Below are 57,671 nucleotides of genomic sequence, written 5' to 3'. Positions count from 1 at the left end.
ATTATCTGATCACAGAGATATGTCATTTGGTGAAGCATTCGGTGTATATATGAAAGAATTGCGTTTATTGGCGCGTGCAGTTTTCGTATTAGACCCTAATGGGAAAGTGGTTTACACTGAATACGTAAGCGAAGCAACGAATCACCCAAATTATGAAAAAGCCATTGAAGCTGCAAAATCACTGTTATAAAAGCAGCATCGACAAGAGCTCCGGCTTCATACTGGGGCTCTTTTCAATGAGAACATATAGCTTTTAACAAAGCGAGGAGAGAAAAGCATTGCAGAAAGATCAAGTAAGTACGATTTTCGAGCTGCTCGATACAGCTTCTATTCGATTAAAAAAGGATCAAAGCATTTCCTATATTGAGGCATTAGCTGAAGCAGGAGAAGCCTTTTTCCAAGCAAATGATCGAGACGGTTTACTAAAGGATGTAATAGAGAAAGCAGATTTTGCTTCTTATGATCATGAGCAGATTCGTAAAGCGTTTCAGCTCGCCGTATTGAAAGGACAAAAGGATATTTCCCATCCAAATCGTCAGATGACCCCAGATACGATCGGGCTGTTTGTCAGCTATTTGGTGAATAAATTTTTAGAAGGTCAAAAAGAGCTAGTTGTCTTTGATCCAGCAGCAGGGACAGGGAACTTACTGCTTGCTGTCTTAAATAATCTGACTGCAGAAACAAAGCGCGGTTTTGCGTCTGAAATTGATGATGTACTCATTAAAATTGCATGGGCACAGGCGAACTTGGAAGAGAAGGAAGTCGAGCTTTTCCATCAAGACAGTCTTGAGCCGCTTTTGATCTCTCCAGTAGATGTCACTGTATGCAGTCTGCCAGTTGGTTATTATCCAAATGATGAGCGTGCAGCAGACTATGAATTAAAGGCAAAAGAAGGACATGCATTTGCGCATTATTTATTTATTGAACAAAGCCTTCGTTACACGAAAGAAGGCGGCTTCCTATTCTTCATCATTCCAAACGATTTGTTTGAAGGAAAAGAAAGCGTGCAATTAAAGGACTTTATCAAAGATCAGGCATATATGAATGCATTAATTCAGCTGCCGGTCTCCATGTTCAAGGACAAAAAGCACGTCAAAAGCTTGTTTGTGATGCAAAAGAAAAAGGAAGGCTTGGAAGCACCAAAACGGATGCTGTTTGCCAATCTGCCGTCTTTCTCACAAAAAGAATCAATGGTGGGTGTAATGAGAAAATTAGACCAATGGTTTATAGAAGAAAAAGAAACGAAAGAATAGCCAGAGTGATGTCTGGCTTTTTTATTATTCAGAAAATAACGACTTATCGATGTAAGCGATAACAGTTCGAAGGTGCACTTGAAATGCAAAGTTTTCAATGTTTAAATGAAAAAGTCAGATATTTTTCGGACTAATCGTTAAACTATAAAAGACCCGTCAAACAGGTTGAATATAGCACCGGAAAAAACGTGAAACCTTATATAACAACTGAGTAAAAGGAGCGACAAGAATGTCTAAAATTATTGCAATCAACGCAGGAAGCTCATCTCTTAAATTCCAATTGTTCGACATGCCAGAAGAAACCGTTTTAACAAAAGGTCTTGTTGAAAGAATCGGAATGGACAACAGTATCTTCACGATTTCTGTAGATGGAGAAAAGAAAACAGAAGTCACAGATATTCCAGATCATGCAGTAGCGGTTAAAATGCTGCTTGAAAAACTAATTGAATTTAACATCATAAAAGACTTTAATGAAATTGATGGTGTAGGACACCGTGTTGTTCACGGCGGAGAGAAATTCAGCGACTCTGTTCTTTTAACTGATGAAGTCATCAATGACATTGATAAGCTTTCAGAGCTAGCACCACTGCACAACCCTGCAAACGTTGTAGGAATCAAAGCATTCAAACAAATTCTGCCTGACGTACCAGCGATTGCTGTGTTCGATACAGCCTTCCACCAAACAATGCCAGAGCAGTCTTACCTATACAGCCTTCCGTACGACTACTATAAAAACTTTGGTATTCGTAAATACGGATTCCACGGGACAAGCCATAAGTTCGTAACAGAGCGTGCATCAGAGCTCTTAGGCCGTCCTCTTGAAGAGCTTCGTTTGATCTCTTGTCACCTTGGAAATGGTGCGAGTATCGCAGCAGTTGAAGGCGGAAAATCAATCGATACTTCAATGGGCTTCACGCCGCTTGCGGGTGTTGCAATGGGTACACGTTCAGGTAACATTGACCCTGCCCTTATTCCATTTATTATGGAGAAAACAGGACATACAGCTGAAGAAGTACTTTCTACTTTGAATAAGAAGAGTGGTCTTTTAGGTGTGTCTGGTCTATCAAGTGACCTTCGTGATATTGAAGAAGCAACAGAAGAAGGAAACGACCGTGCAGAAGTAGCTCTTGATATTTTTGCAAGCCGTATTCATAAATACATCGGTTCTTATGCAGCGAGAATGAATGGCGTAGATGCGATCATCTTCACAGCTGGAATCGGTGAAAACAGTTCAGAAGTAAGAGCACGTGTCCTTCGTGGTCTTGAATTCATGGGCGTTTACTGGGATCCTTCTCTTAACAACATGAGAGGCGAAGAAGCATTCATCAGCTACCCGCACTCTCCTGTGAAAGTCATCGTCATTCCAACGAACGAAGAAGTCATGATTGCAAGAGACGTTATGCGCTTAGCATAATCAAAATGAAGAAGCTCTTTTCCAATAAGGAAAAGAGCTCAGATTGTTGACAAAGGGCTAAAATGACTTTTATTTTAGCCCTTTGTCTTCTTTTCAGCGTGATAGAAAACCTTTGCAGTCTAGGAAGGACGAGCACTGGTGCGGAGCGAATTTGTCATTCGTGAGCACCAGCGCACAGGACTGACACCGAATGCGAGGGTTTGTCTACACGCTTAGCTCTTTTCTAATAAGGAAAAGAGCTTTTTTCTGTTAAAAGCAGCATGCTATAATGTTGTCCAATACGAAGCAAAAGGGAGCGGAGCGAAAATGAGCGTGACAGAACATAAACGTGAGGCGAAAACGAGGCTTTATGTGAAAGTCATTACGGTCAGTGATACAAGAACGAAAGAAACAGATAAAAGCGGCCGCTTGATGATTGATTTGCTTAAAGAACAGGGACATCTCATTCTTGCATACGATATTGTAAAAGATGACATTGGAGCGATCCAAGATGCTGTGTTAGAGGGAACAAGCGAACCGAAAATAGATGCCGTCTTGTTAAACGGGGGCACAGGAATTGCCGCAAGGGATGTCACCATTGAAGCGATCACCCCGCTTTTCTCCAAGGAGCTGCCAGGCTTTGGCGAAATCTTCCGCATGCTGAGCTATACAGAAGACATTGGTTCAGCCGCTATCTTGTCCCGGGCAGCGGCTGGGGTCGTCAATCAAAAAGCGGTCTTTGCCACACCAGGCTCTACCGGAGCAGTTCGTTTAGCCATGACAAAACTCATTATTCCTGAGCTTCCTCACGTCTTGCGAGAGCTTGAAAAGGATCAAAAATAGCCCAAAATGACTCTGCCAAGAAAATTTGGCAGAGTTTTTTTCATAAAGGGGTTGAAAAAACAATTTTTCCTTGTTACAGTGTATACATACTAAATGCATGTTTATAAATTAAAACTTATTTTTATGCAAAAAAACATTCACAGAATCAAAACAAGTGAGAGGAGCTTTTCAATCATGTCACAAAATAAAAAAGTCGTATTAGCATATTCCGGAGGTCTTGATACCTCTGTTGCAGTTAAATGGTTACAAGAGCAAGGATACGAAGTCGTTGCTTGCTGCCTGGACGTAGGTGAAGGAAAAGACTTAGCATTCGTTCAACAAAAAGCACTTCAAGTCGGAGCGGTTCAGTCTTACATGATTGACGCAAAAGAAGAATTCGCAGAGGAATTTGCACTAACTGCTTTACAAGCACACACGATGTATGAAGGGAAATATCCGCTTGTATCTGCATTATCTCGTCCACTTATTGCAAAAAAACTAGTGGAAGTCGCAGAAAAAGAAAATGCAGTAGCGGTTGCGCACGGATGTACTGGAAAAGGAAACGACCAAGTCCGTTTTGAAGTATCCATTAAAGCGTTGAATCCAGACCTAGAAGTTCTTGCACCAGTGCGTGAGTGGAAATGGTCTCGTGATGAAGAAATCGATTATGCACAAAAACATGGTATTCCAATTCCGATTAACTTAGACAGCCCATATTCAATCGACCAAAACCTTTGGGGCAGAAGTAACGAGTGCGGCATTTTAGAAGACCCTTGGGCTGCGCCGCCAGAAGGAGCATATGATTTAACGACGCCACTTGAAAAAACACCTGACACACCTGAAATCATTGAAATCACGTTTGAAAAAGGAAAACCAACAGCTATTGATGGTATTCAGTATTCATTATCTGATCTCATCCTTCATTTAAATGAAGTCGCTGGTCAGCATGGGGTTGGCAGAATCGACCACGTTGAAAACCGTCTTGTAGGCATTAAATCTCGTGAAGTGTACGAATGCCCAGGTGCTGTCACACTTCTAAAAGCACATAAAGAGCTTGAAGATTTAACACTAGTGAAAGAAGTCGCACACTTTAAGCCAATCGTTGAACAAAAAATGGCTGAATTAATATACAACGGCTTATGGTTCTCACCTCTTAAAGGAGCACTAGATGCTTTCTTACAAGAAACACAACAGAACGTAACAGGTGTTGTACGTGTGAAACTTTTTAAAGGCCATGCCATTGTAGAAGGACGTAAATCACCATATTCACTTTATGATGAAAATCTAGCAACTTACACAAAAGCAGATGAATTCGATCATGATGCAGCGGTAGGATTTATTAACCTTTGGGGCTTACCAACAAAAGTAAACAGCATCGTGAATAAAAAGGAGCAGGTTAAAGCATGAAAAAGCTTTGGGGAGGCCGATTTCAAAAAACACCAGAAAAATGGGTCGATGAGTTTGGCGCGTCCATTCATTTCGACAAACAATTAGTCAAAGAAGATCTGACCGGCTCCCTTGCTCATGCAAGTATGCTGAATACATGCGGTATCCTGGGCGATGACGAGGCCGCTGCCATTAAAGATGGACTGAATACGCTCTTGAAAAAGGCAGAGGCAGATGAACTCGAATTCTCAGTGGATTATGAGGACATCCATTTAAACCTTGAAAAAATGCTCATTGATGAGATTGGTCCGCTTGGCGGCAAATTGCACACAGCGAGAAGCCGGAATGATCAGGTTGCAACCGATATGCATTTATATTTGAATAACCAAGTAGAGCATATCATTGAACTGATCTCTTCCTTTCAAACAGTGCTAGTGGAAAAAGCAGAACAGCACGTTGAGACGATTTTTCCAGGATATACGCACTTGCAGCGTGCACAGCCTATTTCCTTTGCGCATCATATGCTCGCCTATTTCTGGATGCTAGAGCGTGACAAAGCGCGTTTCCAAGATTCTTTGAAGCGAATTAACGTGTCTCCACTTGGATGCGGGGCGCTAGCAGGAACGACATTCCCGATTGATCGTGAATATACAGCAGAGCTGCTTGGCTTTGATCATATTTACGAAAACAGCCTTGATGGCGTGAGTGATCGGGATTTCATTTTAGAGTTTTTGTCTAATAGCAGCCTTGTCATGATGCACCTCTCGCGTCTTTGTGAGGAAATCATTTTATGGTGCTCTCAAGAATTCAAATTCATTGAGCTTGATGACACATATGCAACGGGCAGCAGCATGATGCCGCAAAAGAAAAATCCGGATATGGCAGAATTGATCCGCGGGAAAACAGGCCGTGTGTATGGCAACCTGATGGGGCTTCTCACCATTATGAAAGGCTTGCCGCTTACGTATAACAAAGACTTGCAAGAAGATAAAGAAGGCATGTTTGATACAGTCAAAACCATTGCTGGCAGCCTGCAAATCTTCACAGGCATGATTCAAACAATGACAGTGAACGAAGATATCATGAAAAAAGCAACAAAAGAAGATTTCTCAAATGCGACCGAAGTGGCAGACTACCTTGCGAAAAAAGGTATGCCATTCCGTGAAGCACACGAAATCGTTGGCAAGCTCGTGTATACATGCATTCAAAAAGGCATCTACTTAAGTGATCTTCCGTTTGAGACATTTATAGAAGCGAGCGATCTTTTTGAAGAAGATATTTACACTGTTCTTGATCCATATGTTGCTGTTGAAAAAAGAACAAGTGCAGGTGGAACTGGATTTAAACAAATTCAACTCGCTTTAGAAAAAGCAAAAGCCTGCCTAGCGTAACTGACCAAAACCATTTGTTTATACGGATGGTTTTTTGTCATGGAAAAAGGAGATTGATCATCATTGGAGAAGTTTGAAAACATACCAGTGTTAAGCTGAAGAGGGAGTGACAGCAGTTCATGAAGAAAACGCTTCAGGCTTTGTTTGACCAGCCCATCGTATCAGTTGAAACGTTAGGAGAACAGTACGACGGACGGGCTAATGATGTGTGGCTGATCTCCTTACAAGACAAAACGGAATATGTGGTGAAATCTCCTGAAATGACAATAGTAGAAAGTGAATTTGTATATGGGATCAACATGATCTATGGAGTAAATGCCCATACAGGACAAGAACATCTCGATCAAATCAATGAAAAGCTGGCTCTGACGAATTCCTTTCATATTCCGGAAGTTGTTCGTAAAGTGAAGAAGGTGGGGAGACATTATGATGTCATGGAAAAAGTAGAAGGAACGCCTTCTATCGTTTTGTTTCGCTACTTCTTGATATCCATGGCTCATGGGATTTGAAAAAGTGGATGAATCACCCTATACTGTTTTACCCGCATTGATAAGGGGTTCATAAGTGCGAAGGGAGCCGGTTTATAGTAAAGTAAAGATAACAAAAGAAACACATGAACTTGCAACCTTTGTTTTAGGAGGAGATTGTGTGCGACACGCATTAATAACAGCGGGTTCTAAGGGACTTGGCAGGAAAGTCACCGAGTCTTTACTGAATATGGGGTATTCTGTGACAGTAAATTATCGAAGTGATGATGAAGCTGTGCGCCAGATGAAAGAAGAATTGCAGCAATATGAAGAGAAGCTTCAATTTGTCCAAGGCGATGTGACAAACAAAGAAGATTTAAAAAATATGGTCGAGCTGGCAGCCGATCGATTTGGACGGATCGATGCCTTGATTAACAATGCCGGACCTTATATTTTTGAACGAAAAAAACTAGCGGATTATTCCGAGGATGAATGGTATCAAATGATGGAAGGCAACCTATCTGCTGTATTCCATTTGTTCCGTATGGTCATCCCAATGATGAGAAAGCAAGGCTTCGGCCGAATTGTCACATATGGCTTTCAAGGCGCAGACCATGCGCCGGGATGGATGCACAGATCAGCCTTCGGAGCAGCAAAAGTGGGGCTGGCGTCACTTACGAAAACCATTGCGATTGAAGAAGCCGAAAATGGCATCACAGCCAATATGGTTTGTCCAGGCAAAATCGTTGGAGACATGAAAGAATCGACAATAGAAGAAGCACGCCAGATGAAAGACGATGAAACGCCGATTGGCAGGTCTGGTACTGGAGAAGATATCGGGCGCATCATTTCCTTTTTATGCGATGACCGCTCTGATCTGATTACAGGAACCGTTATTGAAGCAACAGGTGGTCTTAACGTCATTCACAGACATTAAGTTTTTCAGTTTTTTTATACAGGGAATAGATGAAATGAGATCAAATTCGAAAGGTGGATATACTCACATGAAAGCTACATATCACGGACATTCAGCCGTACACATTGAAACAAACGGATACCATATTTGGATTGATCCATTTTTAAATGGAAATAAGCACACAGATATCAAACCGCAAGATGTCAAAGCGGATGTCATTTTGCTCACGCACGGGCATGGAGATCATGTCGGTGATACCATTGAAATCGCTAAAAACAATGACACGCTCGTTATCGCGCCATTCGAGCTTGCCACTTATTTAAGCTGGCAAGGGGTGAAAACGCACCCGCTTTCTATTGGGGGCGGACGTGAGTTTGAATTTGGTAAAGTGAAGCTCACTCAAGCGTTCCATGGTTCTGCTATCATTGATGAAGATGCAAAAACGATTACGTATACAGGCATGCCATCAGGTATTTTATTTACTGCAGAGGGCAAAACGATTTATCATGCCGGAGACACTGCACTCTTTTCAGATATGAAGCTGATCGGTGAGCTGAATCATATTGAGCTTGCATTCCTTCCGATCGGTGATAACTTCACGATGGGACCGGACGATGCAAGAATCGCAGCCGAATGGCTTCGGGCGAAGCAAGTCGTGCCGATTCACTACAGTACATTCCCGCCGATTGAGCAGGACCCACATGCATTTGCAGACAGCCTGCATGGCGGCGTCGGTCATGTGTTAAATAGCGGAGAATCGATAGAGATTTAATCAACATAGCAAAAAGTCGGCACTCAAATGCCGGCTTTCAGCGTGTAGACAAACCCTCGCATTCGGTGTCAGTCCTGCGTGCTGGTGCTCACGAATGTCAAATTCGCTCCGCGCCAGTACTCGTCCTTCCTAGGGCTGCAAAGGTTTTCTATCACGCTGAAAAGTAGACAAGGGGCTAAAATAAAGAACATTTTAGCCCTTTGTCAACAATCTGAAAGCCGGCACTCAAATGCCGGCTTTTTTGTTTACATGTATCGCGCTGAAAAAAAGACAAATTGCTATTAAAAGCCTCCTGCCCTTATAATGAAACTTAGATGAAAACGCTGAAAACAAAAAGGGTGAACGGGATTGGCGACAAAGCATGAACAAATTTTATCGTATATTGATTCATTAGAAGTCGGAGAGAAAATTTCTGTCCGGCGTATTGCGAAAGAAATGAAAGTGAGTGAAGGGACCGCTTACCGGGCTATCAAGGATGCTGAAAATAAAGGATTCGTTAGTACCATTGAACGAGTTGGTACCATTCGAATTGAACAGAAGAAAAAAGAAAATATTGAAAAACTGACATATGCAGAAGTGGTCAATGTGATTGACGGACAGGTGCTTGGAGGACGAGCGGGCTTACATAAAACATTAAACAAATTTGTCATCGGAGCGATGGAGCTTGATGCGATGATGCGCTATACGGCAGCTGGCAACCTGCTGATTGTCGGAAACCGGATCAATGCCCACAGACAAGCATTAGAGGCAGGAGCAGCTGTGCTGGTCACGGGTGGCTTCTCAACAGATGATGAAATCATTCAGCTCGCAGATGAGCTTGAGCTGCCGATCTTATCGACAAGCTACGATACATTTACCGTAGCAGCTCTCATAAACCGGGCCATTTATGACCAACTCATAAAAAAAGAGATTGTGCTTGTGGAAGATATTTTAACGCCGATCGAACGAACAGTGTATTTATCACCAGAGGATAAGCTTGAAAAATGGTATGAAAAGAACTATGAAACTGGTCACGGACGCTTTCCGGTCGCAGACGACCAAATGAAAATTCACGGCATTCTCACCTCAAAGGATATCGCGGGGCATGACCGCTCTACACCGATTGAAAAGGTGATGACGAAAAATCCGCTGACAGTCATTGGCAAAACCTCTGTCGCTTCTGCTGCTCAAATGATGGTATGGGAAGGCATTGAGGTGCTGCCTGTTGTAGATGATTATGCGAAACTGATTGGAATGATCAGCCGTCAGGATGTGCTGAAGGCGCTTCAAATGATTCAAAAGCAGCCGCAGGTCGGAGAGAAACTGGATGATGTTGTCTCAAGAGGGTTTAAAGAGACCGATACAGAAAAACCAAAGGCAGATGCCGTGTATCAATATGAGGTCACACCACAAATGACAAACCAGCTCGGAAACATTTCATATGGCGTGTTCACGCAAATTTTAATTGAATCCGCCAACCGCTTCTTAAAGTCTCATAAAAAAGGAGAGCTGATTGTCGAAAGTCTCTCTGTCTACTTCTTAAAACCGGTTCAAATGGAATCCACGATACAGATTAAGCCAAATATTTTAGAAGTAGGACGCAAGTTTGGAAAGCTGGAAGTAGAGGTTTATCATCAATCGAATATCGTTGGTAAAGCGATGCTGATGGTGCAGCTCATGGAGAGAGGATAATCATAAAAGGGCGATGATGAAAAAGACAAAGGGCTAAAATAAGCATCATTTTAGCCCTTCTCTCTTATTATGCGTGATCTTTTTCGCCTTCCTTTAAAAAGAGCGGAAGGTAATGCTTGTAGGCTTTATATCCAGCCCACGTACTGCCGATACCGACAGCAACAAAAATAAATCCAATGACAAATGCGAGTGACGAGCGGTTTAAAAATAATTGATTCACACCGAAGAGCAGGACAAAGCAGCCAAGTGCCATACTGGATTTCGCCGACCAGAATTTCTTTTCGACTGGGCGGTTCGTACGGACATTCTTTGCTTTGTAGTATAAATAAAACATGGCAGAACAAATAATAAACACAATCAAAACAAGCATGTGCCAAGCCTCCATTGTAAGTGGTTACAACCCTATTTTAAACGTAAATAGGCTTGCTTACTAGAATAAATTGTCTATTCCTCACTTTTCCGTCAGGATAGATTATGATTTAATAATAAAAAGAGTATCGGATAAGAAGGAGTTTTTATGAAAAAAGAACTGATTAGAACCATATCATTATATGACACCATCATCATTCATAGACATGTAAGACCAGATCCTGATGCGTATGGATCGCAGTGCGGCCTTACGGAAATCTTGCGTGCCACCTATCCAGAAAAAAATATTTATGCAACAGGAACCCCGGAGCCAACCCTTTCATTTTTGTATGAACTTGATGAGGTGCCGGATGACGTGTACAAAGATGCCCTTGTCATTGTCTGTGATACAGCCAATCAAGCAAGAATTGACGATCAGCGCTATTCAATGGGCGACAAGCTGATGAAAATTGACCATCATCCAAATGAAGATCCTTATGGTGATTTGCTTTGGGTAGATACAGAGGCAAGCTCTGTGAGCGAAATGATTTATGAATTGTATTTAGAGGGGAAAGAAGAAGGATATCAGCTGAATACAAAGGCGGCTGAACTCATTTATGCCGGCATTGTAGGAGACACAGGCCGCTTCCTTTTCCCAAATACGACGAAAAAGACGCTCAAATATGCTGGAGAACTTATTGAATATCCATTTTCATCTTCAGACCTTTTCAATCAATTGTATGAGACGGATCTGAATGTCGTGAAATTAAATGGCTATATTTTTCAACATATTTCTTTGTCAGAGAATGGGGTCGCTTCTGTTTTCATTAAGCAGGATATTTTGGAATCGTTCCAAACGACAGCGCAGCAAGCCTCACAGCTTGTTGGGACACTTGGAAATATTGCAGGGATTAAGGCATGGGTCTTTTTTGTGGAAGAAAATGATCAGATTCGTGTTAGATTCCGCTCGAAAGGCGTCGTCATTAATACCATTGCGAAAAAATATCATGGCGGCGGCCACCCGCTTGCAGCTGGTGCGTCTATTTATGATTGGGCCGTGGCAGATGAGATTTTGCGTGATTTAGAAGAAGTATGTAAATCATCATCATGAGAGAGGGGGCTTCAAGTCCCCTCTCTCTTTTTTTGTCATGGAGAAAAGGGTTACTTGCATACAGGGATAAACCAGCAGCCGATGTCAGTTGAATCTTCATAGGCTTGGAGATTTTGATGTTTTAATTCTTTTTTAATTAAATGAGCCATCATTTCTGTCTCAGCATAAGCACACATGCCGTCCTTGATCCGGCTTGCTTTGTCTCGTGCCATTTGACGATAGCTATAAACCTCCATTGTCCTCACCTCTTTCTGTTTTAGATCTCGTTCTACTTTTAGTGTATAAAAATTAAGGGGGAAAAGCGATCATTGAGGGCAGAAATTCATAAAAATTCCACATGATCATTTATTCAGCAAATGAAATGCGCACTTCAAGTGAAAGCTTCGTATAGATCGTCAGCTCCGTCACTTTGGCGCGGTATGCTTTTTCCCGAATGGTATATTCTTTGTTTTCGACCGTGCGTTTTAATAATTCCTTTGTTTTATAGACACTTTCAATATCCTTTGTAATAACCTCTGAGATATCCTCCTTGACCTGATCTTCAAATTTTAGCGTATCTGGCTCTGGGATTTTATATTGCTCACGATTGACGAGATGGACATCTACGCTTTGGATCAGCAGCCGCTTCTTATTATCCTCATTTAACTTATGCAAATCTTCCCGATAGAGTGTGATTTGTTCTTTCAGACTGTCCATATGGTGCTGCTGGCTTCTCAGCAGTGTCACCTGCTTTTCCTGAAAGGTTCCGTATGTAAAGAGGAAAATGAGCCAGCTCACAATCGCGCCAAACATCATCCCCGCAAAAAAACGCTGCCAGCCTGGACGTTTGTAAAGCTCCGGTACCCTCATGATGACACATGCTCCTGTGTGAGCCACGTTATAATAAGATAACCCGTTTGCGCACCGCCCATGGCAGAAACAATTAATAAAATCTGTTTGAAAATATCACGCGTGTTCCCTTCAAAAATGCCTCGTTCAAAGCTATAAACAGCATCAAACGTTCCGCCGATAGCTGCGACAAGTGCCCAAATCTTTAAACGGTTGGCAAGACTCGTAATAATGGATAAAGGTGGCTGACCAGACAAATAAGCACCAACACCGCCTATAATGGCACCACCCAAAATGACCCCAAGTGCAATAAAATAACAGCTAATAAAATTTGGAATAAAAGCTTCCTTCACATCCATTTTGTCCACCTCACTCTATTCAATATATGGTGCGTAAGGGACAAGTATGAACGGACAGAAAAGAAAGAACATTTGTTTCTCATCGCATCGCGTTTTATAATGAAAGAATGACTTTAGATGAAAGGAGTGGATTAAGCATGTCTTATGTTCATCTTCAGGTCCACAGTGGATACAGCTTATTAAGCAGTGCAGCAAAAGTAAAGGAGCTCGTGCTGAAAGCAAAAGAACTTGGCTGCAAGGCGCTTGCTCTTACCGATGACCATGTGATGTATGGAACGGTTGAATTTTATAAGGAATGTAAAAAACATGGCATCAAGCCGGTCATCGGTTTAACAGCTTCTGTCTTCATAGATGAACAAGAGACAGAGGCTTATCCCTTGGTACTCCTTGCCAAAAACAATGAAGGCTACCAAAATTTGATCAAGATCAGCAGTGTGCTGAAATCAAAATCAAAAGCTGGACTGAAAGAGAAATGGTTGAAAAGCTATCACCGCGGGCTCATTGCCATCACACCAGGCGTTTCCGGCTACATTGAAACGCTGCTTCAGCATGATCAGATAGAAGAAGCGCATGATGCGGCGAAACAATTGAAACATATTTTCGGTGAGGGACATGTGTACATCGCACTTCAGCCATTTCAGCAAGACGAATCGCTTGCCGGAAAACTGAGGGACGTCTCAAAAAGTGCGGACATTCCTCTTGTTGCGACAGGAGATGTCCACTACATCAACCTGGAAGACAAAACGGCCTATACGTGTTTAAAGGCTATTAAAGCAGGGCAGCAGCTGCCTGAGGTTGAGGAAGACCGAGCAGAAAAGCATTTCAGAACCTTTGAAGAAATGAAGGAATGGTATACGCAGGATATGGAGCTGCTGACAAGAACGGTGGAGATTGCAGACCGCTGCGAAGTCGATTTAAATCTTGGGCAGACAAAACTCCCATCCTATCCGACCCCTGATCAATCAACAGCAGATCAGTTTTTACGCAAAGTGTGTGCAGAAGGGATGAAGCAAAGAAAGATTGCTTCAAATGACGCGTATGTGAAAAGGCTTGAGTATGAACTGAGCATTATCCAAAAAATGAATTTCAGTGATTATTTTCTCATCGTGTGGGATTTTATGAAGTATGCCCATGACCAAGGCATTGTCACAGGGCCAGGACGGGGATCGGCAGCAGGCTCACTTGTTGCCTATGTACTGTTTATTACGGATGTTGATCCGCTCCGTCACGGTCTGTTATTTGAGCGTTTCTTAAATCCTGAGCGAATCAGTATGCCTGATATTGATATTGATTTCCCCGATACGAGAAGAGATGAAATCATTTCTTATGTAAAAGACAAATACGGAGACATGCATGTGGCGCAAATCGTCACGTTTGGAACCCTTGCAGCAAAAGCAGCCTTAAGAGATGTCGGACGTGTGATGGGGATTGATTCAAAAGCAGCGGACCGTCTCGCAAAGCTGATTCCATCAAAGCCAGGAACGACGCTGAAAGAAGCGCTCACTTCATCTCCTGAATTAAAAACAATGCTCCAGCAGTCCGAAGAGCTCAGGCAAGTCTTTCAAACTGCTTTAAAGGTTGAAGGCTTGCCAAGACATACCTCGACACATGCAGCCGGCGTTGTGCTGAGCGAGGAGCCGCTGACAGAGATCGTTCCTATTCAAGACGGCCATGATGGTGTGTATTTAACGCAGTATGCGATGAATTATTTAGAAGATCTCGGGCTTTTAAAGATGGATTTCTTAGGACTAAGAAACTTAACCTTAATTGAATCCATTAAAAACCAGATTGAAAGACAGGAAAACGTCCACATTAACTTTAGTGACATTTCATATGAAGATCAGAAAACATTTGAATTGTTATCAGCGGGAGATACAACTGGGATTTTCCAGCTTGAATCACAAGGGATGCGTCAGGTGCTGAGACGCCTCAAGCCCTCTAGTTTAGAAGACATCGTGGCAGTCAATGCCCTCTATCGCCCAGGTCCAATGGAGAATATCCCGCTTTTTATCGACCGAAAGCACGGCAGAGTCAAGGTCTCTTACCCGCATCCTGATTTGTATGACATTTTAAAAGACACATATGGCGTCATCGTCTATCAAGAGCAAATCATGCTGATTGCAGCGAAGATGGCAGGCTTTCAGCTTGGCGAGGCAGATCTATTAAGAAGAGCCGTTTCGAAGAAGGATAAAAAGGTCCTTGACGAAGAGCGGAGCCATTTTGTTGAAGGATGCCTAAAAAAGGAGTATCCTGTTAACATTGCAAATGACGTTTATGACTTAATCGTCAAATTTGCAAACTATGGTTTTAATAGAAGCCATGCTGTTGCATATAGCATGATTGGCTTTCAGCTTGCTTACTTAAAAGCGCATTATCCGTTATATTTTATGTGCGGACTTTTAACGAGTGTGATTGGAAATGAAGACAAAGTCGCTCAATATTTCTATGAGGCAAAGGAAAAAGGGATATCTGTGTTGAAGCCTTCTATTAATAAAAGTGAATTTCCATTTACGGTTGAAAAAGGGGAGATCCGCTACAGCTTAAGAGCGATCAAAAATGTCGGAGTGTCAGCTGTAAAGGATATATACAGGGCAAGACAGGAAAAGCCGTTTGAAGATTTATTTGATTTTTGCGCAAGAGTATCAGTAAAGAGTGTCAACCGAAAAACGATTGAAGCGCTCATTTTTTCAGGGGCGATGGATGAACTTTATCCAAATCGTGCTTCGTTATTGGCATCAATAGATATTGCATTAGACCACGTGTCATTTTTAAATCCAGATGATCAGCTCGACTTTCTGGGGGATACAACCTTCTCCATTAAGCCAAAATATGCGGAGATAGAAGAATTGCCGCTTGTCGATCTCCTGCAGTTTGAAAAAGAGGCACTTGGACTATATTTATCAAATCATCCTGTACAAGCGTACCGAGATCGCTTAAGAGAGAATGGTGCAGTGGAAATCATCAGACTTTCTTCCTATATAAAGCGAAGGGTCTCAATGGGTGGTCTTTTGACAAAAGTGAAATCGATTCGAACAAAAAATGGACAATCGATGGCATTTGTCACATTTGGGGATGAAACGGGAGAAATGGAAGGCGTCGTCTTTCCAGAGCAATTTAGAAAGCTGTCCCCCTTACTTGAGGAGGGCGCCATGCTTTATGTTGAAGGCAGAATAGATGTCAGAAATGACAGCAGCCAGATCATCGTGCAAGAAGCCGTTCTGCTTGAAGAGATGGGCACACAAAGAAAAGAGTCTGTCTACATTCGGGTGAAAGAAGAAAATCATACGCAGGAGCTGCTAGAGCAAGTAAAGCGGGTGATCTCGATGCACAGCGGAGAAGCAGATGTCTATTTGTATTATGAGAAGCAAAAAAAGACAGTGAGACTTCCAGATGCATACAAAGTTCATGCAGATCATGCTGTCATTTTCCAGTTAAAAGAGCTGCTCGGTGAACAAAACGTTGTGATTAAATGATGACAAATCGCCTGAATATGTTTTACAAATTCACCTATTGTGTTATCATTTTAAAGATTCTGTGTATTTAAAACTGCCAGTATGTGCTTATCAACTTAGCAATTCATTAAATCATTTTCCACTTGAAGGAGTGTTCATCACATGTCATTAAGAGAAGAAGCATTACATATGCACAAAGAGAATCAAGGCAAACTTGAATCAAAATCAAAAGTACAAGTGAAAAATGCGAAAGACTTGAGCTTGGCTTACTCACCTGGTGTTGCAGAACCATGTAAAGATATTTATGACGACACAAGCAAAGTGTATGATTATACAATGAAAGGCAATATGGTCGCTGTTGTCACAGACGGAAGCGCTGTTTTAGGGCTTGGAAATATTGGTGCAGAAGCATCTCTTCCAGTCATGGAAGGAAAAGCTGTATTATTCAAAAGCTTCGCTGGCGTTGATGCCTTCCCAATCGCGCTTGCGACAAACGATGTAGACAAAATCGTTGAAACAGTAAAGCTTCTTGAGCCAACGTTTGGCGGTGTCAACCTTGAAGATATTGCAGCTCCAAACTGCTTTATTATCGAAGAGCGCTTGAAAAAAGAGACAAACATTCCAGTGTTCCACGATGATCAGCACGGAACAGCGATTGTGACAGTAGCTGGACTTGTAAATGCACTGAAACTGTCTGGAAAATCAATGTCCTCTATCAAAGTGGTGGCAAACGGCGCTGGAGCAGCGGGAATTGCGATTATCAAGCTTCTATATCATTTCGGTGTACGTGATATCATCATGTGTGATACAAAAGGCGCAATTTACGAAGACCGCCCGAACGGTATGAATGCAGTGAAAAATGAAGTGGCTAAATTCACGAACCAAGACCGTAAAGAAGGTTCATTAGAAGAAGTTATTGAAGGCGCTGACGTCTTCATCGGGGTTTCAGTAGCAGGTGCTTTAACAAAAGAAATGGTTGGAAAAATGGCAAAAGATCCTGTCATCTTCGCAATGGCGAATCCTAATCCAGAGATCATGCCAGAAGATGCACATGCAGCAGGCGCAAGTGTTGTAGGAACTGGCCGTTCTGACTTCCCGAACCAAGTGAACAACGTACTGGCATTCCCAGGAATCTTCCGCGGAGCTTTAGATGTACGTGCAACCCACATTAACGAAGAAATGAAAATTGCAGCCGTAGAAGCAATTGCTTCTCTTGTTTCAGATGATAAATTGTCAGCTGAATACGTCATCCCTGACCCATTTGATGCACGTGTAGCACCAGCGGTAGCAAAAGCGGTAGCAAAAGCAGCAATGGAAACTGGTGTTGCAAGAATCAAAGTCGACCCAGAAGAAGTCGCTGAAAAAACAAGAAAATTAACGATTATCGGCGAATAATCAATTGGAAAAGTGTGCACGTTCTTTCTGAAATTGGAGGAAAGACGTGCACTATTTCCTCTCATACGCGAAAATTTTTTCATCCGGAATGATATTTTTTTGTAGACGTTCACAATTCACATATATCAACTGCTCAGCGCCCCAAACACATACTCATTTCTCATCAATTCCCCACTGAAAAAATTGAATGAAGGATGACAGCGTTTGACAAAAAAAGTACAATAGTTTCGGTACAGTTATGACATGTCCTATAATAGTGGATGTGCGTGTAAAGAAAAAACCCTTCAAAAAGGGAGGTAGTCATTTGTCAATCAAAAATATTTTCAGTAAAAAGAAAAAATATGCATCTGTACCCTCTGAACAGGCAAGTCAAGATGTGCCTGAAGGCATCATGACCAAATGTCCGCAATGTAAAAAAATAATGCTCACCAAAGAACTAGATAAAAATTTACGTGTTTGCATGAATTGCGGTAGACATTTGCAAATGAATGCAAAACAGCGTATTGACAGCCTTGTTGACGAAGGCACATTTGAAGAATTTAACGGGCATCTGATCTCAGAAAACCCGCTCGGATTCCCAGGCTACGAAGAAAAGCTTGAGAAAGACAGAGAAAAAACGTCTTTGAATGAAGCCATTGTTACAGGTCAAGGTGAAATTGAAGGCAAGCGTGCTGTGATCGCTGTCATGGATGCCACATTCCGTATGGGCAGCATGGGCTCAGTTGTTGGTGAAAAGATCACACTTGCGATCGAGAAAGCAAAAGCGGACAAGGTGCCATTTATCATCTTTACTGCATCAGGCGGAGCGAGAATGCAGGAGGGGATCCTCAGTCTTATGCAGATGGCAAAAACAAGCTCAGCATTAAAATTGTTCAGTGAGGACCAAGGTTTGATTATCTCTGTGATGACGAACCCAACTACTGGCGGTGTATCAGCTAGTTTCGCGTCTCTTGGTGATTACAACTTTGCAGAACCTGGTGCTTTAATTGGGTTTGCAGGCCGTAGAATCATTGAACAAACCATTCGTGAAGACCTGCCAGAGGACTTCCAAACGGCTGAATTTTTAATGAAGCATGGTCAATTGGATGCTGTCATTCATCGTGCAGAGATGAAAGAAACATTAGGCCGAATCTTAGCATTACACAGCACAGGAGGTGAACGAGAGTGGCTGGAGAACTAGAATTTGAAAAACCTGTCATTGAACTTCGAGCGAAAATTGATGAACTGAAAAAGTTCACACAAAACTCAGAAATGGATTTAAGTGCAGAAATTGAGCGTCTTGAAACTCGTCTGAGCAAACTTGAAGCAGACATTTATACAAATTTAAAGCCGTGGGACAGAGTACAGATTGCTCGTCATGCGATGCGCCCAACAACTCTCGATTACATTCAAGAGCTGTTTGACAACTTTTTCGAGTGTCACGGTGACCGTTTTTATGGCGATGATGAAGCGATCGTTGGAGGAATTGCCACGTTTAAAGGGCTTCCTGTCACGGTGATTGGCCATCAGCGCGGTAAAGATACAAAAGAAAACTTGCGCCGTAATTTCGGAATGCCTCATCCAGAAGGCTACCGTAAAGCGCTGCGCTTGATGAAACAAGCAGATAAATTTAATCGCCCGATCATTTGCTTTATTGATACAAAAGGAGCTTATCCTGGTAAAGCAGCTGAAGAACGCGGGCAAAGTGAAGCAATTGCGAAAAACCTATTCGAAATGGCAGGACTTCGTGTACCGGTTGTCTGTATTGTCATTGGAGAAGGTGGAAGTGGCGGCGCACTAGGCTTAGGCGTAGGAAACCACCTATACATGCTAGAGAATTCAACGTATTCAGTGATTTCACCTGAAGGTGCAGCAGCACTGCTCTGGAAGGACTCATCACTTGCGAAAAAAGCTGCAGAATCAATGAAAATTACGGCTCCAGACCTAAAAGAATTAGATATTATAGATGATGTTATTAAAGAAGTGCAAGGTGGAGCACACCGAGACGTGAAACAACAAGCAGCCTACATTGAAAAAACATTAAAACAGTCACTTACATCTTTGCTCAAACTAACACCTGAAGAACTAGTCGAACAAAGATATCAAAAATACAAAGCAATCGGGAAAGTATCGGTTGAAAATCAATATATTGGGGTAAACTAAATAAACGTGCAGCCTTTTTGGCTGACGTTTATTTTTTTCATCTTTTTTCATGAAAATCGTCCTCATGTAAGCGCTATTTGAAAATAATTTTCTTTTGTTTTCATAAAGTTTGAAACGTCTGAAAACCTTGATACCGTGGGCTTTAGAAGGCTGAATCTTCCTCACTTTTGAAAGAATTGCTTTCATGACTGTCTTAACTTTTGTTTAAAAACGGTTTATTTAATTGTATAATAAGTACGGTTTTAGAAATACAAATTGAAAACATCCTGTTTTGCTCATGATTGTTTTCAAGCAGTGGAAATGGTATGTTTAATTCATATATGGTCTCTGAGGTGAAAAAGATGAAGCGTATAGGAGTTTTAACGAGCGGTGGGGATTCCCCAGGAATGAATGCAGCTGTGCGCGCAGTTGTAAGGAAAGCGATTTACCATAATGTTGAAGTTTACGGTATTTATAATGGATATTCAGGTCTAATTAACGGTAAAATTGAGAAACTTGAAATAGGTTCAGTTGGCGATATCATTCATCGTGGAGGAACAAAACTTTACACGGCAAGATGCCCTGAATTCAAGACAGTTGAAGGTCGTGAAAAAGGCATTGAGAACTTAAAAAAATTCGGTATTGAAGGACTTGTTGTGATCGGCGGAGACGGTTCATTCATGGGAGCGAAGAAATTAACTGAGCTCGGTTTTCCATGTGTAGGTGTCCCGGGTACAATCGACAACGATATCCCAGGTACTGATTTCACTATTGGCTTTGATACAGCACTTAATACAGTCATTGACGCCATTGATAAAATTCGTGATACAGCCACATCTCATGAACGTACATACGTAGTGGAAGTAATGGGAAGACATGCTGGTGATATTGCTCTTTGGTCAGGTCTTGCAGGCGGAGCCGAATCTATTTTGATTCCTGAAGCAGACTATGACATGGATGAAATTATCGCGAGATTAAGAAGAGGGCACGAGCGCGGCAAGAAGCACAGTATCATCATCGTCGCAGAAGGCGTAGGCAGCGGTGTTGAATTTGGTAAGCGGATTGAAGAGGAGACAAGCCTTGAAACCCGTGTATCTGTCTTAGGACATATTCAGCGCGGAGGTTCTCCAAGCGCATTTGACCGAGTACTCGCAAGCCGTTTAGGAGCATACGCAGTAGAACTTCTTCTTGAAGGAAAAGGCGGACGCTGTGTGGGCATTCAAAGCAACGAACTCGTTCACCACGATATTTTAGATATCTTAGATAAAAAACATACAGTCGATCAAAATATGTACCGACTTTCACAAGAGCTCTCTATATAAAACGAGAAGACCTTAGGAGGAACAGTAATGAGAAAGACAAAAATCGTTTGTACAATCGGTCCAGCAAGTGAAACCATTGAAAAGCTGACTGAATTGATTGAAGCAGGAATGAATGTAGCCAGACTAAACTTCTCTCATGGAGATTTTGAAGAGCATGGTGCACGCATCGAAAACATTCGTAAAGCAGGTAAAACATTAGGCAAGGACATTGCGATCCTTCTTGATACAAAAGGTCCAGAGATCCGTACACGTACAGTTGAAAACGGCTCAATTGAGCTAGTCGCTGGTGCAGATCTTATCGTAAGTATGGAAGACATTGTTGGAAATACGGAAAAAATTAGTGTGACGTATGAAGAGTTAATTCATGATGTAGAAGTAGGCTCAACGATTCTGTTAGATGATGGTCTCATTGGTTTAGAAGTCAAAGAACTGAACATGGACCGCAAAGAAATCGTCACAAAGGTCATGAATACAGGTACGCTCAAAAACAAAAAAGGTGTAAACGTACCAGGTGTAAGTGTGAACCTGCCAGGTATTACAGAAAAGGATGCCAATGATATTCTGTTCGGAATTGAACAAGGCGTCGATTTCATCGCAGCTTCTTTTGTGAGACGAGCTTCTGATGTTCTTGAAATTCGTGAGCTTCTTGAAAAGAATAACGCGGCTGACATTCAAATCATTCCTAAAATTGAAAACCAAGAGGGTGTTGATAACATCGATGAAATCCTTGAGGTATCAGACGGTTTGATGGTTGCACGTGGAGATCTTGGTGTAGAGATCCCGGCAGAAGAAGTACCGCTTGTTCAAAAAATGCTGATCAAAAAATGCAATCGCTTAGGCAAACCAGTCATCACAGCGACCCAAATGCTTGACAGCATGCAGCGTAATCCTCGTCCAACTCGTGCGGAAGCAAGTGACGTGGCAAATGCTATTTTTGATGGCACAGATGCGATTATGCTTTCTGGTGAAACAGCAGCAGGAACATATCCAGTGGAAGCTGTACAAACGATGCATAACATTGCATCACGTTCAGAAGATGCACTCAACTATAAAGCCATTCTTTCTCGTAGAAGCGAAGAAGTAGATGTCAGCATTACAGATGCCATTGGTCAATCTGTTGCACATACAGCGATGAAGCTTGACGTTGCAGCGATTGTGACACCTACGGAAAGCGGTCATACAGCGAGAATGATTTCAAAATATAGACCAAAAGCACCAATCGTAGCAGTCACAGCAAACGAATCAGTAGCGAGAAAGCTGTCTCTCGTATTCGGTGTATTTGCAAAGAGCGGATCAAAAACGACATCTACTGATGAAATGCTTGAGAATGCAGTCGAGAAGTCGATTGAAACAGGCTATGTGAGACATGGCGATTTAATCGTTATTACAGCTGGTGTGCCAGTTGGTGAAACAGGTACTACGAACTTAATGAAAGTTTATGTTGTCGGTGACATCATTGCGAAAGGTCAAGGAATTGGCCGTAAATCTGCATTTGGACCGGTTGTCATTGCACAAAGCGGAAAAGAAGCAGAGGAAAAAATGTACGATGGTGCGATTCTTGTCGCAAACTGTACAGACCGTGACATGATGGGTGCTTTAGAAAAAGCATCTGCCTTGATCACTGAAGAAGGCGGCTTAACAAGCCATGCAGCAGTCGTTGGACTTAGCCTGGGCATTCCAGTGATTGTGGGTCTTGATGGTGCTACAACACTGCTAAAAGAAGGCGAAGAAATTACAGTAGATCCGGCACGCGGAGCGATCTACAAAGGCCGTGCAAGCGTCCTTTAAATGATACACACGAGGGGAGTTGTCTGACTCCTCTCTTTTTTTATGTTACACTAAAAAAAGTAAAACAGCTTTCGGGTGAAAGATACCCCATGAGGTGATATGGCTTGAAAAAATATTTGCTACTATTATTGATTCTGTTCCCTGCAGTGGAAATCAGTTTATTTTTAATATCAAGTAAAATCATTGGCATTTTGCCAACGATGCTGATGATCGTACTCACGAGTGCATTAGGTGCTTATTTTGCAAGAAAACAAGGAATCGAAGCTTTTCAAAAAGTGCAAAGAGATTTACAATATGGCAAAATGCCAGGGGTAACGATTGTCGATGGTTTTTGCATTCTAATCGGCGGTCTACTTCTGCTCATTCCCGGCTTCTTATCGGATATCATCGGTGCGCTGCTGCTCATTCCGATGACGAGAAAGCAAATCAAGCCGCTTTTTGAACGCTGGCTCAGGAAACTGTCTAATCGCAGTCGCTATACAATTATTCGCTAAAGAGACCTTGAGCTGAAGGTCTCTTTTACTTTTGCATGCCGTACCGAATGTACTGATAGATATCCCTGAAAACACCTGCATTACGAAATGCTTGCCACACGACAAGGGAGGCAGGGCCAATGACGAGTCCGAGGAAACCCAACCATTTTAACCCGACAAATAGTGCCACAAGGGTGGCTAAAGGATTAAGCCCAATGGATTTGCTTAAGACTTTTGGCTCTGAAATTTGTCTTTGAATGAGCACGACAATATACAAAATGCCGAGCCCGATGGCGAGTGAAAGGTTTCCTGTCATAGCAGAGTAAATGATCCATGGCAGAAAAACAGTGCCGCTACCGATATAAGGAAGTAAATCGACAAACCCAATACATAAAGCAATGACAAGGGCGTGCTCGACTTTTAAGATGATCAGTCCAATGACGACAAGGCCGATGGTCATAGCAACAAGCAAAAGCTGCGCCTTCATAAAACCGGTAATGGCTTTTTTGATTTCAGATAAAATGGCTCGTGTATGCTGCATCCATTTTGCGGGAAAGATACGAGAACCATATTTTTTTAATGTAAACCAATCTTTCGTGATAAAAAAAGTCGCCAGTGCAGAAAACAAAAGGGTTGCGGCTGCATCAGGCAAAAGACCTAAAAAAGCCGGGATGAGCTCGAGTGTTTTTGAAAGAAAAGTCCCTATTTTTGCGGCAGCTTCATCGCCTAGCGCTTGGATTTGTCCCAAAATCGATTCCTTTTGACCTGCTTGAAGTGTATTAAATTGGGCGGTTACATCATGGTACAAAGGCAGGATCTTATCTGTAAAAAACTGTTCCACAATCCCAATCATTTGATCAAGGTGACCAGGCAGAACCTTTGCCAAATAAGCACTTCCTGAAATGATTTCTGCTACTAAGAGTGTGATGAAACCGGCTGCTACTACTAAAAAGAGCAGTAGTACAATGACTACAACAAATCCTCTCGGCATTCCGGTGATCTCTTCTATTTTGCATACAGCAGGGTGAATCAGGCAGGATACAATAAGTGCAATCCAAAAAGGATATAAAAAAGGAAAAGACTGATATAAAAAGGCAACCGCAAATACAGCAATGCCGATCATCATCAAACTTCGTAGAAAAATGGCCATATAGGTGTGGTTCACACAATCCCCTCCAAAAAACAAGCATGTCCGATACTTCATTTTATTCAAAAAGATTAGTAATATGAAAAGGTCGCAATAAAAAGAAAGGAAGGGGCGGCGTATGTTTACTCAAGCAAATTTATTTTTGGTTCTTTTACTCGTTATTGCACTTATTGCAAAAAACAATTCATTAATTTTAGCGGTTTCTGTGCTCATTGGGATTAAACTGATTGGTTTGGATCAAAAAATTTTCCCAGTTCTTCAATCGAAAGGCATCAATTGGGGGGTCACCGTCATTACAATTGCTGTGCTTGTTCCTATTGCAACAGGTGACATTGGATTTAAGCAGCTTGGAGAAGCCATGAAATCATCTTATGCTTGGATTGCACTTGGAGCGGGTATATTAGTAGCATTAATCGCAAAAAACGGTATTGTGCTACTCGAAAATGATCCGCATATCACGGCAGCGCTTGTGTTCGGGACGATTTTGGCAGTTAGCTTATTTAAAGGTGTAGCTGTCGGTCCGCTGATCGGAGCAGGAATTGCTTATTTGGCGATGCAGGCTGTGAAATTTTTCAGCGGTTGAAAAGAGAGTGGTTCATGCCACTTTCTTTTTTATTTTTTTCTTGCGTGAGCTTTTGCAAAAAAACATAATTAAATATAATAAAAGAAGCAAAATCCCTTTATTCCATGCCTGATATGGAAGACTGGAAAAAAAAATATCAAAAAAAATTATAGTTAAACATTTAACAAATGTCTGATTATTGTTTATAATGGGAATAGGCTTAATTTTGAACTCATTGATCACACAAGAGATATGAGGCTAAAAGCGCTCTAACCGTATAGGTAAATGTAAGCATTTTCTTTTCTGAACCTGCCGTCTTATTCGGATTGGATAGCGCTTTCAAAAAGCGAGAATTCTGCAACGAAGGGGAATCTTTTTAAAAAGGGGAGATTGAACATGACAGCAACAAGAGGTCTTGAAGGTATTGTGGCAACAACTTCATCCGTAAGCTCAATTATTGATGATACTCTTACTTATGTAGGGTACAATATCGATGATTTAACTGAAAAAGCTACATTCGAAGAAATTGTCTACCTGTTATGGCACTTAAAGCTGCCGAATGAGCAAGAGCTGAGTGAGTTAAAACAGCAGCTCAACGAAAATGCTCACATTCCGCAAGAAATCATTGAGCACTTTAAATCGTATTCGCTGGATGGGGTTCATCCAATGTCTGCGATTCGTACAGCGGTATCCTTACTAGGATTACTTGATGACGAATCAGAGATTATGGACAAAGAAGCGAATTACAGAAAAGCCATTCGCTTACAGGCGAAAATTTCTGGACTAGTCGCTGCGTTTTCACGTATTCGTAAGGGACTTGAGCCTGTACAGCCAAAAGAAGAATACTGCTATGCTGCGAACTTCTTGTATATGCTAAATGGCGAAGAGCCGTCACCAGTAGAAATTGAGGCAATTGATAAGGCACTCATTCTACATGCGGATCATGAATTAAACGCATCGACATTTACAGCGCGTGTATGTGTTGCTACACTATCAGATATCTACTCTGGTGTAACAGCGGCTATCGGTGCGCTGAAAGGACCACTTCATGGCGGAGCCAACGAAGGCGTGATGAAGATGCTTTCAGAAATTGGCGAAGTTGAAAACGTAGATTCCTATATTCATGGTAAGCTAGAGAAGAAAGAAAAAATTATGGGCTTTGGCCACCGTGTATACCGTCAAGGTGACCCGCGTGCAAAGCATCTAAAAGAAATGAGCCAGCGTTTAACAAACCTGACTGGCGAGCCGAAATGGTATGAAATGTCTGTTCGCGCAGAGGAAATCGTGACATCAGAGAAAAATCTTCCACCAAATGTTGATTTTTATTCTGCATCTGTATATCACAGTCTTGGGATTGATCATGACTTGTTTACACCAATTTTCGTGATCAGCCGATTCTCTGGATGGATTGCTCACATTTTAGAGCAGTATGACAACAATCGTCTCATCCGTCCAAGAGCTGACTACATTGGACCTGATCTTCAAACGTTTGTTCCGATCAGTGAAAGAGACTAATGTTTATAGAATAAGCGGAGGCTGATCCTCAAGAAGGCCAATCAGCCTCCATATCAACAAAAAACGAATCATGTGAAAAACTTCTTCGCTTGCAGACATCAAGCCAAGAAGTTTCAAATATTCACTACATAACCTGGGAGGTAATATCATTGTCACAAGGCGAAAAAATTACAGTTACTGGCGGCGTATTGAATGTACCAAATAATCCAATTATCCCGTTTATCGAAGGGGACGGAATCGGTCCTGACATTTGGAAAGCAGCATCAAGAGTACTTGAAGCCGCTGTAGAAAAAGCATATAAAGGTGAAAAGCAAATCACTTGGAAAGAAGTATATGCCGGTGAGAAAGCTTACAATAAAACTGGAGAATGGCTTCCTGAGCAAACACTTGAAGACATTCGTGAATACTTAATCGCAATCAAAGGACCACTGACAACACCAATCGGCGGAGGAATCCGTTCGTTAAACGTGGCACTTAGACAAGAGCTTGATCTATTCACATGCTTACGTCCAGTTCGCTGGTTCAAAGGCGTACCGTCTCCTGTGAAACGTCCAGAAGACACAGATATGGTCATCTTCCGTGAGAATACAGAAGATATCTATGCTGGTATCGAGTATGCACAAGGATCAGACGAAGTGAAGAAGTTAATTGACTTCTTGAAAAACGAATTAGGTGTAAACAAAATCCGTTTCCCAGAAACATCAGGTATCGGAATCAAGCCAGTTTCTGAAGAAGGAACTTCTCGCCTTGTCAGAGCGGCTATCCAATATGCAATCGACCAAGGCCGTAAGTCTGTGACACTTGTTCACAAAGGAAACATCATGAAATTCACAGAAGGTGCCTTCAAAAACTGGGGCTACGAAGTGGCTGAAAAAGAGTTTGGCGACAAGGTCTTTACATGGGCACAATATGATCGTATTGTGGAACAAGATGGAAAAGATGCGGCAAACAAAGCGCAAAGTGAAGCAGAAGCTGCTGGCAAAATTATTGTCAAAGACAGCATTGCAGATATTTTCCTTCAACAAATCCTAACTCGTCCAGCTGAGTTCGATGTTGTGGCAACAATGAACTTAAACGGAGATTACATCTCTGATGCTCTTGCAGCACAAGTTGGTGGAATTGGTATCGCACCAGGTGCGAACATCAACTACGAAACAGGACACGCTATTTTTGAAGCGACTCACGGAACAGCACCTAAATATGCTGGTCTTGATAAAGTGAACCCATCTTCTGTTCTTCTATCAGGCGTGCTTTTACTTGAGCACCTTGGCTGGCAGGAAGCAGCTGATCTAGTGATTCAATCTGTTGAAAATACAATTGCATCAAAAGTCGTCACTTACGATTTTGCTAGATTAATGGATGGCGCAAAAGAAGTGAAGTGTTCTGAGTTTGCTGACGAGCTCATCAAAAACTTGTCTTGATTCTTAAACTTTAAAGTTAAAGGGGAAAAAGGAAATGGCAAACAAGCGTAAAAAAGTATCTGTTATCGGAGCAGGCTTTACTGGAGCAACTACAGCATTTCTAACGGCTCAAAAAGAATTAGCGGACGTCGTATTAGTCGATATCCCGCAGCTTGAGAACCCAACAAAAGGGAAAGCACTTGATATGCTGGAAGCAAGTCCTGTTCAAGGCTTCGATGCAAACATTACAGGAACTTCTAACTACGAAGATACAGCCGGTTCTGATGTCGTGGTCATTACGGCGGGGATTGCAAGAAAGCCGGGAATGAGCCGTGACGATCTCGTGTCAACAAATGAAAAAATCATGCGCAGTGTGACACGCGAAATCGTTAAATATTCTCCAGAAGCCATCATTGTTGTATTAACAAACCCTGTTGATGCAATGACGTATGCAGTTTATAAAGAATCAGGATTACCAAAAGAAAAAGTCATTGGACAATCGGGCATTCTTGATACAGCACGTTTCCGTACGTTCGTTGCTCAAGAATTAAACCTATCTGTTAAAGACGTGACGGGCTTTGTGCTTGGTGGACATGGCGATGACATGGTTCCTCTTGTTCGTTACTCTTATGCAGGCGGTATCCCGCTTGAAACATTGATTCCTAAAGAGCGAATTGATGCAATTGTTGAAAGAACAAGAAAAGGCGGCGGCGAAATCGTGAACCTGTTAGGTAACGGTAGTGCATATTATGCACCTGCTGCTTCACTAGTCGAAATGGTTGAGGCGATCCTTAAAGATCAGCGCCGCGTCATGCCGACGATTGCTTACCTTGAAGGTGAATATGGCTACGAAGGCATTTACCTAGGTGTACCAACAATCGTAGGTGGAAACGGCCTTGAGCAGATCATCGAGCTTGAGCTGACAGAAGAAGAAAGAAGTCAGCTTGACCGTTCTGTTGAATCAGTTAAGAATGTCATGAAAGTATTGTCTTAATATGAATAAAAAAGAAGGCTTCTCGTATGAGGAGTCTTCTTTTTGTTTACAAAACAAATCTTGTCGAAATTTTAAATTGTTCTCTTGTTAAGCTTTCGTTAAAATGAAAGAGAAAGCATGACTTCTCGCTTTTCACATAAGATACAAAAAACGGATGCAGGGGAAATCACTAATTGGAGGCACAACATGAATAAAAAAATATTAGTTGTGGATGATGAAGAATCGATTGTAACACTTCTAAGCTATAACCTTGAAAGAGCGGGCTATGATGTCGTCACAGCAAGAGACGGGGAAGAAGCGCTTGAAAAAGCAACAAGTGAACAGCCTGATCTCATTGTATTAGATTTAATGCTTCCGAAGATGGACGGCATTGAAGTGTGCAAACAACTGAGAATTCAAAAAATGATGTTCCCTATTTTAATGCTGACAGCAAAGGACGATGAATTTGATAAGGTGCTAGGTCTTGAGCTTGGGGCCGATGATTACATGACAAAGCCATTCAGTCCTAGAGAAGTGGGTGCTCGGGTAAAAGCCATCTTGAGAAGAGCACAGCAATCTCAGCCTGCCCCCACGCAAGAGGAGAAGGAAGAAATCGTTGCAGATCAAATCAAAATTGGTGAACTGCGCATTTTACCAGAACACTACGAAGTCTATTTCCAAGAAAAACGTCTAGAGCTGACGCCAAAAGAATTTGAACTACTGCTTTATTTGGCGAAGCATAAAGGACGTGTCCTCACGCGTGATTTATTGCTAAGTGCCGTTTGGAATTATGACTTTGCAGGTGACACTCGTATTGTGGATGTCCATATTAGTCACTTGCGGGACAAAATTGAAAAGAACACGAAAAAACCAACATACATTAAAACGATTCGCGGCTTAGGCTACAAATTGGAGGAGCCGAAGTCAAATGAGTAAAATTAGAACCCGTCTGTTTTCGGGACTCATTTTTCTCCTTTTTATTGTGTTTGTGGCACTTGGTCTTTTCCTGGATCACATGTTCCATGTTTTCTATGAAACAAAATTAACAGAACGAATGGAAAAGGAATCGAGCTTTCTCCTGTCTTCTATGAATGGTGATGATCTAAAGGCGAAGCAAAACAAAGAGGTCCTCAACCAGGCAAAGCAGCATTTTGATATGAATGCGTCGATTGTGGATTTAAAGGGGAATATCATACATACAACGGGTCAAGCAGAACAAAAGGCCGTCATTCAAAACACACTAAACAATGAACGTCTCCAAACAAAAGGGGTCGTTATTGACGATGAGAAGGATGCGCTTTTCCATTATGCTGTCCCGATCTTAAAACAAAACGAACCAGCGGGTTATTTATTTCTTCATGCGTCATACGAGCCTTTAAATGAAATTGACGGCCAGCTTTGGCTTGCATTAGCCTTTTGTCTTGGCTCGGCGATTATCATTATCGTTTTCTTTGGGTACCGCATGTCGATGAAATATGTGAAACCAATTGATTATGCGACAAAGGTAGCCAAACAGCTAGAACGCGGGAACTATGATACGAATAACTATGAAGAGCTGATGATTGAAACAAGTGAACTGAATACTTCCATGAAGCGTTTGGCAGGAAGTCTTCAAGAAATGACAAGTGCCGGTGAAATGCAGAGAGACCGGCTGCAAACGGTCATTGAAAATATTGGAGCGGGGATTATATTGATTGATAAGATGGGGTATATCCACCTCGTCAATCGAACCTTCCGCAAGCAGTTTAAGGTGCAAAAGCACATTTACATGCACAAGCTGTATCACGAAGCGTTTACCCATGAAGAGATTATCGAATTAATTGACGAGATTTTCATGACAGAAACGAAGGTGCGGAAGTTTTTACGTCTAGCCGTTGACATTGAACGCCGCTACTTCCAAGTGGATGGTGTACCCATTTTAAGTACAGACGATGAATGGAAAGGAATTGTTCTCGTATTTCATGACGTGACAGAAACGAAGCAGCTGGAGCAGATGCGAAAAGATTTTGTCGCCAATGTGTCTCATGAGTTAAAAACACCGATTACGTCGATTAAAGGATTTTCTGAAACCCTTCTTGATGGCGCGATTGATGACAAAGAAGCACTGACAGAATTTCTTTCTATCATTTTAAAAGAGAGTGTCCGTCTAGAAACATTGATTCAAGACTTACTTGATCTTTCTAAAATTGAGCAACAGCAATTCAAGCTGAATATTCAAGAAGCCAATGCGACAGAAATCATCCAGGAGATTCAAGTGCTGTTAAGTCAAAAGGCTACAGAAAAAGGCATTCAATTACATGTGCGTGTCCCAAAAGAACCGGTCTATGTCATGGCAGACCCGCTAAGGTTAAAGCAAATCTTTCTCAATCTCGTTAATAATGCCCTTACCTATACACCAGAGGGAGGAAGTGTCACCATCTCAGCAAGACCGCGAAAAGGTGCCTATGAATTTGATGTAGCAGATACAGGAATTGGTATGAAGAAAAGTGAGATTCCAAGAATATTTGAGAGATTTTATCGAATTGATAAAGATAGAAGCAGGAATTCAGGCGGTACAGGTCTTGGGCTTGCCATTGTCAAACACCTTGTGGAGGCGCATGAAGGAACAATTTCTGTCGGCAGCAAACAAGGTAAAGGAACGACTTTTACAGTGAGCCTGAAATCGACATAGAGAAAAAAGGAAAGTCACGTTAAAATTTACATGATCTTTACAATGAATTCATGTTTTGTTAAACATTCATTGATAGGATGAATAGGAACCCCTTCATCCAAGGAGCCAATTTTGGAAGGACGAAAACACTTGTTGTTTTCGTCCCTTTTTTATGCAGGCTCGACTATTTTCTTTTCAAAATAAACTTTGATAAAATGAAGATACAATGTGTGAAAGAGACGGCTGAGATGGCTCAGCCGATGGAGGATTAAAACATGACAGACAAAAAGAAATTAGTGTTAGTGGATGGAAACAGCCTCGCATATCGAGCTTTCTTTGCTTTGCCGCTATTATCAAATGATAAAGGCGTACATACAAATGCTATTTATGGCTTTGCGATGATCTTAATGAAGATGCTGGAGGACGAGAAGCCAACCCATATGCTCGTCGCATTTGATGCGGGAAAAACAACATTCCGCCACGAGACATTTAAAGAATATAAAGGCGGAAGACAAAAAACCCCGCCAGAGCTATCAGAACAAATGCCGTTCATCCGTGAACTATTAGATGCCTATCAGGTGAAAAGGTACGAGCTTCCTCAATATGAGGCAGATGATATTATCGGTACATTGGCTGTCGAGGCAGAAAAAAACGGCTTTGAAGTCAAAATCTTCACAGGAGATAAAGACTTAACCCAGCTCTCAACAGATCATACGACAGTGGCTATTACGAAAAAAGGCATCACAGAAGTAGAATACTACACACCTGCTCATATTGAAGAAAAATATGGCTTGCGACCAGATCAAATCATTGATATGAAAGGGCTGATGGGAGATTCATCAGATAATATCCCAGGCGTCCCAGGTGTAGGCGAAAAAACAGCCATTAAATTGTTAAAGCAGTTTGAAACAGTTGAGAACCTGCTTGAACATATTGATGAAGTGAGCGGGAAAAAGCTCAAAGAAAAGCTTGAAGAATATAAAGAACAAGCAGTCATGAGTAAAGAGCTGGCGACCATTCTCGTAGAAGCACCTATTGATGTGTCGAGCAAAGATCTCGCCTACGAAGGTCCACACATGGATCAAGTGATCTCTCTTTATAAAGAACTAGGCTTTCAAACCCTGCTAGAGCGTCTAGGAGAAGCACCAGAAACAGATGAACAGGTTGAAGTAGACGCATTAGAAGTGAAAAAAATGACAACTGTAACGGGCGATATACTGACAGATCATGCAGCCCTTGTGGTAGAACAGCTTGGAGATAATTATCACGAAGCGGATTTGATCGGTTTTGCGATCCATAATGAAAATGGTGCGTTTTTTATGACGAAAGAAGATGCGCTTCAATCAGATGCATTTAAAGAATGGGTACAGGATGAAACGAAGAAAAAATGGGTCTTTGATTCAAAAAGAGCAGTTGTCGCTCTCAGATGGCATGATGTCGACCTAAAAGGTGTCGACAATGATGTTCTGCTCGCTTCCTACGTCGTCAACCCGCAGAAATCATATGAAGACGTCGCAAGTGTAGCGAAGGAATATGGTCTGAATATCGCTCTTTCTGATGAAAAAGTATACGGAAAAGGAGCAAAACAGGCGATTCCACCTGAAGATGAACTGAAAGAACATCTTGGACGAAAAGCAGCGGCGATCTCAGCCTTGCATGATTTAACACTAGAAGCATTAGAAAAAAATGATCAGCATGAACTATATGAAGATTTAGAGCTGCCGTTAGCACTCATCTTAGGCGAAATGGAATCTCTTGGAGTAAAGGTAGATCTAAAGCGCCTAGAGAAAATGGGTGAAGAATTAACGAAAAAGCTTAAAGAATATGAAGAAACCATTCACCGCTTAGCAGGAGAAACGTTTAACATCAATTCTCCTAAACAGCTTGGTGTCATCCTTTTTGAAAAATTAGGTCTCCCGATTATCAAGAAGACAAAAACAGGCTATTCAACGTCTGCAGATGTGCTTGAAAAGCTTGAAGATAAGCATGAAATCATTCGATCCATTCTGCACTACAGGCAAATCGGAAAGCTGCAATCGACCTATGTAGAAGGGTTAATGAAAGTAACGCGCAAGGATACCCATAAAGTGCATACAAGGTTTAATCAAGCACTCACCCAAACAGGAAGATTAAGCTCAACAGATCCAAACCTTCAAAACATCCCGATTCGTTTAGAAGAAGGACGGAAGATTCGTCAAGCATTCGTTCCTTCAAAAGAAGGCTGGCTCATGTTTGCAGCTGACTATTCACAAATCGAGCTGCGTGTACTTGCTCATATTTCACAAGATGAGAATTTGATCGAAGCATTTACGCAGGACATGGACATTCACACGAAAACAGCGATGGATGTGTTCCATGTCTCAGAAGATGAAGTGACTTCCGCTATGAGAAGACAAGCCAAGGCGGTAAACTTTGGTATTGTATACGGAATTAGCGATTATGGACTTTCTCAAAACCTTGGGATCACAAGAAAAGAAGCCGCCGCATTTATCGAGCGCTATTTAACAAGCTTTAAAGGCGTGAAAACCTATATGGAAGAAATCGTCCAGGAAGCGAAACAAAAAGGCTACGTCACGACGCTTCTCAAACGCAGACGATATATCCCAGATATCACAAGTCGTAATTTTAATATCAAAAGCTTTGCAGAACGAACAGCCATGAACACACCGATCCAAGGCAGCGCAGCCGATATTATTAAAAAAGCGATGATTGATATGGCGCGAAGGCTCAAAGAAGAAAACCTGCAGACAAATCTTTTATTACAGGTGCACGATGAATTGATCTTCGAAGCGCCGAAAGAAGAAATCGCCATCCTTGAAAAGATTGTTCCTGAAGTCATGGAAAATGCACTTCAGCTTGATGTGCCGCTAAAAGTTGATTTTTCTTCAGGTCCATCTTGGTACGATGCGAAATAAATAATAGAGAGAAAAAGGAGCGAGGAGCATGCCGGAATTACCAGAAGTTGAAACCGTCCGGCGCACTCTCAAGCGGTTAGTCGAAGGAAAGACGATTGAAACGGTCGATATCAAATGGCCAAACATCATCAAACGTCCTGGGGAGCCGGAAGAGTTCGCAAGAAGAATGGTAGGAGAAACCATACAAACCATTGAAAGAAGAGGGAAGTTCCTTCTCTTTCATTTAGACCATTATGTGATGGTCTCTCATTTAAGGATGGAAGGGAAATACCGTGTACATGAAGCGCATGAGCCTTATGATAAACACGTACACGTCGTCTTTACGTTTACAGATGGGACGGAGCTTCGGTACCATGATGTGCGTAAATTTGGCACGATGCATTTATTTCAGCCGGGTGAAGAGGAAAAGGAACTCCCGCTATCACAGCTGGGATATGAACCATTTGATGAACAGTTCACTCCTGAGTATTTATGGGAGAAATTGAAAAAAACAACCCGAATGGTCAAAACAGCACTGCTTGATCAAAAGATTGTCGTAGGACTTGGTAACATTTACGTAGATGAGGTCCTGTTTAAATCAGGGATTCATCCAGAAACAAAAGCGAATCAGCTCAGCCTGGAATCCTGCAAGGTGCTTCACAAACAGATCATCGATACGCTTCAAGTGGCGGTAGATGCGGGAGGAAGCACGATTCGTTCTTATATCAACTCACAAGGAGATATTGGCACATTTCAATTGCAGCTTCTTGTATATGACCGGCGGGGAGAGCCTTGCCAAACATGCGGAAGCATCATTGAGAAAACAGTAGTCGGAGGGCGCGGCACGCACTTTTGTGTGACCTGCCAAAAACGTCCTCAATAAAACTTAGCCATGAGCATGCTTCCTTTTTGCTATGCATACGATAAAAAACATTCATTTTTCAGCAAGGTGTAGACTGACACACAGCCCACCTGCTCTTCATATAGTGAAGGAGAGTCTAAGAACGCCTAGAGACTCTTGATCATCGTTGCATGAACAGAAAGGAAGAGTTCAGGTATGATTTCGATTTCGCTCCTGTTTTTAGCTATTGCAGTCAGCATCGACAGCTTTTCTGTAGGCTTTACGTATGGTCTCCGCAAAATGAGGATCCCATTTAAAGCTATCGTCATTATTGCATGCTGCTCAGGGATTGTGCTGCTCATTTCTATGCTGATTGGCAGCCTGCTGACGACATTTCTCCCTGTTTCAGTGACCGATAAACTGGGGGGAGGCATCTTAATTGCCATTGGCCTTTGGGTCCTGTATCAATTTTACAAACCAGCGAAAGAGCGTGATTTGCTTCTTCATGAAAAGACATTGCTCAATGTGGAAGTCCAATCACTTGGGCTTGTCATTCACATTTTAAGAAAGCCGACAAGTGCAGATATTGACCGATCTGGGACGATTAATGGAATAGAAGCGGTACTTCTTGGAATTGCTTTATCCATTGATGCATTTGGCGCAGGGATTGGCGCAGCGATATTAGGCTTTTCTCCAATTGTCATGAGTATCACGGTGGCAGTGATGAGCTCACTTTTTGTATGTATCGGGCTACGAGCCGGTCATTACTTGGCAAATTGGCGCTGGATCGATAAACTTGCATGTTTACCAGGGCTTCTGCTCATATTAATTGGGGTTTGGAAGCTGTAAAAGGAGGAAATCAATTGACGCTTGTCATTGGATTAACAGGCGGGATTGCTAGCGGAAAAAGCACAGTCTCACAGATGATAAAAGAGCAGGGCATCCGGGTTGTGGACGCAGATGTGATTGCAAAAGAAGCGGTCGCCAAAGGAACACCCGCCCTTCATCATATCGTTCAAACCTTTGGTGAGGGTGTCCTCCTGCCAAATGGAGAGCTAGACCGGCAGCAGCTGGGAGCCATTATTTTTTCTAATGAAGAGAAAAGAAAGCAGCTAAATGCGATCGTTCACCCAGAAGTGCGAAAGGAAATGCTCAGGCAGCGAGATGAAGGAATCGACAGCCGAGAAACATTCGTTGTCCTGGATATCCCGCTTTTATTTGAGAGTCAGCTGGAAAGTCTCGTCGACCGCATTATTGTGGTGTATACAACACCAGAATTACAGCTATCACGACTCATGAATCGAAACGACCTTAGCGCGGAAGAAGCGCTGAATCGGATTCACTCTCAGCAGCCTCTTGAGGAAAAATGTAAGAAAGCAGACCGGGTGATAGAAAATACACAAGATCTCGCTTTTATTAGAAAGCAATTGCAGAACATATTAAATGAATGGGAACATACAGATAAGTAAGAGTACATACACGTACTCTTCTTTTTTTATGCTTTTTATATTTCTCATGAAAAGAACAGCCCTTTTTAGAAAATATACGTTTATATACTGGCAATTACATTCTAATGTGATATACTAATTTCATAAATAAATTTATTGAGTATAACACATAATAGAGGAGTGACCTGTTCATGAAGGTAAAAGCAGCGATCAATGGGTTTGGCAGAATTGGACGCATGGTCTTCAGAAAAGCAATGCTTGATGATCAAATTCAAATTGTAGCGGTGAACGCAAGCTATCCTGCCGAAACGCTAGCACATTTAATTAAATATGATACAAATCATGGACGTTACGAATGCGATGTGACAGCAGAAGATGACGCACTGATTGTAAATGGGAAAAGAGTGCTTTTGCTCAATAACAGAGACCCAAAGCAGCTTCCGTGGGGAGAGCTTGGGATTGATATCGTCATAGAAGCAACCGGAAAATTTAATTCAAAAGATCAAGCGATGGGCCATATAGATGCCGGAGCGAAAAAGGTCGTACTTACAGCTCCAGGTAAAAATGAAGACATTACAATTGTGATGGGTGTCAATGAGGATGATCTTGATCCTGAAAAGCACGTCGTTATTTCAAATGCATCTTGTACAACAAACTGTTTAGCACCAGTTGTCAAATTGTTAGATGATGAATTCGGTATCGACAACGGTTTAATGACAACGGTTCATGCGTATACAAATGATCAAAAAAATATCGACAACCCGCATAAGGATTTGCGTCGGGCAAGAGCATGTGCCCAGTCCATTATTCCAACGACGACGGGTGCCGCTAAAGCGCTTTCTTTAGTGCTGCCGCACATGAAAGGGAAATTGCATGGACTTGCACTTCGCGTGCCAGTTTCCAATGTATCGATGGTTGATCTTGTTGTCGACTTGAAAAAAGATGTCACAGCAGAAGAAGTCAATGCAGCCTTCTCAAATGCATCAAAAACTTCTCTTTCCGGTATTTTAGATTACACGGATGAGCCGCTTGTTTCTACAGACTTTAATACGAACCCTTATTCAGCTGTCATAGATGGACTGACAACGATGGTGATGGGGGATAGAAAAGTAAAAGTTCTTGCATGGTATGACAATGAATGGGGTTATTCATGCAGAGTGGTGGATCTTGTGAAGTTTGTCGGATCGCAGATGAAAGAGCTTTCTGCTGTTTGAAATGAAGAAGACGAACGTCCCTTTTCAAGGAATGAGAGAAAATCCCATTGAAAACACAGCTTGCAAAATGGGTCTAAACAAAGTATACTATTTTTCGTGAACTTCTTGTTCGCAGACTCATTCGGGTATACTTAAAGGGTTAGGACCTCTTTGGACTAACTTTCCCCCGTGGTATATGTCCGGTCCGGCTGCTTAGAACTTCACTCTTTCATTCTTGTTTAAGGGGGGTCCATGATGGAAACAATCGGACGTCACGTTATCTCCGAGCTATGGGGATGCGACTGTGATAAACTGAACGACATGGATTTTATTGAAAAAACGTTTGTAAATGCAGCTTTGAAATCAGGAGCTGAAGTAAGAGAGGTTGCTTTTCACAAATTTGCACCTCAAGGAGTAAGTGGAGTTGTCATTATTTCTGAATCTCATCTGACAATTCACAGCTTTCCTGAACATGGTTATGCGAGCATAGATGTTTATACTTGCGGCGACCTAGATCCGAATATCGCAGCAGATCATATCGGAGATGAATTAGGTGCTGAAACAAGAGAAAACATTGAAATTCCTCGAGGCATGGGACCTGTACAAGTGAAACAGGCACAAGCCAAAGCACTGTAAACATAAAAAAGATTGCAATGGGAGCTGGCCAAAAGCATTGAAATGCCTTTGTGTTATGCTCCTTTTTATATTTCTTTGATAGACAAAATCCAACATTCCCCAACTTGCCTATACTTTTGTTCTAGGAAAACAAAGGTTTTTTTTATAAAATAAAGAAGAGGCATTATGGCAAAGGGGATACGTAGATGACTTTAGGACAAAAGTTCAAACGGTTCATGTCAAACCATACAGAAACATCTGACGAGCATCCAGTGTCAGAACTGAAAAGCCATTACTACAAATCGACGAATGCGCAAGTTTTTCAAGCGCTTGAAGCCATGCTTTCTGGGCACGCTTCCTATCAAGTGACATCTGTTTCAGCAGAACGAGGTGAAATCAGCGCAAACATCAGTATGCCGAAAAAAGCCTTTCTCGTAGCGACTGTCATTTCAATTCGTCCTTTTGAAACAGCTGTCGATTTTAATGTGACAACAGAAACAGCCTTGCCAACAGATTTTGGCTATAGTGAGAAAACTGTTTTTTCCCTTTATGATGAACTAGACAAACAACTTCCAAGAATAGATCGGAGCTGATGAAATGAAATGTCCCACATGTCAGCACCTTGGCACAAGGGTGCTTGATTCAAGACCAGTAGATGAAGGGAAATCCATCCGTCGTAGAAGAGAGTGCGAAAGCTGCCAATATCGCTTTACGACGTTTGAGAAATTAGAAGAATTACCACTGATTGTGGTGAAAAAAGAAGGAATTCGAGAAGAATTCAGCCGCGAAAAGATGCTGAGAGGACTCATTAAAGCATGTGAAAAGCGTCCTGTTGCTTTAAAGCAGCTGGAGGATGTCTGCTTTAATATTGAAAAAGAACTGCGTAATCAAGGCATGTCAGAAGTGAAAAGTGAGCTTGTAGGTGAAATGGTGATGGACGAGCTGGCAAAAATTGATGAAGTGTCTTACGTCAGGTTTGCCTCCGTTTACCGGCAGTTTAAAGATATCAACGTCTTTATTGATGAATTAAAAGATTTATTAAAGAAAGAACGCTAAAAAAGAGCTGAAGATTCTTCACGCTCTTTTTCCTGCGTAAAGCGTAAAACGCAAAAAGGGTGTACAATAGAAACAATTGCAATTCATGGGGAGGATCAGCATATGACAGAGCATTGGAAGGAAGTGCTAGCCGTCGATCCGTATGTCGTCAAAAGCGCTTCATTGCTCGGTGACATCGATAGACAGCTCATCACTCTTTTATATCAGCCGCTTATAGGCATGTCCGCTTTCAGCTTATATATGACGCTGTGGGGAGAGCTGGAACAAAATCGTATGTGGGGAAAACCCGCACCTCATCGGCAGCTCATGGTCATGCTGCAAACGAATTTAAATGATATTTTTGAGGAACGTTTAAAGCTTGAAGCGATTGGGTTACTCCGCACATATGAACAGGAAACGGAAGAAGGCAGACTGTTTACATATGAGCTTGTGCCGCCGCTAAGACCAGATGAGTTTTTCCAAGATGGTATGCTGAATGTCCTGCTGTACCATCGTGTAGAGAAAGCGAAATATATGCAGCTTCGTGATTATTTCTCATATCCCGGTGTTCCGGCAGAGGCAAAGAACATCTCGCGGTCGTTTGAAGAAGTCTTTCACGTATTGCAGCCAGGTGAACGCAGGATGACAGAAGAAATCAATCAGGCGTCATCACTTGATCAGGGCTATGAATATGTGACCGTTGGATCGAGTCAACCGGCTCCTCTCTCAGACGATTCTTTTGATTTCGATTTATTGTTAGCAGGCATGTCTGATATGATGATTCCAAGAAAGGCTTTGACAAAGCAGGTGAAAGAAACCATTAAGAAGTTAGCCGTTGTATACGGCATCACCCCGCTTCAAATGCAAAATATTGTAGCAGGCGCCTGCGGTTCGGATCAAATGATCTCAACAGAAGAGCTGAGAAAAGCAGCAAGAGACTGGTACCAAATTGAATACAGAGGCGAGCAGCCAAAACTCATTGATCAAAAACAGCCAAGACATTTACGTCACGATGCCTCAAAGCCGCCGGCGGCAGATACACCTGATGCCAAATTGATTGAAAAGCTTGATCATATTTCACCAAGGGAGCTGCTAAAAGATATGGCTGACGGCATTGAGCCAACGTATGCCGACTTAAGAATTGTCGAAGATATTATGCTTGAGCAGCAGCTAGAGCCAGGTGTCATGAACGTTTTAATCTACTATACATTACTGAAAACAGATATGAAGCTGTCGAAAACATATATGCAAAAAATCGCCGCTCATTGGGTGAGAAAGAAAATTAAAACCGTAGCGGCGGCCATGAAAATGGCCAAAGAAGAGAACAGGCAAATGACAGAGTGGGCGCAGCAGAAAAAGCAGCGCAGCACATACGGATCAGGGAAAGTTGTCCGTGAAGAGAAGCTTCCTGACTGGATGAAAGAAACCGAAACGAAAGAACAGCCGGCAAAAGAACAAACAGACAACCTATCGACAGAAGACCTCGAACGAGAAAAAGAAAAACTGTTAGATCAGTTTAAAAATATGAAAAAGTACAATGCACATTAAGATGAGGTGAGATGAGGATGAAACCGATCGGTCGTTCATTTGAACAGCTAAAAGGGCGCGTAGATTTTCGTGTAAGATACAATCAGATTAAAGAAAGTGTACTATCTGATGAAAATGTAAAAACCTTTTTACAGGAGCACCAAGAAGACATACACGAAGACATGATCAATCGCAGCTTGAACCGGCTTTTTGAATATGTGCAGCAGTCGAAGGGCTGTTCATATTGCTTAGATGAAGAGAACGTCAATGCGATTTTAGACGGTTATCACCCGAAGCTTGTGATCAAAGGTCAGAGTATTGATATTGAATATTCCCCTTGTCCAGTCAAGCTGCGGCTCGATAGACAGAAAAAACAGCAAGAACTCATGAAAAGCATGTACATTCCGCAAAATGTTCTTCAAGCGACGTTCTCTGATCTGAACGTTGTGGGAAGGCAGGAAGTCATTCAAAAAGTAGGACAATTCCTGCAAAGCTATGATGAGACGGGCAAAGGGAAGGGCTTATATTTACACGGAAAGTTTGGAGTAGGAAAAACGTATATTCTGGCAGCCATTGCGCAGCAGTTAGCGGAGAAGGAATACCCATCCCTCCTTGTGTACGTGCCTGAATTTGTGAGAGAGCTAAAAAATTCGTTAGCCGATCACACACTAGAATCAAAACTGAACATGGTCAAATCCACTCCTATTTTAATGCTTGATGATATTGGGGCAGAGTCGATGACAAGCTGGGTTCGAGATGAACTACTCGGAACGATTTTACAATACCGTATGGCAGAGCAGCTGCCGACTTTCTTCTCTTCTAATTTCGCACCAAGTGAACTGAAGCATCACTTTACGTACTCACAGCGCGGGGAAAAAGAAGAGGTCAAAGCCGCTCGTTTAATGGAACGAATTCTCTATTTAGCAGAGGCAGTCTTGCTCGAAGGAGAAAACCGCCGTCATTTATAAAACCGTCTATCACCTGAAGGAGGAGCAAATGAAATGAACAAAAGAAAATGGCTGCTTTTTCTCGTGATTGCAGGTCTCGCTGTTTTACTTTGGTGGCTGAACAAACAGCATCTTCAGCTGGCGCCGAAAGATGTGAAGAATTGGGTGCTTCAATTTGGACTGCTGGCTCCCTTTGTTTTTCTTTTCTTATCTCTTTTTCGCCCGTTTGTTCTCGTCCCACTTACGGTCTTTTCGCTGGCAGCAGGTTTGGCATTCGGAAGTGTCCTTGGGACGATTTATGCCCTCGTTGGTGCTACTGCCGGGGCAACAGGCTCCTTCTTACTTGCTACAACCTTTCGTTCAAAAAAGAAGGATACAGAATCAAGCAGCCGGAAGCTGAGAGCGGTGACGTCCCGCATTCAGGAGCATGGGTTTCTTTACATTTTGTTATTGCGAATTGCCCCAATCCATTTTGACTTTGTCAGCTATGCGGCAGCAGCTTCACGTGCAAATTATCGTGCATTTACGGCAGCTACCTTTTTAGGCTTAATACCGGGTACAGTTGCATTAAATGTCCTTGGCTCAAGCTTTGTCAGCGGCAATTATGCCGCTTTAGCAATCGTTTGTTTGATTTATCTGATCTTTATCTCAGTTCCGCTCATTTTAAAAAGAAAGATGCCTGATTTATTTTAGGCGTCTATTTTTTATGTTCTCCCCATATATATGTAACAGATGTCGTTAGGGGGGACAAACATGCTTGAAATAATCTTTGAAGATGAATATGATACCGCCGCTTTTTTACATCTTGCTGAACACTTGGACAGTCGGCATCACATGTCAATTCAACAAGGGAAAGACCGGCTTCTCATAGAGGCGAAGGAATCAAAAGAAGGACTTGAGTCCATTGTGCGGCCATTACTAGTTCACTTTTTTTTGGAATGCAAAGAAAATGAGCGCATGCGCAGCATTCTTGAAAACACGTATTTATTTAAAGATCCTGAAGAGCAGCACCAAATTCTTTCAATTGCCCACAGCATCATGAATGGGGATTTAGATGATATTCCCGGCATTCATCAAGAACCGTCAAGAGAAGCCCTGTTAACAAAGGAGCTTGAGACCATTTCTTTACAGCAAGGTATTTTTTCAATTGGTTCATTTATGACATTCAGACTGTCAGAGTATGACAGGAGGCTGAAGAACTATGTTGAAGTCTCCATTGAAGAATACAAAATGGAACAAGAATATCAAAACTTTATTCAATCGCTTCGAGACTATGTGATGGCAAAAGAACCAAAGCTCGAAAAAGTACATGTTGTGCATCAGGATCGCCTGATGATTTGGGAATTTCGGTACGCTTCTGAGCGTGATCAAAAACAATACATAGACAGACAGTTTGTAAGAGAGCATCCAATGTATATTGATTCGCAGCTGATTGCACCACTCGTATCCATAGCGCCCAAAAAGATTGACCTGTTTACAAATGATACGGGTCACTCGATGGTACAGACCATTCAAAATATTTTTCAAGAAAGGGTCGAGGTATTCCCGGCTCATTCATTTCAAGAACACAATGTTCAATTTGTCCATGACCATTTGGGACAGAAAAGTGAAAAGCTTTCTTGATTTTCACGAAAAAACGTTTTATAATACGGTGTAACTTCATACAGAGACCGTATTGATAAGGACATGAACAAATGAATACCCGCTTAAAGAGAGGGAAGCCTTGGCTGAAAGCTTCCTAGCAGAGGACCATTTGCTTTACCACCTTTGAACATCAGCTGTGAACGTTTTAGTAATGGCTGACGGGAATTCCCGTTATCGAAACACAAGCCGTGTTTGCTTATGAAAAAGAAAGCTGCAAATACGGGAAAAAGGGTGGAACCACGATTCCGTTTATTCAACCTCGTCCCTTTCCAGGGGGCGGGGTTTTTATATTGCCAAAAAAAGGAGTGACCAGAGATGTCAGAACAAATTCAACTTACATTTCCAGATGGAGCAGTCAAGGAGTTTGACAAAACAGCTACAACAGAAGACATCGCGGCATCAATTAGCCCAGGCCTAAAGAAAAAAGCGCTTGCCGGTAAATTGAACGGTAAAGAAATAGATCTGCGTACGCCGCTACTAGAAAGTGGAACAATTGAGATCATCACAGATAAAAGTGATGAGGCACTCGATATTATGCGCCACAGCACAGCTCATTTGCTAGCACAGGCAATCAAACGCCTGTATGGAAAAGAGCATCACGTTCAGTTTGGCGTAGGTCCTGTGATTGAAAATGGCTTCTACTACGATGTGGACATCGATGTTGCCATCACACCTGAAGATTTACCAAAGATTGAAAAAGAAATGAAAAAAATCATTAACAGCAATCTGCCAATCGAGCGAATTGAAGTATCAAGAGAAGAAGCGAAAAAACGCTTTGAAGCGATTGGTGATCAATTAAAGCTTGAGCTGTTAGAAGCGATTCCAGAAGGTGAAGCTGTTACGATTTATGAGCAGGGTGAATTCTTTGACCTCTGCCGCGGCATTCACTTGCCATCAACAGGGAAAATCAAAGAGTTTAAGCTGTTAAGCCTTGCAGGTGCATACTGGAGAGGTGACAGCAACAATCAAATGCTTCAGCGTATTTACGGTACAGCTTTCTTCAGCAAAGATGATCTAAATGAGCACTTACGCCTGCTTGAAGAAGCGAAAGAACGCGATCACCGTAAACTAGGAAAAGAGCTAAAACTGTTTGCGAACTCTCAAAAGGTAGGTCAAGGTCTACCACTTTGGCTGCCAAAAGGCGCAACGATCCGCCGCGTGATTGAGCGTTACATTGTCGATAAAGAAGTACGACTTGGTTATGAGCATGTGTATACACCGGTTCTTGCGAATGTCGAATTGTATAAAACATCAGGGCACTGGGCGCATTATCAAGAAGACATGTTCCCTGTGATGGAAATGGACAACGAAGATCTTGTTCTTCGTCCGATGAATTGTCCTCACCATATGATGATTTACAAAAACGAGCCGCATAGCTATCGCGAATTGCCAATTCGTATTGCAGAGCTTGGTACAATGCACCGTTATGAAATGTCAGGTGCTTTATCTGGCCTTCAGCGTGTTCGCGGTATGACATTAAACGATGCACATATCTTTGTACGTCCAGATCAAATCAAAGACGAATTCATTCGTACAGTTCGCCTAATTGAAGAAGTGTATCAAGACTTTGGCTTGAATGACTACACATTCCGCTTATCTTACCGTGATCCAGAAGATACTGAGAAGTATTTCGACGATGATGCAATGTGGAATAAAGCGCAATCGATGCTAAAGGATGCAATGGACGAGCTTGGTCATGACTATTATGAGGCAGAAGGCGAAGCGGCATTTTATGGTCCGAAGCTTGACGTTCAAGTGAAGACAGCTCTTGGAAAAGAAGAGACACTGTCTACTGTACAGCTTGATTTCTTACTTCCAGAGCGCTTCGATCTCACATATATCGGAGAAGATGGCAAGCACCATCGTCCAGTCGTGATTCATAGAGGTGTTGTTTCTACAATGGAGCGTTTTGTTGCCTTCTTAATTGAAGAATACAAAGGAGCCCTTCCAACTTGGCTGGCACCTGTACAATTCCAAGTCATACCGGTTTCACCGTCTGTCCATTTAGACTATGCGAAAAAAGTACAAGAACGTTTGCAGCTTGAAGGTCTTCGTGTAGAGCTTGACAGCCGTGATGAAAAAATCGGATACAAGATTAGAGAAGCGCAAATGCAAAAGATCCCATACATGCTAGTCGTCGGAGATCAAGAAGCAGAAAATGGCGCAGTCAATGTAAGAAAATACGGAGAGCAAGATTCAGAAACAATGGATCTTGAAGCCTTTGTGAAACATGCAGTAGCAGAAGCGAAAAAATAATCTTTTTCAAGCGAAGCAGCCAGTGATCTTTCTCTTTAGATCACTGGCTTTTTCTTTTTGGGGAAAATCCTCCACTAGTGATCCAGTCCCTTGAATGATACGTTTAGATAGTGCGAAAGTATGGGTAAGTATGTACTATTGGTTCGAGTTAAATTGGGGGAATGAAAGCGATGACGCAAACAACAAACACTTTATCATCACAAGTATTGGAGCGATCAGCAGTACTTCGTGCATTGGAACACTCACTGGCGATGATTGAATTTGATGTGACAGGTGAAGTCCTATGGGTCAATGATATTTTTGCAAAAGCCATGGGCTATTCAAAGCAAGAGATGATTGGTTTAAAACATAGACAGTTTTGTCCTCCTCATATTGCAGAACACGCAAGCTATCAAATGTTTTGGAAGCGTTTGAAAGAGGGGCAAGTCTTTCAGGAAAAGGTGCAGCGGACGACGAAGAATGGTGACAGCTTATGGCTTGAAGCGACATATACACCTGTCCGCAATGAAGAGGGACACGTAGTGGGTGTTGTGAAAGTGGCAACAGACATAACAGAGAGAGAAAACACGATGAAACAGGTCGTAGACGATTTAAAGGAGATGTCTGCGAAATTGATGGAGCGAGCAGAAGTGGGCATCCAGCATAGTCAAAGAGTCAATATCTCCTTTGATCATATAGCAAACGAAACAGATCAAAATATGAGCTTACTAGAAGGATTAACAGAGCAGGTAGAGTCCATCAGCTCCATCGCTACAACGATTAACAGCATTTCCTCACAAACCCAGCTCCTTGCATTAAATGCGGCGATCGAAGCAGCCCATGCAGGTTCCTATGGAAATGGCTTTAGTGTAGTGGCGGCAGAAATTAGAAAGCTTGCAACTAATTCAAAAGAAGCGATTGTCAAAGTAGATCAATATGTAAAGGCGATTCATGCAGAAGTAGAGAAGGTCAGCAGCGGAACGAGCCGGGCCAAGACAACCGTGTTTACAAATCGTGATCTTGTGAAGCAGGCAAGCGAGGAATTTATAAATATAGGAGAAGCAGCCCGCAGCTTAGACAAGCAAGCGCAAAGTCTAGCGGTCATTGTGTAGTTTGAGCACACAAAAACACCCAATCTCGTCAGGGAAAGGGTGTTTTTTGTGTTCTATTTTAATATATCAAACAATTCATGTAAGTCTTTGATTTCATAATCTGGCGTTACATCTGTTTCATTCTTTTTGCCATGCCGATTGATCCAAACGGTTTGAATCCCGGCTCGAGATGCCCCAAGAATATCTGTTTTTGGATTGTCTCCGACCATGATCACATCGTCTTTTGTTAGATTTAACAGCTGAAGGCAGTGTTCAAAGATGCCAGGGTCAGGTTTGCCTTTCCCGTAATCTCCTGAAATCACAATTTCATTAAAATAAGGCGCAAGCTCAGGAACACCTGCTAGTTTTTCTTTTTGAAGACTAGGATCTCCGTTTGTTAAAAGGAGCAATTCATAGCTGCCTTTCAGACGGTCTAAAACAGGGTACGTTTCTTCATAGACAAATGGGCGTTTTCTCCGCTCGGCTGCAAAAAAATCAGCCAAATATTGTCCAAATGCCTCATCGTCAATTCCTGCTTCTTTTAAGCCATTGGTCCAAGCGTTCTTGCGGTACTCTGGTGCAAGGGCATTCAATTTTTGAAAGCCTTCGCTAATCGGTTCACTAAAATTGGACCACAGTCCTTCGAAAGGATTAATTCCGATCATGACAGTATAATCATATGTTTCATAGGACGAATACAGCTTTCTTGCTTCTTCACGAACAATCTGTTCAAATGTTTCTGGATTCAGTCCATATTTTTTTTCCGCTTCGCGGCATGTTTCCTGAAAAGTGGTATGAATGCTTTTTTCATCCCAAAGCAAAGTATCATCTAAATCGAAAAATACGGCTTTCATGATCTTCTCCCTTGTTATGTATGTGTTACCTTCAATTGCAAGTGACGGCTCAAGTTCATTTTACAATAGAAGATGAGGGCAATAAAGAAAAGATTTGAGAGATATTTGAACATTGACCGCACATGATAGAATAGAAAGACAGTAAATAATACATACATCAATTGAGGTGGCAGGTTTGCTTCATTTAATTATTATGATGATCGAGCGTGTTGGGATCATCGTTATTTTAGGGTTTGTGCTTGCACATGTGAAGGGCTTTCGCAATCTATTGCTTCATAATGAAGGGTTTCGAAAAAAGGCAGTTCTTGTCTTTATTTTTGCTTCTTTTAGTATTATCAGCAATTATACAGGAATTGAAATCCAGCAGCAGATGGTCATGAATCATGAGTTTTCCTATCATCTAGGCTCGTCAAGCTCAATTGCCAATACAAGAATCATGGGAATCGAAATGGGCGGATTAATAGGAGGGCCATTTGTTGGCATTGGTGCAGGGCTTCTAGCTGGGATTCATCGCTATTCATTAGGAGGAAGCACGGCACTCAGCTGTGCGATTTCTTCGATTTTAGCCGGTGTGATTGCTGGCTATGTCGGCAGCAGGTTTAAGCGGAAGAATCGAATGGTGACACCTCGCCAAGCCGCACTTTTTGGTGTGGCAATGGAATCCTTGCAAATGATCATTATTCTTCTATTTGCAAGACCATTTGCTGATGCTTGGGGGCTTGTGAGTATCATTGCTTTGCCGATGATTTTTGTGAATGGAATTGGCAGCTTTATCTTTTTATCGATTTTACAGTCAGTCATTAGGCAAGAAGAGCAGGCAAAGGCGATGCAGACACACCGTGTATTTTCAATCGCTGATCAAACGCTGCCTTTCTTCCGCCAAGGGTTAAATGAACAGTCATGTAAAAGCGTGGCGGAGATCATTCATCGATTAACAGAAACAGATGCGGTCTCCTTAACCGATACAGAAAAGATTTTAGCGCATGTTGGAGATGGGACGGATCATCATATTCCATCGAAAAGCCTCATTACAGGGCTGTCGAAACAAGTATTGATGAGCGGCAAAATTATGAAGGCGCATTCGAAAGATGAAATCAATTGTTCAGTCACCCATTGCCCGCTTCAAGCGGCGATTGTGCTGCCCCTTACCTCCAATGGTCAAACGATCGGAACGTTAAAAATGTATTTCAATTCTCCGGTCGGATTAAGCAGGGTGGAAGAGGAGCTTGCAGAAGGCCTGGCAATGCTGTTTTCCACACAGCTTGAGCTTGGGGAGGCAGAAACCCAAAGCCGTCTGCTAAAAGATGCAGAGATCAAAGCGCTTCAAGCGCAAGTGAATCCGCACTTTTTATTTAACGCCATTAATACCATCTCTGTCTTGTGTAGAACGAACGTAGAGATGGCTAGGAAGCTGCTGCTGCAACTGAGTATTTATTTTCGATCCAATTTGCAAGGCGCCCGCCAGCTGCTCATTCCACTTCATAAAGAAATTCAGCATGTAGAAGCATATTTGTCACTTGAACAAGCGAGATTTCCAAATAAATACCATGTGACCTTTCAAATTGAAAAGGAGCTGGAGCAGGTGATGATTCCACCATTTGTGCTTCAGGTGCTTGTTGAAAACGCAGTGAGACACGCTTTTCCTAAACATCAAACGAGCTGTGAAGTCATCGTATCCGCTGTGATGAAAGATGGGCATGTCAATATGAAAGTGACGGATAATGGACAGGGAATCGAGAATGACAAGATGGCTCAGCTATTAAAAGCGCCTGTTGAATCCAAAGAAGGAACAGGTACGGCTCTTTTTAATTTAGATCAGCGGTTAAGAGGGATTTTTGGCAGACAAGCCGCTTTATCCATTCATAGCGATCAAGGCACTGACATCTCATTTCGCATTCCAATGGACTATGTAAAAAAGGATGATTTTCGTTGATAAACGTATTAATCGTAGATGATGAAGTGTTAGCAAGAGATGAATTAAAATACTTATTACGCAGAACGAAAGAGGATGTTCAAATAGAGGAAGCAGAAAATATAGAATCTGCTTTTGACCGGATGGTGGATCATAAGCCGGACCTGCTCTTTTTAGACATTGATTTATCAGGTGAAAATGGATTTGATATTGCCAAAAGGCTCAACCGGATGTCTGATCCGCCAGCGATTGTATTTGCGACAGCATTTGATCAGTATGCGCTGAAGGCGTTTGAGGTCAGTGCGCTTGATTATTTAACAAAACCATTTGATGAAGAACGGCTTTTGCAAACGATCCAAAAGTTTAAAAAGTGGAAATCTGTTGAGACGCAAGACCACCAGCTGTCAGATGAGAAAATCCCCCATCAGCAAAAGCTAGCCATTTCAGTTGATGACTCAATTGTCATTCTGCAAGTAGAAGAGATCATGTATGTAGGGCTCAGTGAGGGGAAAAAGGTCGTGAAAACAAAGGATCACATGTATGAGGTCACAGAACCGCTTGTGGTCATTGAAAAGAAACTCCCTGAGGCTTACTTTATGAGGGTTCATCGAAGTTATATCGTGAACACCTCTCATATGAAAGAAGTACAGCCGTGGTTTAATTCGACGTATAATCTACATATGACAGACGGGTCGATTATTCCTGTCAGCCGCACTTACGCCAAAGAACTAAAGAAGTCGCTCCTGCTAGAGTAGGACGGCTTTTTTATTTGTATTTCAATACTCGTTTTCTGCATTTCATTCATTGAATTCGGCGAGTTTGATTGTAAACGCTTCATTCATTTATTTCATGCCGTATACTGAGGGCAGTCGAAGAAAGAGGTGAAGGGGCATGAGTGCCACTAAAGTATATGGATTTCTATCTCAAGCATTTATCTTTGCAACCGTAATGTTCGTTTCTAATCTCATTTCAATGTATTTACCAATTCCGATGCCTGCATCTGTGATTGGTCTGGTTCTATTATTTGTTTTGCTGACAACGAAAATCGTCAAACTGGAGCAAGTGGAGCAATTAGGTACATCATTGACAGGGCTCATTAGCTTTCTATTTGTTCCCTCTGGTATCTCGGTTATTCAATCACTAGGTGTCATGCAAGAAGTAGGTGTGCAAGTCGTCGGTGTCATTATCATTGCAACGATTATGTTACTAGCAGCGACAGGGCTATTCACGCAGCTTCTCATGCAATTATCAGACAAACCACAGAAACGTAAAGAGACAAAGGAGAGCAAATCGACTCCTTCTCATTCTAATAAACCAGCTTCAAGTACGCATTAAAGGAGAGATGCAGGATGGGTACAAGTACGATGAGTCCTTATTTTGGTATAGTCGTCTCATTGGTCGCCTTTGGAATCGGTACATTCTTATTTAAAAAATCAAAAGGCTTCTTCTTATTCACACCACTTTTTGTGGCCATGGTGTTAGGTATTTTATTTTTAAAAATTGGCGGTTTTTCCTATGCAGATTATAATGAGGGCGGCAAGATTATCAAGTTTTTCTTAGAGCCTGCGACGATTGCTTTTGCTATTCCGCTTTATAAGCAGCGCGCATTGCTTAAAAAATATTGGTGGCAGATTTTATCCGCTATTTTTGTAGGATCACTTTGCTCCATTACAATTGTGTATGTCGTAGCAAAAGGAATTCATCTTGATGCGGCTGTAATGAAAAGTATGCTCCCACAGGCAGCGACGACAGCGATTGCTCTTCCGATTGCAAAGGATATTGGCGGAATTGCAGATATCACAGCCTTTGCGGTCATATTTAATGCAGTCATTGTGTATGCACTAGGTGCTTTCTTCTTAAAATGGTTTCGAATTAAAAATCCAGTGGCAAAAGGGCTTGCACTCGGTACATCAGGACATGCACTTGGCGTCTCTGTTGGGATTGAGATGGGAGAAGTAGAAGCGGCCATGGCAAGTATCGCCGTTGTGGTCGTAGGAGTTGTGACCGTCATTGTCATCCCAATCTTTATGCAATTCATTCTTTGATGGCGTCATTGTTTTGAAAAAGCCTTGCCCAATTCGTTTAATCATGCTAAAATGAAAAAGTTGTTTCAAGAGTTCGCTTACTTGACGGACAAATGAAAATTGTGTAGAATTATTAACGAATTGAATAGATATCACAAGCAGAAGCACCCGCTTCTCACCTGATTGACACGTGTTTGTAGTTGACAGGTTGACCGTACATTTATTTTTTCATGCAAATGTTCGCAGTGTGGGTGTTTTATATGCCCACACTTTTTGTTTGCCTGTAAAACATACAACGAAATGGTCAAAATGAATTGTGAACTCAATTCAAAATCTCATGGAGGTGGCTCACTATTAGCAAAGATCAATTAGTTAATGAAGGTATTCGTGCGCGTGAAGTTCGTTTGATCGGACAAAATGGCGATCAGCTGGGGATTAAAACCCGCCAGGAAGCTCTGGAGATAGCTGCTAAAGCCAATCTTGACCTTGTGTTAGTTGCTGCAAATGCAAAACCACCTGTTTGCCGAATCATGGACTATGGTAAGTTCCGATTTGAACAGCAGAAGAAGGATAAAGAGGCACGTAAGAATCAAAAAATCATTAGCTTAAAAGAAGTTCGGTTGAGCCCGACAATTGATGAACATGATTTTAACACGAAGCTCCGTAATGCAATCAAATTCCTTGAAAAGGGCGATAAAGTGAAAGCTTCTATCCGCTTTAAAGGGCGTGCGATTACGCATAAAGAAATCGGACAGCGCGTGTTAGACCGTTTCTCTGAAGCTTGCGCTGAAGTAGCAACAGTAGAAACAAAACCTAAGATGGACGGACGTAGCATGTTCCTCATGCTTGCACCAAAAGTCGAAAAGTAAAGTAACAGAGGGAGGAAATATCCAATGCCAAAAATGAAAACTCACCGCGGATCTGCTAAACGTTTCAAAAAAACAGGTTCTGGTAAACTTAAACGTTCTCATGCGTACACAAGTCACCTGTTCGCTAACAAATCTACAAAGCAAAAACGTAAATTGCGTAAGAGCGCAATCGTAAGTGCTGGAGATTTCAAACGTATCAAACAACAACTTGCAAACATCAAGTAATTTGGAATAGGAATCATAGGAGGGAATTACAATGCCAAGAGTAAAAGGCGGAACTGTGTCGCGTCAGCGTCGTAAAAAGGTTCTTAAATTAGCAAAAGGTTATTTCGGTTCAAAACATAGATTATACAAAGTAGCAAACCAACAGGTGATGAAATCTGGAAACTACGCTTTCCGTGACCGTCGTCAGAAAAAACGTGACTTCCGTAAACTATGGATCACTCGTATCAATGCTGCAGCTCGTATGAACGGTCTTTCTTACAGCCGTTTAATGCATGGCCTAAAGCTTTCTGGTATCGAAGTAAACCGCAAAATGCTTGCTGACCTTGCTGTGAATGACCTAAGTGCATTCAATCAGCTTGCTGATGCTGCAAAAGCACAACTAGACAAGTAAGTCATATAAAAGATCATTCCGTCGAGGGATGATCTTTTTTGCTCATCATGTGAGGTGAAATGAATGAATATCGCGTTGATTGTGCTGCTCATCTTGGTAAATGGCTATGGTTTCTTTCTCATGGGAGAGGACAAGCGCCGGGCAAAAGCGCATAAATGGAGAATTTCAGAGGCGCACTTATGGAGTGCTGCCGTGCTTTTTGGGGCTTTCGGATCGTATCTAGGGATGCAGTATTTCCGTCATAAAACAAAGCATCCTGCCTTTCAAATTGGCATGCCAGTGTTAATCATGGTGCAGTTGATCATATTAGGATATATCAAGTTCATCTGAAAAAGGAGCAGACGCCATCAAGACGGCGTGTCTGCTCCTTTTTTTTGTTTGATTTTTTTAATGGGCTGATCCCAATCAATTTTTGTTTGAGGATAACGTTCGATAATGTTTTCCTCCAATTTTTCAAAGTCTTCTAATGTAAATTCACTTAGCTTCTCAGGTGACTCCGTCCAAACGTAAATGGAGTGGACAAATAGAGGATGATCCTTAGACGGAACATGCTTCTCCCCTTCAAACAAGACACCTTTATAGACGAAATTAAAATTTTTACGTGCATTTTGTTGTTCGTCCATAAAATAAAAGCCTTCTTTTAATTGTGCTTGTTTCAGCTTTCTTCTCGGATTTGAGAAGAATTTTACCGCCATGTAGAAGATGTAGACAAGCAGTGCAACAAGAGCTAGTCTAATGAGGATTACAAACATGACAGGATGCACCTCCAATACCGTTATCTGATATACTACGAATGAAAAGGCCAAAAGGTTTCAACTTTTTTTAAAAAAATATTTCGTAAAACGAAAAAATATTCATAAAAAGATCGTATTGAACGAAAAAGGTTTTGTATAATAAGAATGCACCATGAAGATAAAGGAGGATATATGGAATGACAAAGCTAGATCAAACATTAACTATGCTGAAAGACCTAACGGATGCAAAAGGGATTCCAGGAAATGAACGTGATGTCAAAAAAGTCATGCAGACATACATAGAATCATATGCAGATGAAGTCTCCAGTGACCGCCTTGGCAGCTTAATCGCTAAGAAGGAAGGAAACGCAAACGGACCTAAAATTATGCTTGCTGGTCACTTAGATGAAGTAGGATTCATGGTGACAAAAATTGATGACAAAGGCTACATTCGCTTCCAAACTGTCGGCGGATGGTGGTCACAGGTCATGCTCGCGCAGCGTGTGACCATTGTAACGAAAAAGGGAGACATTACAGGTGTGATTGGCTCAAAGCCGCCGCACGTCTTGTCACCTGAAGCTCGAAAAAAATCGATTGAGATCACAGATATGTTTATTGATATCGGTGCATCAAGCAAAGAACAGGCAATGGAGTGGGGCGTTCTACCTGGAGATCAAATCGTCCCTTATTTTGAGTTTACAGTGATGAATGATGAAAAAATGCTCCTTGCAAAAGCATGGGACAACCGTATCGGCTGTGCAGTTGCGATTGATGTCATGAAGAACTTACACAATACTCAGCATGAGAATATTGCTTACAGTGTTGCAACTGTACAAGAGGAAGTTGGCCTGCGCGGGGCTAAAACAGCAGCGGCTACAATCCAGCCTGATATTGGATTTGCCATTGATGTTGGTGTAGCAGGAGACACGCCGGGCATTACTGAAAAAGAAGCAACAAGCAAACTTGGCAAAGGGCCAACGATTGTTGTATTTGATGCTTCGATGGTATCTCATAAAGGGCTTCGGGATTTTGTTGTCCAAACAGCGGACGAATTGAACATTCCTTACCAATACGACTCCATGCCTGGCGGCGGGACAGATGCTGGCGGTATCCATTTAACAGGTCATGGTGTGCCATCACTATCGATCGGGATACCAAGTAGATATATCCATACTCATGCAGCGATGATTCACCGAGATGATTATGAAAATGCAGTGAAGCTTTTAACAGAAGTGATCAAAAGACTTGATCAAAAAACGGTTGAGCAGATCACGTACGGTTCTTAAGTAAGAAAGCCTTTCCTCAGTATAGGGGAAGGGCTTTTTTTATTTCATTGAATTTCCCAGGAAATGAACTGTCATTTTAAGTTACGCCAAAAGAACTGTTTTTGACAGAAGAAGAAAAAATATTCTAGTGAATAAGGCACATGTGATCTGGCTTTTATTTTTGTAAGATGAAAGCAATAAAAAGGACAGAGCCTAAAGAATGCCCTGTCAAAAGAGAGTTTATGGAAGTAGGTGAAGCTACCTTAAGAATAAACATATTATTCTTATTTGTCAACTTGGTTTTAAAAGAGAGAAAAATCAATCAATTTATGTTATATTTGTAACAAATTGTTTGTGCAAAGGGGATGATTAAATGAATGCGGTTACAATTGTCATAGCATCTATGTGTATTTTAGCGATTGCCTATCGTCTTTATGGCACATTTATGATGGTCAAGGTCTTAAAGGTGACAGACGATCATCCTACACCGGCTCACACATTAGAAGACGGGAAGGATTATGTGCCAACTAATAAATGGGTCACATTTGGGCATCACTTTGCTGCGATTGCAGCTGCCGGCCCATTAGTGGGTCCGATTTTAGCCGCACAATTCGGGTATTTACCGGGTCTCCTTTGGCTGTTAATTGGCGCAGTGATTGGCGGTGCTGTACATGATCTTGTCGTCTTATTTGCGTCAATGCGAAAAAAGGGGAAATCGTTATCAGAGGTAGCGAAGGAAGAGTTAGGACCTGTCGCAGGATTTTGTACAGGGCTTGCGATGCTGTTTATCATTACGATCACAATGGCTGGTTTGTCTATGGTTGTGCTTCATGCGTTAGAACGTAACCCTTGGGGGACATTTGCAGTCGGAATCACGATTCCAATTGCGATGGGGGTTGGTCTTTATTATAAAAAGACAGGCAATTTAAAACTGGCGACAACTGCGGGATTTATTTTGCTGATGGTTGGCGTATTCCTTGGGCCGAATATTCAAGGAACGGCACTTGGCGATCTTTTAACACTTGATACAAAAACGCTTGCTCTTGCCTTGCCGGTCTACGCTTTTTTTGCTGCGGCATTGCCGGTTTGGCTGCTGCTCGCACCGAGGGATTATTTAAGCAGCTTTATGAAAATAGGTGTTTTTATCGCATTGATTGCTGGAATCTTTGTCGTCAATCCAACGATTCAATTCCCAGCCTTTACGGAGTTTGTGAATGGAGGAGGTCCTGTTTTAGCTGGTCCTGTCTGGCCTTTTATTTCGATTACCATTGCTTGCGGGGCCATATCTGGTTTCCACGCATTTGTTGGATCTGGGACAACGCCTAAGATGCTTGACCGCTGGAGTGATATGAAGCCTGTCGCTTTTGGCGCAATGCTAGTAGAATGTCTAGTTGGAATTATGGCGTTAATTGCCGCTACGGCTCTTCATCCAGGCGATTATTTTGCGATAAACAGTACGCCAGAAGTGTTCAGAACACTCGGGATGAGTGTCGAGAACCTTCCGCAGCTGAGTAAGGAAATTGGTCTTGATTTAGAAGGAAGAACGGGTGGAGCTGTGACATTAGCTGTAGGGATGGCGTATATCTTTACGGGAATTCCGTTCTTTGGTCATTTGGCGTCTTATTTTTTCCAATTCGTCATTATGTTTGAAGCTGTTTTTATTTTAACCGCTATTGATGCAGGGACACGTGTGGCACGTTATTTAATTCAAGACTTCTTTGGCGAAGCTTATAAACCGCTTAAACGAAATGACTGGGTCCCTGGGTCGGTGTTCGCAAGTGCGCTTGCTTGTTTTATGTGGGGCTACTTGCTTTACTCTGGAGACATCGGGTCCATTTGGGCGCTGTTTGGGGTGTCAAACCAGTTAATGGCATCGGTCGGTCTCATCATCGGAGCAACCGTTGTATTAAAAATTGCAGATAAAAGGCGATATATGCTGACTTGTTTAATTCCACTTGCTTACTTATATGTGACAGTGAATTATGCGGGCTATTGGATGGTAGCAAATGTATACCTTAATCCCGAGGCATCAGGTTACAGCGTGCTGAATGCGGTGCTATCAATCATTATGTTGATCTTAGGATTTGTGATTATTGTGTTTGCGATTAAAAAATGGGTCGACATTTGGCGTGATCCAGCGCTTCGGATGGAAACACCGATCACTGGCTAAATGAAAAAGCCGGTTTGCTATGATAAGCAAACCGGCTTCTTTTATTGCTGTTGATGAGGCTTTAAGCCTTGCTCTAATGTTTCAAGAATCTCATTTTTCTCGTTTTCTGATGCTTCTTGCCATAGCACTTCGAACAACACGCCAAGGCCTGGCAGCATTTTTTCCTCACCGCTTTGAATGGCATCTAAAATCGTATGCTCAAGCTGCTCTTGATTATGGCCAGTGATGTTTTGAATGACTGC

General features: G+C 42.0%; 56 protein-coding genes and 2 other annotated features (2 of these 58 running past the window's edge). Of the genes, 48 read left to right on the top strand and 8 right to left on the bottom strand.

Features of this window, described 5'->3' with window-relative positions; genetic code table 11:
* The 10 genes from tpx to MKY83_RS13875 form a co-directional block, all read left to right on the top strand.
* Positions 1-190, top strand: the final stretch of a protein-coding gene (gene tpx / locus MKY83_RS13920) for a thiol peroxidase (protein WP_003216787.1). 311 nt of this gene lie to the left of the window's left edge; 190 of the gene's 501 nt are visible here — the last part of the coding sequence; the start codon falls outside the window, past its left edge; the stop codon is at positions 188-190.
* An 88-nt stretch (positions 191-278) separates the two neighbouring features.
* On the top strand, positions 279-1,253 hold the full coding sequence (locus MKY83_RS13915) for a class I SAM-dependent methyltransferase (RefSeq protein ID WP_268508592.1): 975 nt from the start codon (positions 279-281) through the stop codon (positions 1,251-1,253).
* Positions 1,254-1,482: 229 nt separating this feature from the next.
* Complete coding sequence (locus MKY83_RS13910) at positions 1,483-2,667, top strand: acetate kinase (RefSeq protein ID WP_044139304.1); 1,185 nt, start codon at positions 1,483-1,485, stop codon at positions 2,665-2,667.
* Between the two features lie 306 nt (positions 2,668-2,973).
* On the top strand, positions 2,974-3,489 hold the full coding sequence (locus tag MKY83_RS13905; RefSeq protein ID WP_044139334.1) for a molybdenum cofactor biosynthesis protein B: 516 nt from the start codon (positions 2,974-2,976) through the stop codon (positions 3,487-3,489).
* A 174-nt stretch (positions 3,490-3,663) separates the two neighbouring features.
* The gene (locus MKY83_RS13900) at positions 3,664-4,875 is read left to right on the top strand and encodes an argininosuccinate synthase (RefSeq protein WP_003216486.1); all 1,212 of its coding nucleotides are present in this window, start codon (positions 3,664-3,666) and stop codon (positions 4,873-4,875) included.
* Positions 4,872-6,245 (top strand): argininosuccinate lyase, encoded by a 1,374-nt coding sequence (gene argH / locus MKY83_RS13895; protein ID WP_342487428.1) that lies wholly within the window; start codon positions 4,872-4,874, stop codon positions 6,243-6,245. Before MKY83_RS13900 ends, argH begins: the two co-directional genes overlap by 4 nt.
* Positions 6,246-6,364: 119 nt before the next feature.
* Positions 6,365-6,754 carry a hypothetical protein gene (locus tag MKY83_RS13890; protein WP_342487427.1) on the top strand — a complete coding sequence of 130 codons (390 nt, stop codon included), beginning with the start codon at positions 6,365-6,367 and terminating at the stop codon, positions 6,752-6,754.
* Positions 6,755-6,893: 139 nt separating this feature from the next.
* The gene (locus MKY83_RS13885; protein ID WP_217013076.1) at positions 6,894-7,649 is read left to right on the top strand and encodes an SDR family oxidoreductase; all 756 of its coding nucleotides are present in this window, start codon (positions 6,894-6,896) and stop codon (positions 7,647-7,649) included.
* 67 nt (positions 7,650-7,716) lie between these two features.
* Positions 7,717-8,400, top strand: coding sequence for a metal-dependent hydrolase (locus MKY83_RS13880; RefSeq protein WP_278176041.1), 684 nt, complete (start codon positions 7,717-7,719; stop codon positions 8,398-8,400).
* Positions 8,401-8,748: 348 nt separating this feature from the next.
* Positions 8,749-10,071, top strand: coding sequence for a CBS domain-containing protein (locus MKY83_RS13875; RefSeq protein ID WP_003216834.1), 1,323 nt, complete (start codon positions 8,749-8,751; stop codon positions 10,069-10,071).
* A 67-nt stretch (positions 10,072-10,138) separates the two neighbouring features.
* Here the strand turns inward: MKY83_RS13875 and MKY83_RS13870 are convergent, their stop codons facing one another.
* Positions 10,139-10,441: a YtpI family protein gene (locus MKY83_RS13870; RefSeq protein ID WP_003216665.1), complete on the bottom strand. Its 303-nt coding sequence runs from the start codon at positions 10,439-10,441 to the stop codon at positions 10,139-10,141.
* A 147-nt stretch (positions 10,442-10,588) separates the two neighbouring features.
* On the opposite strand from MKY83_RS13870, the gene MKY83_RS13865 reads away from it, so the two are divergent.
* Entirely contained in the window at positions 10,589-11,530 is a 942-nt protein-coding gene (locus MKY83_RS13865; protein WP_044139298.1) for a bifunctional oligoribonuclease/PAP phosphatase NrnA, read from the top strand.
* Between the two features lie 50 nt (positions 11,531-11,580).
* Here the strand turns inward: MKY83_RS13865 and MKY83_RS13860 are convergent, their stop codons facing one another.
* From MKY83_RS13860 to MKY83_RS13850, 3 genes are all read right to left on the bottom strand, one after another.
* Complete coding sequence (locus tag MKY83_RS13860) at positions 11,581-11,766, bottom strand: hypothetical protein (RefSeq protein ID WP_003216400.1); 186 nt, start codon at positions 11,764-11,766, stop codon at positions 11,581-11,583.
* A 109-nt stretch (positions 11,767-11,875) separates the two neighbouring features.
* On the bottom strand, positions 11,876-12,379 hold the full coding sequence (gene ytrI, locus MKY83_RS13855) for a sporulation membrane protein YtrI (protein ID WP_003216226.1): 504 nt from the start codon (positions 12,377-12,379) through the stop codon (positions 11,876-11,878).
* Positions 12,376-12,717, bottom strand: coding sequence for a YtrH family sporulation protein (locus MKY83_RS13850; protein WP_034661856.1), 342 nt, complete (start codon positions 12,715-12,717; stop codon positions 12,376-12,378). The genes ytrI and MKY83_RS13850 overlap by 4 nt, the downstream gene beginning before the upstream one ends.
* A gap of 137 nt (positions 12,718-12,854) precedes the next feature.
* Between MKY83_RS13850 and dnaE the strand changes: the two genes are divergently transcribed.
* The 7 genes from dnaE to MKY83_RS13815 all read left to right on the top strand — a co-directional run bounded on the left by dnaE (position 12,855) and on the right by MKY83_RS13815 (position 23,289).
* On the top strand, positions 12,855-16,190 hold the full coding sequence (gene dnaE / locus MKY83_RS13845; RefSeq protein ID WP_265208037.1) for a DNA polymerase III subunit alpha: 3,336 nt from the start codon (positions 12,855-12,857) through the stop codon (positions 16,188-16,190).
* 141 nt (positions 16,191-16,331) lie between these two features.
* Positions 16,332-17,564 carry a malic enzyme-like NAD(P)-binding protein gene (locus MKY83_RS13840; RefSeq protein WP_126740803.1) on the top strand — a complete coding sequence of 411 codons (1,233 nt, stop codon included), beginning with the start codon at positions 16,332-16,334 and terminating at the stop codon, positions 17,562-17,564.
* Between the two features lie 304 nt (positions 17,565-17,868).
* On the top strand, positions 17,869-18,744 hold the full coding sequence (accD, locus tag MKY83_RS13835; RefSeq protein ID WP_065098582.1) for an acetyl-CoA carboxylase, carboxyltransferase subunit beta: 876 nt from the start codon (positions 17,869-17,871) through the stop codon (positions 18,742-18,744).
* A complete protein-coding gene (gene accA, locus MKY83_RS13830) occupies positions 18,729-19,706 on the top strand; it encodes an acetyl-CoA carboxylase carboxyl transferase subunit alpha (RefSeq protein WP_003216264.1) in 978 nt (325 codons plus the stop codon). Before accD ends, accA begins: the two co-directional genes overlap by 16 nt.
* Before the next feature lie 341 nt (positions 19,707-20,047).
* Positions 20,048-21,007, top strand: a complete 960-nt coding sequence (gene pfkA / locus MKY83_RS13825; protein WP_012010865.1) for a 6-phosphofructokinase — start codon at positions 20,048-20,050, stop codon at positions 21,005-21,007.
* A gap of 27 nt (positions 21,008-21,034) precedes the next feature.
* A complete protein-coding gene (pyk, locus tag MKY83_RS13820) occupies positions 21,035-22,795 on the top strand; it encodes a pyruvate kinase (protein WP_065098581.1) in 1,761 nt (586 codons plus the stop codon).
* Positions 22,796-22,899: 104 nt separating this feature from the next.
* Complete coding sequence (locus tag MKY83_RS13815; protein ID WP_065098580.1) at positions 22,900-23,289, top strand: FxsA family protein; 390 nt, start codon at positions 22,900-22,902, stop codon at positions 23,287-23,289.
* A gap of 25 nt (positions 23,290-23,314) precedes the next feature.
* Here the strand turns inward: MKY83_RS13815 and ytvI are convergent, their stop codons facing one another.
* On the bottom strand, positions 23,315-24,433 hold the full coding sequence (gene ytvI, locus MKY83_RS13810) for a sporulation integral membrane protein YtvI (protein WP_065098579.1): 1,119 nt from the start codon (positions 24,431-24,433) through the stop codon (positions 23,315-23,317).
* A gap of 100 nt (positions 24,434-24,533) precedes the next feature.
* On the opposite strand from ytvI, the gene MKY83_RS13805 reads away from it, so the two are divergent.
* From MKY83_RS13805 to MKY83_RS13710, 20 genes are all read left to right on the top strand, one after another.
* A complete protein-coding gene (locus MKY83_RS13805) occupies positions 24,534-24,998 on the top strand; it encodes a DUF441 domain-containing protein (protein ID WP_044139290.1) in 465 nt (154 codons plus the stop codon).
* A gap of 375 nt (positions 24,999-25,373) precedes the next feature.
* Complete coding sequence (gene citZ / locus MKY83_RS13800; protein ID WP_342487426.1) at positions 25,374-26,492, top strand: citrate synthase; 1,119 nt, start codon at positions 25,374-25,376, stop codon at positions 26,490-26,492.
* A 149-nt stretch (positions 26,493-26,641) separates the two neighbouring features.
* The gene (gene icd / locus MKY83_RS13795) at positions 26,642-27,913 is read left to right on the top strand and encodes an NADP-dependent isocitrate dehydrogenase (RefSeq protein ID WP_044139289.1); all 1,272 of its coding nucleotides are present in this window, start codon (positions 26,642-26,644) and stop codon (positions 27,911-27,913) included.
* Positions 27,914-27,947: 34 nt separating this feature from the next.
* Positions 27,948-28,886 (top strand): malate dehydrogenase, encoded by a 939-nt coding sequence (gene mdh, locus MKY83_RS13790; protein WP_007501693.1) that lies wholly within the window; start codon positions 27,948-27,950, stop codon positions 28,884-28,886.
* Between the two features lie 186 nt (positions 28,887-29,072).
* Positions 29,073-29,801, top strand: a complete 729-nt coding sequence (locus MKY83_RS13785; protein ID WP_342487425.1) for a response regulator transcription factor — start codon at positions 29,073-29,075, stop codon at positions 29,799-29,801.
* The gene (locus MKY83_RS13780) at positions 29,794-31,536 is read left to right on the top strand and encodes an ATP-binding protein (RefSeq protein WP_065098577.1); all 1,743 of its coding nucleotides are present in this window, start codon (positions 29,794-29,796) and stop codon (positions 31,534-31,536) included. Before MKY83_RS13785 ends, MKY83_RS13780 begins: the two co-directional genes overlap by 8 nt.
* Before the next feature lie 254 nt (positions 31,537-31,790).
* Positions 31,791-34,430 carry a DNA polymerase I gene (gene polA, locus MKY83_RS13775; protein ID WP_065098576.1) on the top strand — a complete coding sequence of 880 codons (2,640 nt, stop codon included), beginning with the start codon at positions 31,791-31,793 and terminating at the stop codon, positions 34,428-34,430.
* Between the two features lie 28 nt (positions 34,431-34,458).
* Positions 34,459-35,292 carry a DNA-formamidopyrimidine glycosylase gene (gene mutM, locus MKY83_RS13770; protein ID WP_065098575.1) on the top strand — a complete coding sequence of 278 codons (834 nt, stop codon included), beginning with the start codon at positions 34,459-34,461 and terminating at the stop codon, positions 35,290-35,292.
* 174 nt (positions 35,293-35,466) lie between these two features.
* Positions 35,467-36,099, top strand: a complete 633-nt coding sequence (ytaF, locus tag MKY83_RS13765) for a sporulation membrane protein YtaF (protein WP_003216274.1) — start codon at positions 35,467-35,469, stop codon at positions 36,097-36,099.
* A gap of 14 nt (positions 36,100-36,113) precedes the next feature.
* Positions 36,114-36,719 carry a dephospho-CoA kinase gene (coaE, locus tag MKY83_RS13760; RefSeq protein WP_050943596.1) on the top strand — a complete coding sequence of 202 codons (606 nt, stop codon included), beginning with the start codon at positions 36,114-36,116 and terminating at the stop codon, positions 36,717-36,719.
* Positions 36,720-36,889: 170 nt separating this feature from the next.
* Complete coding sequence (locus MKY83_RS13755) at positions 36,890-37,912, top strand: glyceraldehyde-3-phosphate dehydrogenase (protein WP_065098574.1); 1,023 nt, start codon at positions 36,890-36,892, stop codon at positions 37,910-37,912.
* Between the two features lie 234 nt (positions 37,913-38,146).
* The gene (gene speD, locus MKY83_RS13750; RefSeq protein WP_003216492.1) at positions 38,147-38,527 is read left to right on the top strand and encodes an adenosylmethionine decarboxylase; all 381 of its coding nucleotides are present in this window, start codon (positions 38,147-38,149) and stop codon (positions 38,525-38,527) included.
* 185 nt (positions 38,528-38,712) lie between these two features.
* The gene (locus MKY83_RS13745) at positions 38,713-39,099 is read left to right on the top strand and encodes a hypothetical protein (protein ID WP_044140645.1); all 387 of its coding nucleotides are present in this window, start codon (positions 38,713-38,715) and stop codon (positions 39,097-39,099) included.
* Positions 39,100-39,103: 4 nt separating this feature from the next.
* Complete coding sequence (gene nrdR / locus MKY83_RS13740; protein WP_003216720.1) at positions 39,104-39,562, top strand: transcriptional regulator NrdR; 459 nt, start codon at positions 39,104-39,106, stop codon at positions 39,560-39,562.
* Between the two features lie 102 nt (positions 39,563-39,664).
* On the top strand, positions 39,665-41,089 hold the full coding sequence (locus tag MKY83_RS13735; RefSeq protein ID WP_185107118.1) for a replication initiation and membrane attachment family protein: 1,425 nt from the start codon (positions 39,665-39,667) through the stop codon (positions 41,087-41,089).
* A 17-nt stretch (positions 41,090-41,106) separates the two neighbouring features.
* Complete coding sequence (gene dnaI / locus MKY83_RS13730; RefSeq protein WP_185107116.1) at positions 41,107-42,036, top strand: primosomal protein DnaI; 930 nt, start codon at positions 41,107-41,109, stop codon at positions 42,034-42,036.
* 33 nt (positions 42,037-42,069) lie between these two features.
* Positions 42,070-42,708: a TVP38/TMEM64 family protein gene (locus tag MKY83_RS13725; protein WP_044140648.1), complete on the top strand. Its 639-nt coding sequence runs from the start codon at positions 42,070-42,072 to the stop codon at positions 42,706-42,708.
* A gap of 60 nt (positions 42,709-42,768) precedes the next feature.
* Positions 42,769-43,638: a putative sporulation protein YtxC gene (gene ytxC, locus MKY83_RS13720; RefSeq protein ID WP_185107115.1), complete on the top strand. Its 870-nt coding sequence runs from the start codon at positions 42,769-42,771 to the stop codon at positions 43,636-43,638.
* 43 nt (positions 43,639-43,681) lie between these two features.
* Positions 43,682-43,929: a binding site (T-box leader), on the top strand.
* Between the two features lie 45 nt (positions 43,930-43,974).
* The gene (gene thrS / locus MKY83_RS13715; RefSeq protein WP_065098569.1) at positions 43,975-45,915 is read left to right on the top strand and encodes a threonine--tRNA ligase; all 1,941 of its coding nucleotides are present in this window, start codon (positions 43,975-43,977) and stop codon (positions 45,913-45,915) included.
* Between the two features lie 170 nt (positions 45,916-46,085).
* Positions 46,086-47,006: a methyl-accepting chemotaxis protein gene (locus MKY83_RS13710; protein ID WP_065098568.1), complete on the top strand. Its 921-nt coding sequence runs from the start codon at positions 46,086-46,088 to the stop codon at positions 47,004-47,006.
* A gap of 53 nt (positions 47,007-47,059) precedes the next feature.
* Here MKY83_RS13710 and MKY83_RS13705 read toward each other — a convergent pair whose 3' ends face one another.
* A complete protein-coding gene (locus tag MKY83_RS13705; RefSeq protein ID WP_061409040.1) occupies positions 47,060-47,839 on the bottom strand; it encodes an HAD family hydrolase in 780 nt (259 codons plus the stop codon).
* A gap of 175 nt (positions 47,840-48,014) precedes the next feature.
* Here MKY83_RS13705 and MKY83_RS13700 point away from each other — a divergent pair, with 175 nt between their 5' ends.
* From MKY83_RS13700 to MKY83_RS13665, 8 genes are all read left to right on the top strand, one after another.
* Positions 48,015-49,772, top strand: a complete 1,758-nt coding sequence (locus MKY83_RS13700) for a sensor histidine kinase (protein ID WP_217012274.1) — start codon at positions 48,015-48,017, stop codon at positions 49,770-49,772.
* Entirely contained in the window at positions 49,769-50,506 is a 738-nt protein-coding gene (locus tag MKY83_RS13695) for a LytTR family transcriptional regulator DNA-binding domain-containing protein (protein WP_044139936.1), read from the top strand. Before MKY83_RS13700 ends, MKY83_RS13695 begins: the two co-directional genes overlap by 4 nt.
* 136 nt (positions 50,507-50,642) lie before the next feature.
* Positions 50,643-51,086 carry an antiholin-like murein hydrolase modulator LrgA gene (lrgA, locus tag MKY83_RS13690; RefSeq protein ID WP_003216712.1) on the top strand — a complete coding sequence of 148 codons (444 nt, stop codon included), beginning with the start codon at positions 50,643-50,645 and terminating at the stop codon, positions 51,084-51,086.
* Positions 51,087-51,100: 14 nt separating this feature from the next.
* A complete protein-coding gene (gene lrgB, locus MKY83_RS13685; protein WP_170966027.1) occupies positions 51,101-51,796 on the top strand; it encodes an antiholin-like protein LrgB in 696 nt (231 codons plus the stop codon).
* A 129-nt stretch (positions 51,797-51,925) separates the two neighbouring features.
* Positions 51,926-52,057: a sequence feature (ribosomal protein L20 leader region), on the top strand.
* A gap of 71 nt (positions 52,058-52,128) precedes the next feature.
* Positions 52,129-52,644: a translation initiation factor IF-3 gene (gene infC, locus MKY83_RS13680; RefSeq protein WP_044139937.1), complete on the top strand. Its 516-nt coding sequence runs from the start codon at positions 52,129-52,131 to the stop codon at positions 52,642-52,644.
* 24 nt (positions 52,645-52,668) lie between these two features.
* On the top strand, positions 52,669-52,869 hold the full coding sequence (gene rpmI / locus MKY83_RS13675; protein ID WP_003216324.1) for a 50S ribosomal protein L35: 201 nt from the start codon (positions 52,669-52,671) through the stop codon (positions 52,867-52,869).
* A gap of 31 nt (positions 52,870-52,900) precedes the next feature.
* A complete protein-coding gene (gene rplT / locus MKY83_RS13670; RefSeq protein ID WP_003216409.1) occupies positions 52,901-53,260 on the top strand; it encodes a 50S ribosomal protein L20 in 360 nt (119 codons plus the stop codon).
* 63 nt (positions 53,261-53,323) lie between these two features.
* Positions 53,324-53,590: a DUF1294 domain-containing protein gene (locus tag MKY83_RS13665; protein ID WP_044139938.1), complete on the top strand. Its 267-nt coding sequence runs from the start codon at positions 53,324-53,326 to the stop codon at positions 53,588-53,590.
* 17 nt (positions 53,591-53,607) lie between these two features.
* Here the strand turns inward: MKY83_RS13665 and MKY83_RS13660 are convergent, their stop codons facing one another.
* Positions 53,608-54,012: a hypothetical protein gene (locus MKY83_RS13660; protein WP_003216690.1), complete on the bottom strand. Its 405-nt coding sequence runs from the start codon at positions 54,010-54,012 to the stop codon at positions 53,608-53,610.
* Positions 54,013-54,191: 179 nt separating this feature from the next.
* Here MKY83_RS13660 and MKY83_RS13655 point away from each other — a divergent pair, with 179 nt between their 5' ends.
* Together MKY83_RS13655 and cstA are read left to right on the top strand one after the other, a co-directional pair.
* Positions 54,192-55,280 (top strand): M42 family metallopeptidase, encoded by a 1,089-nt coding sequence (locus MKY83_RS13655; protein WP_050943605.1) that lies wholly within the window; start codon positions 54,192-54,194, stop codon positions 55,278-55,280.
* Positions 55,281-55,632: 352 nt separating this feature from the next.
* Positions 55,633-57,429: a carbon starvation protein CstA gene (cstA, locus tag MKY83_RS13650; protein ID WP_065098566.1), complete on the top strand. Its 1,797-nt coding sequence runs from the start codon at positions 55,633-55,635 to the stop codon at positions 57,427-57,429.
* 41 nt (positions 57,430-57,470) lie between these two features.
* Here the strand turns inward: cstA and sspI are convergent, their stop codons facing one another.
* On the bottom strand, positions 57,471-57,671 hold the 3' portion of the coding sequence (gene sspI / locus MKY83_RS13645; protein WP_003216243.1) for a small acid-soluble spore protein SspI. Its footprint extends 21 nt past the window's final position; only the last 201 of its 222 coding nucleotides appear in the window; its start codon lies beyond the right edge, outside the window — the gene reads right to left on this strand; its stop codon occupies positions 57,471-57,473.

The sequence above is a fragment of the Bacillus sp. FSL M8-0266 genome (assembly GCF_038613425.1).
GTDB classification, from domain to species: Bacteria; Bacillota; Bacilli; order Bacillales; family Bacillaceae; genus Bacillus; species Bacillus pumilus.
This window is presented reverse-complemented; position numbering and strand designations above follow the sequence as displayed.

Bases quoted from the DNA above. Each gene is read 5' to 3' on its own strand.
- MKY83_RS13910 (WP_044139304.1), top strand. From the start codon at position 1,483: ATGTCTAAAATTATTGCAATCAACGCAGGAAGCTCATCTCTTAAATTC.
- MKY83_RS13905 (WP_044139334.1), top strand. From the start codon at position 2,974: ATGAGCGTGACAGAACATAAACGTGAGGCGAAAACGAGGCTTTATGTG.
- MKY83_RS13900 (WP_003216486.1), top strand. From the start codon at position 3,664: ATGTCACAAAATAAAAAAGTCGTATTAGCATATTCCGGAGGTCTTGAT.
- argH (WP_342487428.1), top strand. From the start codon at position 4,872: ATGAAAAAGCTTTGGGGAGGCCGATTTCAAAAAACACCAGAAAAATGG.
- MKY83_RS13890 (WP_342487427.1), top strand. From the start codon at position 6,365: ATGAAGAAAACGCTTCAGGCTTTGTTTGACCAGCCCATCGTATCAGTT.
- MKY83_RS13880 (WP_278176041.1), top strand. From the start codon at position 7,717: ATGAAAGCTACATATCACGGACATTCAGCCGTACACATTGAAACAAAC.
- MKY83_RS13870 (WP_003216665.1), bottom strand. From the start codon at position 10,441: ATGCTTGTTTTGATTGTGTTTATTATTTGTTCTGCCATGTTTTATTTA.
- MKY83_RS13865 (WP_044139298.1), top strand. From the start codon at position 10,589: ATGAAAAAAGAACTGATTAGAACCATATCATTATATGACACCATCATC.
- MKY83_RS13860 (WP_003216400.1), bottom strand. From the start codon at position 11,766: ATGGAGGTTTATAGCTATCGTCAAATGGCACGAGACAAAGCAAGCCGG.
- ytrI (WP_003216226.1), bottom strand. From the start codon at position 12,379: ATGAGGGTACCGGAGCTTTACAAACGTCCAGGCTGGCAGCGTTTTTTT.
- MKY83_RS13850 (WP_034661856.1), bottom strand. From the start codon at position 12,717: ATGGATGTGAAGGAAGCTTTTATTCCAAATTTTATTAGCTGTTATTTT.
- dnaE (WP_265208037.1), top strand. From the start codon at position 12,855: ATGTCTTATGTTCATCTTCAGGTCCACAGTGGATACAGCTTATTAAGC.
- MKY83_RS13840 (WP_126740803.1), top strand. From the start codon at position 16,332: ATGTCATTAAGAGAAGAAGCATTACATATGCACAAAGAGAATCAAGGC.
- pfkA (WP_012010865.1), top strand. From the start codon at position 20,048: ATGAAGCGTATAGGAGTTTTAACGAGCGGTGGGGATTCCCCAGGAATG.
- pyk (WP_065098581.1), top strand. From the start codon at position 21,035: ATGAGAAAGACAAAAATCGTTTGTACAATCGGTCCAGCAAGTGAAACC.
- MKY83_RS13805 (WP_044139290.1), top strand. From the start codon at position 24,534: ATGTTTACTCAAGCAAATTTATTTTTGGTTCTTTTACTCGTTATTGCA.
- citZ (WP_342487426.1), top strand. From the start codon at position 25,374: ATGACAGCAACAAGAGGTCTTGAAGGTATTGTGGCAACAACTTCATCC.
- mdh (WP_007501693.1), top strand. From the start codon at position 27,948: ATGGCAAACAAGCGTAAAAAAGTATCTGTTATCGGAGCAGGCTTTACT.
- MKY83_RS13785 (WP_342487425.1), top strand. From the start codon at position 29,073: ATGAATAAAAAAATATTAGTTGTGGATGATGAAGAATCGATTGTAACA.
- MKY83_RS13780 (WP_065098577.1), top strand. From the start codon at position 29,794: ATGAGTAAAATTAGAACCCGTCTGTTTTCGGGACTCATTTTTCTCCTT.
- polA (WP_065098576.1), top strand. From the start codon at position 31,791: ATGACAGACAAAAAGAAATTAGTGTTAGTGGATGGAAACAGCCTCGCA.
- mutM (WP_065098575.1), top strand. From the start codon at position 34,459: ATGCCGGAATTACCAGAAGTTGAAACCGTCCGGCGCACTCTCAAGCGG.
- ytaF (WP_003216274.1), top strand. From the start codon at position 35,467: ATGATTTCGATTTCGCTCCTGTTTTTAGCTATTGCAGTCAGCATCGAC.
- MKY83_RS13755 (WP_065098574.1), top strand. From the start codon at position 36,890: ATGAAGGTAAAAGCAGCGATCAATGGGTTTGGCAGAATTGGACGCATG.
- speD (WP_003216492.1), top strand. From the start codon at position 38,147: ATGGAAACAATCGGACGTCACGTTATCTCCGAGCTATGGGGATGCGAC.
- MKY83_RS13745 (WP_044140645.1), top strand. From the start codon at position 38,713: ATGACTTTAGGACAAAAGTTCAAACGGTTCATGTCAAACCATACAGAA.
- nrdR (WP_003216720.1), top strand. From the start codon at position 39,104: ATGAAATGTCCCACATGTCAGCACCTTGGCACAAGGGTGCTTGATTCA.
- MKY83_RS13735 (WP_185107118.1), top strand. From the start codon at position 39,665: ATGACAGAGCATTGGAAGGAAGTGCTAGCCGTCGATCCGTATGTCGTC.
- dnaI (WP_185107116.1), top strand. From the start codon at position 41,107: ATGAAACCGATCGGTCGTTCATTTGAACAGCTAAAAGGGCGCGTAGAT.
- MKY83_RS13725 (WP_044140648.1), top strand. From the start codon at position 42,070: ATGAACAAAAGAAAATGGCTGCTTTTTCTCGTGATTGCAGGTCTCGCT.
- ytxC (WP_185107115.1), top strand. From the start codon at position 42,769: ATGCTTGAAATAATCTTTGAAGATGAATATGATACCGCCGCTTTTTTA.
- thrS (WP_065098569.1), top strand. From the start codon at position 43,975: ATGTCAGAACAAATTCAACTTACATTTCCAGATGGAGCAGTCAAGGAG.
- MKY83_RS13710 (WP_065098568.1), top strand. From the start codon at position 46,086: ATGACGCAAACAACAAACACTTTATCATCACAAGTATTGGAGCGATCA.
- MKY83_RS13705 (WP_061409040.1), bottom strand. From the start codon at position 47,839: ATGAAAGCCGTATTTTTCGATTTAGATGATACTTTGCTTTGGGATGAA.
- lrgA (WP_003216712.1), top strand. From the start codon at position 50,643: ATGAGTGCCACTAAAGTATATGGATTTCTATCTCAAGCATTTATCTTT.
- lrgB (WP_170966027.1), top strand. From the start codon at position 51,101: ATGGGTACAAGTACGATGAGTCCTTATTTTGGTATAGTCGTCTCATTG.
- rpmI (WP_003216324.1), top strand. From the start codon at position 52,669: ATGCCAAAAATGAAAACTCACCGCGGATCTGCTAAACGTTTCAAAAAA.
- rplT (WP_003216409.1), top strand. From the start codon at position 52,901: ATGCCAAGAGTAAAAGGCGGAACTGTGTCGCGTCAGCGTCGTAAAAAG.
- MKY83_RS13665 (WP_044139938.1), top strand. From the start codon at position 53,324: ATGAATATCGCGTTGATTGTGCTGCTCATCTTGGTAAATGGCTATGGT.
- MKY83_RS13660 (WP_003216690.1), bottom strand. From the start codon at position 54,012: ATGTTTGTAATCCTCATTAGACTAGCTCTTGTTGCACTGCTTGTCTAC.
- MKY83_RS13655 (WP_050943605.1), top strand. From the start codon at position 54,192: ATGACAAAGCTAGATCAAACATTAACTATGCTGAAAGACCTAACGGAT.
- cstA (WP_065098566.1), top strand. From the start codon at position 55,633: ATGAATGCGGTTACAATTGTCATAGCATCTATGTGTATTTTAGCGATT.